This window comes from Bradyrhizobium zhengyangense, from assembly GCF_022012555.1.
Classification (GTDB): domain Bacteria; phylum Pseudomonadota; class Alphaproteobacteria; order Rhizobiales; family Xanthobacteraceae; genus Bradyrhizobium; species Bradyrhizobium zhengyangense.
Genome location: NZ_JAKLTZ010000027.1, coordinates 1 through 50,443, shown reverse-complemented (window position 1 = coordinate 50,443; position 50,443 = coordinate 1). Strand labels below are relative to the sequence as shown.

Sequence of the window (50,443 nt, the reverse complement as noted above, 5' to 3'; positions counted from 1 at the left end):
CAGTGCATTGAACACCAAAGGAGCAAGACCGGTCGGAAACCTAGCCAAGCCGCGCGTAAAGACCAAGCAGGTCAACATCCCCACCTTCGATGTCAGGACCGCACTGTACGGAGTGCTGGGCGTCGATTGAGGCGGTGACGGCGACGGCTCGCAAGATTGCGGTTTTATTCTACAACACACTCCGGCACGGCATGAGCTACAAGGATCCTGGCGCCGACCAATATGAGCAGCAATATCGTAGCCGCGTCCTCGCCAACCTACAGCGCCGGGCGAAATCGCTAGGCTTCGTGTTGCAGGCCCTCCCGGGCGACGCCAATCCGGCTGTTTCTTAGGAAGTCGATCGCGATCTTTGCCGGAACCCGGACATGAGCTTTCGCTTCATCGAGGACCATCGCGACACCTATCCGGTGCGGCTGATGTGCGCCGTGCTCGAGGTCTCGCCGGCCGGCTACTACGCTTGGCGCGACCGCCCCGTGAGTGAGCGGACAAAATCCCATGCCGCGCTGCTGGCCGAGATACGGCAGGTCCATCAGGACAGCAGCGGCCGCTACGGCAGTCCGCGCGTCCATGCCGCCCTGCGCAGGCAGGGACGCAGCGCCAGCCGCGGCCGGATCGAGCGGACGATGCGCCGGCATGGCATCCGCGCCATCACCGCAAAGCCACGCCGTGTGCGCACCACCGACAGCCATCACGACCTGCCGGTCGCACCGAACCTGATCGCGCGCGACTTCACGGCGGAAGCCCCGAACCGGGTCTGGCTCGGCGACATCACCTACATCCCGACCGCCGAGGGATGGCTTTATCTGGCCGCCGTCATGGATCTGTTCAGCCGAAAGATCGTCCGCTGGGCCATGCGCGATCACATGCACGTCGAGCTCGCCTCCGCAGCCCTGACGATGGCAATCCGGGAGCGGCGGCCGCAGGCCGGATTGATCTGCCACACCGACCGGGGTGTGCAGTACGCTTCGCACGCTTATCGCAGCACCCTTATGGAGGCCGGCATGACGGCATCAATGAGCCGCAGGGCCGATTGCTACGACAACGCCCCGATGGAAAGCTTCTTCCATACCCTGAAGACCGAGCTCGTCCATCATCGCAACTACAAGACCCGCGCCGAAGCTCAACGCGATATCTTCGCCTTCATCGAGGGATTCTATAACCGGACAAGGCTCCATTCCGCACTCGGATATATCCCCCCGATCGAGATGGAGCTAAAAGCCGCTTAACCCGTCCACTTTATCGGGGGAAGATCAGATCCAGGTCAATGTGTTGGGCGCCGAACGTCGGCGGGATAGAGTTACTTCGAGTAGGTCTGCCCGGTCGAGGAAATCTTGCAGGCCGGGGAGAGGGTCTGCGGCATCATGCGGCTGGGATGGCTCATAGGTTCTGTTCACATGGTGTCGGATAACGCCCTATCGATCAGGACGGCGCAAATGACTTACATGCTAGCAGGCATCGGCTGGCGGAGTTCCACATTGAGTTAGCAGCCGCAGAGCGCAGGCTGAGCGCGGACTCTGTCGCTTCTTGCATTTTGGTGAATCCCACCGCGTCCAATTGCTTATTCACTGCGTCGCACAAATGTAGATCGCGACGCTGTTCGGGATCCCGTTCCCACCCCGAAAGCGGCGCTGGCAGCCGAGCGTGCGAAGGTTTGGCGATCGGCGCTGAGCCGTTCGCTGTGGCCTACGCCCAACAGCTACCTTACGGAAGAATGTCGGAACCAAAAGAACTCGAGCCATTTTCTGCGGCCACCACAATGTCTGAAGATCCTCGGCATTCATTCAGTTCCCGAGAACTGCCGGGCGCCGGGCCGGCCTTAGCGAGGCACCTATGTTGTATGCCGCATGAGAGCTCAAGCCCGCCGAACTCCCTGGGAAGCAGCGATCATCACTGCAGGATCGATGCGCCTTTGAAGACTGCTCAGAGACGTTCGGCGGATTTTGCCGGCGCGACGATCACGATGTTCGCGCGCCGGGGACCTTCAGATTGCCGATTGCAAGACACAATCGGTGGCTTGATCGGCGCAATAGCAAAATGGCAGCTCCTGGCTCGACGAACCCACGGCTTGACATCTGTACTACTAGCGCCACTCTTTCCGCTCGCTGGCCTCCGGCCCAAAGCAGCTTTTTTAATAGACAACTGTGAGACCTTCTCACTTATGATCAAAACGCCGATTGGCCATTCCACGCCCACGCGTCGAGCCTATCTAGCCGTCACTTGCACATGAACTTCGCCTCCAGCCGAGCTCTCAATGATTGCGCTTCAAAAGCACAAGGCCATAGCGGTCGGCCGGCTTGTCCGCAAGTCAGCGGCAACAACATCTTTGTGCAGCAGGAGACGGCCGTGATGCCAAGACATACACAACTACCAGGAACGAAGGCGGACACCCGATGGCATCGATGACGGTGCGTCGGGACGCTGCGGAGAAACTCTCTCGCTCGTGTCCTCGGGCGTCCTGTAGCGACCGCTGCGGCGCCGGGTACGCCAGCGTGACCCGAATCGGCGCTTACCAGTAAGCTGACAGGATCATACCCAATGAGCGCCGGTTTTCAGTTTCATGTAGCGGCCGTGCCGTGCCGTCTAGACGCCGTTCTGTTCAAGCGGGATCTGTCGACGAGCCTCGCTTGTTGGAGTGTGATGACGCGGCACGCCACGCTCCGAATCAAAGCGGCCCGCCTCGTCCTACACTCTACATGTCGCGTAAGCGACATCGAGCCGCGCACATCGCGACTACCGGCCAGGAGACGCGTGGCCCGGGTCCTGCAGGGCCACCTGCTAGCATCATTAGAGTGCGCCCGCCGAGGCGCTATCAGGAGCTTCGCGTGACCCTCAATCTGCTGGACCGCCAAAATGTAACAGATGGCGCGCCAGCGCCCGCCGCGTGCCCATCTAGCAATAAGCGGCGCACTCAAAATGCCGAGGGGAAGACGCTCGTATTGACTGGTGCTTCCCGCGGTATAGGCCACGCGACCGGCAAATTGTTTTCGGCAGCTGGATGGCGGATCATCACGTGTTCTCGGCAGCCATTCGAGGGTAGCCGTTGTCCTTGGGAAGCAGGATTGGACAACCATATTCAAGCCGAACTTAGCGACTCTCGAGCGTTGCAGCACGCGATCGCGGAGATCAAGGAGCGGCTCAATGGCGGCCCTCTGCATGCGCTTATCAACAATGCGGGCATTTCCCCGAAGGCCGCTGACGGCACCCGATTAAATTCGCTGAACACTCCGGTCGACACCTGGAAGAGCGTGTTCCATGTCAATTTGCTCGCACCCATCATGTTCTCGCAGGGGCTCTTCCATCAGCTAACGCTCGCTTCTGGTGCAATCGTGAACGTCACCTCGATCGCCGGATCGAGAGTGCATCCGTATGCCGGTACTGCCTATGCGACATCAAAGGCGGCACTTTCGTGCTTGACCCGCGAGATGGCGCATGACTATGCGCCTTACGGGATTCGCGTCAATGCTATTGCACCAGGCGAGATCAAGACAGACATTCTGTCGCCGGAGACAGAAACCAATTTGATCCCAACTATCCCGATGCACCGGGTCGGAACACCGGACGAGGTCGCGAAGGTTATCTTCTTCCTTTGCTCGGAGGCTGCCAGCTATGTCACAGGTGCCGAAGTGCCTGCAAATGGAGGGCAGCATGTGTGATCAGACACCAAGAAGAGTTACTCACGCGCGATCGATTAATTGGCAGCTCCCGCATGGAGCGTTGAGCGCTCGCGTTACTCCCGACTAGCAATTCCTGATTCCGCAGTTTCGATCCAACGGCCACGCCGTACGAGCCAGGATAGCGCCGTTGCTCGCACGCCGCGGCGCGACCGCGATGGCACGCCTCTCGCCTGAGAGATACCACGTTTTGGCCCACGTTCCATTCCGGCCGCAGGAACATTTTTTATGAGCTGCCACATAGACGCTAGCCCCGATGCCCAAGGGGCGGCGGCCAGAAGGTGAAATTTATTAAGCGCGGCCTTTATAAAACAAGTCCCGCTAATATGGCTCGACGGGGCATGTCACATTTCGAACAATGCTACGAGTAAGAACATATCAGCACGCGGCTACGTCCACTTTGCGACAATCGGGTGCATCGACGCTGTCTGCCTCCGACCTTTTTCCTTCCTATCCGTCGGCACACTTGTTGCAAACGCCTTCTAATGCAGCCTCGCGTTAATAGATCGCCAGAAGCGCGCGCCGCGCAAGGCGCCCGATCGTTCAAGCACCGCATCCGAGGAATTCGTATGAGCATAGTCACTACCCAGAGCGCCGCGGAGATGAAGGCCCGCAACAAGCAACTGATCGATGAGGCCTTAAAAATCTACCCGGAAAAGACCGCCAAGCGCCGCGCCAAACACCTGAACGTACACGAGGCGGGTAAGCACGATTGCGGGGTTAAGTCGAACCTGAAGTCGATCCCCGGAGTAATGACGACTCGCGGCTGTGCATACGCTGGCTCCAAGGGGGTCGTGTGGGGCCCGATCAAGGACATGATTAACATCAGCCACGGTCCGGTCGGCTGCGGCCAATATTCCTGGGCTGCACGCCGCAATTACTACATAGGCAAGACCGGAATCGACAGCTTCGTCACCATGCAGTTCACCTCCGACTTCCAGGAGAAAGACATCGTGTTTGGCGGCGACAAGAAGCTCGGTAAGGTCATTGACGAACTTCAGGAGCTCTTTCCGCTCAACCACGGCATTACGATTCAGTCCGAGTGCCCGATCGGCCTTATCGGCGACGACATCGAGGCTGTGTCGAAGGCGAAGTCAAAGGAACACAATGGCAAGACCATTGTACCGGTTCGCTGCGAAGGGTTTCGCGGCGTCTCGCAGTCGCTTGGCCACCACATCGCCAACGATGCGCTGCGGGACTGGATCCTGGACAGAGTGTCGCCGGAAGCGACACCCGCGTTCGAGTCAACGCCCTACGATGTCACGATCATCGGCGACTACAATATCGGTGGGGACGCTTGGTCATCGCGTATCCTGCTCGAAGAGATGGGCCTGCGTGTGATTGCGCAATGGTCCGGCGACGGCAGCCTCGCCGAACTGGAAGCAACGCCCAGGGCGAAGCTCAACCTATTGCACTGCTACCGTTCGATGAACTACATCTCCCGACACATGGAGGAAAAGTTCGGCATTCCATGGTGCGAGTACAACTTCTTTGGCCCTTCCAAGATCGCCGATTCGCTGCGCAAAATTGCCAGCTTCTTCGACGAACGCATCAAGGAAGGTGCCGAGCGTGTGATCGCCAAGTACCAGCCGCTGATGGCCTCGGTAATTGAGAAGTACCGCCCCCGCCTCCAGGGCAAGACAGTGATGCTGTTCGTCGGCGGCTTGCGTCCCCGCCACGTAATCGGCGCCTATGAGGACCTTGGTATGGAGGTCGTAGGAACGGGCTACGAATTCGGCCATCATGACGACTACCAGCGCACTGCTCAGCACTACTTAAAGGACGGCACACTGATCTATGACGACGTCACGGGCTACGAGTTTGAGCGTTTCGTCGAGACCATTCAGCCAGATCTCGTCGGCTCCGGCATAAAGGAGAAGTACGTCTTCCAGAAAATGGGCATTCCATTCCGTCAAATGCACTCCTGGGACTATTCCGGTCCTTATCACGGCTATGACGGCTTCGCGATCTTCGCTCGTGACATGGACATGGCAATAAACTCGCCCGTCTGGAAGAAACTCAAGGCACCTTGGAAGGATACTCCAGCGCCAGGCCTAATGGCCGCGGAATAAAGGAATGCACAGATCTGGCTCCGCCTATGCGAGAAGGCGGGCCAACCTAGTCGATAAACCAATCGCCGAAAAGGAGAGTGCCGCGTTGACACAGAATGCCGAACACGTCCTCGATCACTTGGATCTATTCCGAGGTCCGGAATATCAGCAAATGCTCGCCAAAAAGAAGGCGCTGTTCGAGAACCCGCATGACCAAAGGGAAGTCGAGCGGATCAGCGAATGGTCAAAGACGCGAGAATACCGCGAGAAGAACTTCGCGCGTGAAGCATTGACTGTGAACCCCGCCAAGGCCTGCCAGCCACTCGGTGCGGTGTTCGCTGCCTCCGGTTTTGAGGGCACGCTGCCCTTCGTTCACGGCTCACAGGGTTGCGTCGCATACTACCGAAGTCATCTTTCGAGACACTTTAAGGAGCCAAGCTCCTGCGTCTCTTCCTCGATGACTGAGGACGCCGGGGTGTTCGGTGGTCTAAACAACATGATTGACGGGCTCGCTAACGCTTACAACATATACAAGCCCAAGATGATCGCGGTTTCCACCACGTGCATGGCCGAAGTGATCGGGGATGACCTGAACGCCTTCATCAAGACAGCGAAGGAGAAGGGGTCAGTCCCGGCACAATATGATGTTCCCTTCGCTCATACACCTGCCTTTGTCGGCAGCCACGTGACCGGGTATGACAATGCGCTGAAGAGCATCCTTGAGCACTTCTGGGATGGCAAGGCAGGCACCGCCTCCAAACTAGAGCGCAAGGTGAACGGCAAGATTAATTTCATCGGTGGGTTCGACGGGTACACGGTCGGGAACATCCGGGAAATTAAGCGCGTCTTCGAGTTGATGGGAATCGAATATACTATACTCGCCGACAACAGCGATGTCTTCGATACTCCGACCGACGGCGAGTTCCGCATGTATGATGGCGGCACCACGCTGGAGGACGCGGCTAACGCGATCCATGCCAAAGCCACGATCTCCATGCAGCAACACTGCACCGAGAAGACACTGTCCTTCGTCGAGGGGCACGGTCATGAGGTTGCCGCCTTCAACTACCCCATCGGTGTCAGCGCGACGGACGAATTCCTAATGACTGTGTCCCGCATGACCGGCAAGCCGATCGCGAAGGCATTGGAGCGGGAGCGCGGCCGTCTCGTGGACGCCATGGCAGACTCCAGTGCGTATCTGCACGGCAAGAAGTTCGCGATCTACGGCGATCCGGATCTCTGCTACGGGCTCTCTTCATTCCTCCTGGAGCTCGGTGCAGAGCCGGCTCATGTGCTGTCTACGAATGGTGGCAAGGCTTGGGCAGAGAAAATGGAGGAACTGTTTGTTAGTTCACTGTTTGGCAAGAACTGCTCTGCATATCCCGGCAAAGATCTCTGGCACATGCGCTCCCTATTATGCACTGAGCCGGTCGATTACCTGATTGGCAACACCTACGGGAAGTACCTCGAGCGCGATACCGGGACGCCACTGATCCGCATCGGTTTCCCTGTGTTCGATCGGCACCATCAACATCGGTATCCCGTCTGGGGTTATCAGGGCGGCATAAACGTTCTTGTCAAGATACTGGACAAGGTCCTGGACCAGATGGACAGGACTGGAGCGGACTATAGCTTTGATATCATCCGCTGACGTAAATGATTTGGTCTAGCGCCGGCCAGAGCAGGGTCGACGGCCGGTGTCTAGCCAGAAAGATCCACGTCGCGGCACAAGGCTCGCGCGGCGGGTCGAAGAAAATAGGAGATACGTATGAGCGTCGACACGTCCGCCATCGAGGACGTCTTCAACGAGCCGGGTTGTGGCAGAAACGACAACAAGACGGCGGCCGAACGTACTATGGGGTGCACTAGGCAGTTGAAGCCAGGAGAGGCGGGCGGCGGATGCGCATTCGACGGCGCCAAAATCGCGCTACAGCCGTTCACCGACGTTGCGCATCTGGTCCACGGCCCAATCGCCTGCGAGGGCAATTCCTGGGACAACCGAGGCAGCGCCTCCTCAGGCTCCGATCTCTGGCGCCGAAGCTTCACGACCGACATGAACGAAACCGATGTAATCTTTGGCGGCGAAAAGCGCCTTTATCAAGCGATCGGGGAGGTGATCGGCAAGTTCGATCCGCCGGCTGTCTTTGTTTACCAAACCTGCGTGCCAGCCGCGATTGGCGACGACATCAAGGCCGTGTGCAAGGCTGCCGTGGCCAAGTTCGGTAAGCCTATCATTCCTGTAAATTCGCCGGGGTTCGTCGGGTCCAAGAACCTCGGAAACAAGCTTGCCGGCGAGGCGCTGCTTGAGCATGTGATCGGCACTGAGGAACCGGACTATACCACTCCCTACGACATCAATATCATCGGCGAATACAACTTGTCCGGCGAGTTCTGGCAGATCAAACCGCTGCTCGATGAACTTGGCATCCGCATCCTTTCTTGTATCTCCGGCGATGGGAAATATCACGAGCTGGCCTGTTCGCATCGCGCAAAGGCTGCGATGCTAGTGTGTTCCAAGGCGATGATAAACGTCGCCCGTAAGATGGAGGAACGCTACGGCATTCCCTACTTCGAGGGCTCGTTCTACGGCGTGCAGGATTCCAGCAACTCCTTGCGGACGATCGCGCGCATGCTGATCGAGCGCGGCGCGCCGCTGGAGCTTGGAGGGCGTACCGAGGCTGTCATCATGCGTGAGGAAGCAAGGGTACGCGCGGCGATCGAGCGCTTCAAACCACGATTCAAGGGTAAGAAGGTTCTGTTGATCACCGGCGGTGTTAAGTCGTGGTCGGTGGTCGCGGCGCTGCAGGAGGCCGGTCTAGAGATCGCCGGCACCTCCGTGAAGAAGTCCACCAAAGAGGACAAAGACCGCATCAAGGAGCTGATGGGCCGGCACGCCCTTATGATCGAGGAAGCGGCGCCGCGCGACATCTACAAAATGTTGATGAACTCCCGGGCTGATATGATGCTCTCCGGCGGCAAGTCGCAGTTCGTCGCGCTGAAGGCGATGATACCTTGGCTTGACATCAACCAGGAGCGTTCTCAGGCGTACATGGGGTATATTGGCATGGTCAAGCTGATGGAGGAGATTGATAAGGCGCTCTACAATCCAATATGGACCCAACTACGCCGTCCCGCGCCTTGGGACGAAGCGGAGGTCAATCGGCAGACCAACATCCCGCACACGGATTCGCACGCCGCAGAGAATTCCACCGCCGTGCGAGGTCATTCCAGCGCCGCCGGATTCAAGGAACGCGCCAATGCCTCGGGCAGGTGGGTCGTTGGGCACATTTCCGCTGCGCAGGCAACATGCGCCGTCCAGGCGTCGGAATAGGGCGTCTGCCAATGGCCATCGTCTCCACCTCCGAGAAATCCTGCACGGTCAATCCGCTCAAGATGAGCCAGCCGATCGGCGGCTCTTTCGCCTTTATGGGCCTTCGCGGCGCGATGCCGCTGCTACACGGCTCCCAGGGCTGCACCTCGTTCGGCCTGACCCTGTTCGTGCGGCACTTCAGGGAGGCAGTGCCGATGCAGACCACCGCAATGAGTGAAGTCGAGGCCGTGTTCGGCGGTCAGGAAAATGTCGAACAGGCGATACTTAACATCTACAATGGTGCGAAACCGGAAATCATCGGGATCAATTCGACCGGCCTGACCGAGATAAAGGGAGAGGACGTCGAACGATTCATTTACCTGATTCAGCAAAAGCACCCACAGCTCGAAAGGCTTCCGCTGGTTTACGTCTCGACCCCGGATTTCAAGGGCGCGTTCCAGGACGGCTGGGACAAGACGGTCGCACGAATGGTGGAAGTCCTGGTCCATCCCGTCGAGACGGGTCGGGCGCGGGATCCCGCTCGCATCAATGTTCTGCCGGGCTGCCACCTCACGCCAGGCGATCTCAATGAGCTGCGGACGATCCTGGAGGATTTCGGACTGAAACCATCCTTCCTGCCGGACCTGGCCGGTTCGCTCGACGGTCAAATTCCCGATGAGTTCACGCCCACCACGATCGGCGGCATCGGGGTCGACGAGATTGCGACAATGGGGCAGGCGGCATGGACGATCGCGATCGGCGCGCAGATGCAACGTGCGGCGGAGGCCATGTATGCGAAAACAGGCGTACGATTTCGCTTGTTCGAACGCCTCTGCGGCCTCGTTCCCAACGACGAGTTCATCGCGTTTCTGAGCAAGATCAGTGACCGGCCAGTTCCGCTAAAGTACCGCCGGCAGCGCGGCCAACTCGCGGATGCTATGTTGGATGCGCATTTCTACATCGGGGGCCGTAAGCTGGCGATCGGCGCCGAGCCGGACTTGCTCTTCGATCTCTCCAGCATGCTGTACGACATGGGTGCCAATATCGCAGTCGCCGTGACCACAACAGCCTCCCCCGTGTTGCAGCGTATCAGGACGGAGGAGGTCCTGATCGGAGATCTCGAAGATCTCGAGGAACTTGCCAAGACCCACGGCTGCAATCTCCTCATCACCCATTCGCACGGCCGCCAGGCGGCCTCGCGCCTTAACATCCCGTTTTTTCGCGCTGGCTTCCCGATGTTCGATCGTCTTGGCGCCGGCCACCAGCTCTCAGTCGGCTACCGCGGCACGCGCGATCTCATCTTCGGCCTCGCCAATCTTGTCATTGCCGATCGCGAGGCGAAGCACCAGCCGACGCCCGATACTTGGCGAAGCGTTGACCGCGACTTCAAGACCGTCCCGTCCTACCCGCAATAACCCAATAAGGAGAATAGATCTTGAAAGTCGCTTTTGCCACCCAGGATCTGAAGTGCGTGGATGCGCATTTCGGTTGGGCCAAGAACATCGCTATCTACGACGTCACTCCGGACGCTCACCGCATCCTTCAGGTCATCGAGTTCGGTGACGATCTCACGGAAGATGGCCGCAAGGATAAGCTGACGCGGAAAATCGACGCCATCAAGGACTGCACGATCCTTTATGTCGCTGCGATCGGCGGCTCGGCCGCGGCACGCGTCGTTGCCAACAAAATCCATCCGTTAACGGTGATCAAGCGCGAGGCGATCGAGACCCTCTGCATCAAGCTCGAAGATGCGCTGAAGGGCTCCCCACCACCCTGGTTGCGCAAGGCGCTCGGAGGTACGAGCAAAGCCCCCCTCCATTTTGACGACTGCAGGACGCTTCCATGACAGACGCTGCTTAACCCGCTTTCTCCCGCACTGCGACTCGAGTCGGCCGCGCTCGCAATCGAGAAAGCGACTGGCGTCATGATCTTGACGATACTTAGAGATGCACCTCGAAGAATTTGAGCGCATGGACCTGCTCGGCGGCCGGTTCATCGTCATCAACAAACAACCGCGCGACGTGAACCGCTTAGACTTCGACGATTTCGGCACGCTCGCAGCCACGGTTAATATGTCTGTCGGCCGAGCGGCGTAGGCCAATCGGACCTGCACGATCTATCGACGGCGCTTACGCCGAACTTGGCCTCGATCCTGAGCGTCGCGCAGAAGGCTCATGATGCCTTCACCAAGCTTGATCGCAAGCGCAAACAGAAGAGACAGAAAACAGCGCAAAATGATCGCAATCATGTCCTACGTAACCCGCGACGGACGCGCCTGGATACCGGACTATCTGGTATCAATCGATACCCAGAAGTGCATCGGCTGCGGCCGCTGCTATAAGGTTTGCGGCCGGCAAGTCATGACGCTGAAGGGCATCAACGAGGATGGCGAGGTCATCGGCCTCGATGATGATGATGGTGACTTAGAGAGGAAGGCCATGGTGATGCAAGACGCCGGTGCATGCATCGGCTGCGGCGCCTGTTCGCGGATCTGTCCTGCGAACTGCCAGACTCACACCCGGCCGCTTGAACTCGGGCCGGAGTGGACGAACCCGCAAGTCGATCCGCCGCCGTTTTAGGCAGCGTTCTTGGCCTCCGCAAGCCATCTGTCGGCCCGTGGGCGGCTCGGCGCCGGACATCACTGCGACGAACCCGATCGCACCCGTTCCCCCGCGTAACTTTTCTACTTGGAACTGTGAACACACCGAGCCCGGTGAACCTGACGACGGTCTGCTCTCTCGTGCGACCGTGCTCTGAGCCTCGAGGGCTTGTCCTTGAACAGACCGAACCCGCTAGCCGGCGTTGTGCGCCTGTACCACCATGCTCCGGTGCAAGTTGTTTTGCCGCAACCAGTGGGCAGCTCCTGAGCACGTTGTTCTTAGTGCTATGGAGCTTAGGTTAGCGCGGATGTGCTTAATGCCTAAGGCTCGGCAAACGCATCGCCGACAGCGAACTATTCGTCACCACGCCGATCATCGCTTACGACGCCCTGACCGTGACGCCCTAGCTTTGGGGTACGCCACGGCAGCGTTGAGACAACGAAAAAGAGCCGTTCGTGTCTGGTCCGATCGACCTCCAAGAAGGCGACGCGGGATGGGATGATAGTACACATCTATGGACGAGTCCGCCGACAGCGCCAGAGTTAGCGCCGCCGACCTGTCACAGGCGCGATGGTTTTCGGCCGCCTTAGTCCGCCGGCGTCGACGAACGTTTCCATACATGGGATTCCGGACTGCTGTGTGCGGTACGCCCGGTACAGCTGTGCCATTCCGCTTCTCGTGCGCCACCGAGGCCGGTTGTCGCAGATCCGACACGCGAGGCGGAGCAACGGGCGGTGGCGGCGAAATGCCAGTGATTTCCGTCTTCTGTGTGCTCTGGCACGAGAGTTGCGATCTGTTGAACGATCCATAACAGCGGGACGTGCGATGATTGATTTGACGGAGAGCGCGGTGAATGCGGTGAAGGCAGCGATCTCGATGGCGCCGCAACAAACGAGCGGTTTGCGCATCATAGTCGAAACCGGCGGCTGCGCCGGGTTCAAGTACGTGATGGCCCTCGCCGTGGAAGCCAATCCGGACGATACTGTTATCGAGCGTCACGGCGTCAAGCTGTTCGTCGATCGCAAGAGCCTGACGCACCTCAACGGCACCACCATGGACTTCGTCGTGGGTCTAGATGGCTCCGGTTTCACGTTTGATAACCCCAATGTGAACTCACACAACGACTAACGAAGTAGCGATGTGATGCACGCACTGCCCGAGTCCCTATGGAATCAGAGAGCATCGCATCCGCCGTGCGAAGAGCGCACGAGCAGCGGCTCCCGCAACCAGAAGTTCAGATCATGAAAGTCACGATCCGCCGCTCAACGGAGACCGGTCTGTCGATTTACGTGCCGAAGAAGGATCTCGAGGAGCCAATCGTCGAAGCCGAGCACGAGACGCTGTGGGGCGGGTGGATCAAGATCGCCAATGGCTGGGTGCTCGACCTGCCGCACATGGCCTCCGACACCCAGTTGCCCATCACGATCAGCGCCAGGAAGCGGGGCGGAGAGGGATAGGAGTGATGAATGCGCTCGCCCCATACACGAATTCGCCGGCCCCACCCCGGCGCTGAAGCACATCAGAAGACCTCACCAAGTCCGCCCATGCCCCGTGAGAAGGCACCCCTGCAAGCGCCTTCGCCAAGCCACATTCGTTTTCGCCGCTTAAGTTGCCGCCAATCAGAAGAGGCTAGTAAAATTGCGCAACGGGAAGCCCTCTTCGCCGGGCGCTGCCATTTGACCCCGCCCACCTGGCGTAGCCCGCACCGATCTCGGCGATGATCGCTGGTACGGTTTTTTTTATGGCAAGCCGCGAAAGAAGGATGGACCACAGTCATAAGGCGTGCTGCATCGGCTACGGTCTTCACGTTTTTCGCCTGCAGCAGAAAACGGGCAACTCCTGCGCACCTACCGGGCTGTTGAAGAACTCAGCCGCGTCTACAGCGAACGCAAAGTCGTCGCCAATGTGGATCTAGAAGTGGCTCATCGCCGACACATGACAACTCGGTGCGGGGCGATCCGTGGCGGGTGACTTGGCAGCCATCAAGGAAGCCCTTCAGGGCAGCGAAGGCACATTTGTTGTCGGGCTTGTCCTCGAAGGTGAGATGCGCCTCTTCGACAAGATCGAGAAACTCTCTGTCCCGGTTGTCCATCTTGACAATGTTCGTCAGCGACCGGCCAAGCCCCAGCCGAAGCCGTGCACCTTAGCCTTCAGCCCGGTCCCGCGATAAGATTCGGCAATCGCACCAGCTTGTAGGCGGTGGCAACGAAGATAGAGGCCCATTTGGCGCGCTCACCACCATGAAACCTGTCTCTTGCCCGGCAACCGTATTGATCCCGCCGAATGCCTCCCGACCCGCTTGCAGATGCGCTGGCTTACGGCTAGTGACCGACCCAAACTCAGAGCTACGGCCGCTGGTATTCTGTGAAACATGCGCGTCACGTTCATCGAGCGCGGCTCATTGACGAACTCTTCCGCATCGTGGGCCGGCCATTCAGCACGCGGCTCCATCATGTGCAGCGCTGCGATGCATTCGGCATGCCCGCCAGCATGAGGCAGGCGTCGGCCAGCCGGTCGTGGCGGTTCTGCATCAGCCCGTGTCCACAGTGGCGTCCTCTTGCCTTTGCCCTTCCTGCAGCGCGGTAGCGCCTAGCATCGGGACTGGTGGTCGACGCATGGAGGTCCTTCCAGCGTGTTTTGGCTATGGAAGTCGGGCCGGCGGCTCGCCAGAGTCGTCCTTCGGACTGCCGATTGAGCACCCGGCCGCCGTTTTTCGAGAACATCGAACATCCCGGACCACGTCGTCACCCCCGATTGCGACAAACCAGCGGACAGCGGGCGGGTATTCCAGCCGCTCTTCACAAGCCGTTCCGCGCGGATCAAATAAAACGCCTGCAACAGCGTCGCCCGCAGCAGCTTCACTCTGCGAGATCGCAGCCCGTCCAATCGTCGAATAGAGCGCAGCGCAGTCCCGCTCCAACGCCGACAGCGCCTCGTTCACAATCGTTAGAATCGCGGCGGATGATCACGCCGCACCCGCGTCTCCAGATCAAGCTAGCTATACAGCTCGCCCATTCGATTATCGCCGCGACCCAGGCACCATCTCCGAAGTTTGTCGGAGCCGCCAATGGATCACGGTACCACCATCAGCGGCGAGCGACTTTTTTTCAACGGCCTGCTAGAACGCGACGGACGCCCCTACGCTTGGCGGGCGTCCCCCTTCGGCGCGCGACCAAACGCTGTCTTTAGAGCGAACTCCTCTTTGCGCCCTGGGCTTCAATTCGATTCATTTTAATTTGCGCGCGCGGCCAGGTTCGGGCTGACGCTCTGGCTCATGATAGCCAGATACGATCGGTCGAACCGGGGATGCGCAGACCATTTTCGTAAAAGCGCTCTCTGGTAACGCCAAATTCGTCCATTTTCCAACGTGCGTCGGCTACCCGACATACTCGACTTCTGTAACGACCAATCTTGCAGGCGCAAACCAGCGCATGGACCCAACGCTGGCATAGAGGTTGCTGAAGGCCGTTCTAGAACGACGCATCAGACGCTTGGCAAGATCCGAGCTTCCAATCTATTCGGTCTCCAGGGAGAATGACCAAATGTACGCTTCAGCTCAACACGGCGCTAGCAGGAGCGATATCCTCACCGCTCTCGGCGATACCAAGCAGGTCGGGCGCAAGAGCTGCAGCACCTCAGGTTGTTGCGGTCAAGGAAAGTGCGGATCGCAAAAAGGGCAGGGAGATCTGCCGTCCGGACTCTGGGACAAAGTGAAGACCCATCCATGCTATAGCGAGGAGGCGCATCATCACTACGCGCGCATGCATGTCGCGGTGGCACCCGCTTGCAATATTCAGTGTAACTACTGTAATCGCAAATACGACTGCGCAAACGAGTCGCGCCCTGGCGTGGTCAGCGAGAGGCTGTCGCCCGAACAAGCTGTCAAGAAAGTACTGGCGGTCGCCTCGGCCGTCCCGCAGATGACGGTGCTCGGCATTGCTGGCCCGGGCGATCCGCTGGCGAACCCCAAAAGGACGTTCAAAACCTTCGAGCTAGTCAAGACCGCGGCCCCCGACATAAAGCTGTGCCTGTCCACAAATGGGCTTATGCTGCCGGATTACATCGACGCCATTTCCAATTTCAACGTCGACCATGTCACGATCACCATCAACACGGTCGATCCTGAGATCGGCACTCGGATCTATCCTTGGATCTTCTATAAGCACAAGCGTTACACCGGCCATGAAGCGGCTAAGATTTTGACTGAACGCCAGCTTCAGGGGCTTCAGATGCTCACCGAGCGCGGTGTCCTCACCAAAGTCAACTCTGTAATGATACCGGGGATTAACGACCATCACCTTGCGGAGGTCAACAAGGTAGTGAAATCGCGCGGCGGTTTTTTGCACAACATCATGCCGCTTATCTCCTCACCGGAGCACGGCACTGCTTTCGGCGCCAGCGGTCAGCGTGGCCCGAGCCCTCAGGAGTTGAAAGCCGTTCAAGACTCCTGCGAAGGCGAGATGATTATGATGCGGCACTGCCGTCAGTGCCGCGCTGACGCTGTCGGTCTGCTTGGCGAGAGCCGCACCGCCGAGTTCACCATCGAGAGGATCATGTCAATGGAGCTGAACTACGATATGGACACCCGTAAGGCTTACCGAGCCAAGGTCGAGAAGGAGCGCGCCGCTATGATTGTGGCAGGGCATGACGCGCTTGTCGGACTGGCGGATGTGTCAAGCGACATCAAGGTGCTGGCTGCGGTCGCGACTAAGGGCTCTGGTCTGATCAATGAGCACTTTGGCCACGCTGCGGAGTTCCAGGTTTACGAGCTCTCGAAGGCAGGGGCGAAATTCGTAGGCCACCGCCGCGTCGATGTCTATTGCCAGGGCGGCTACGGCGAGGAGGGCAGCTTGGCTTCGATTATCAGCGCAATCAATGATTGCCACGCAGTGTTCGTGGCTAAGATCGGCGCCTGCCCGAGGGAGGCCCTGATCAAGGCAGGCATCACGCCAGTCGATCAATTCGCCCATGACTTCATCGTCAAGTCGGCGATCGTGTGGTTCACAGCCTATCTGAAGAAAGTCAACAGCGGCGAGATTGCACACGTGCAGCGCATTCAGGCCGGCAGTCGCAACGCCACGGTTATTTCTGCAGCTTGAGGAGACATCAATGCCATTCAAGATCGTTTCTTCGCAATGTACGGGCTGCTCCGCCTGCGAGCTGGAATGTCCGAATGCAGCAATCTTTGAGAGGGATGGCTCTTTCGTAATCGATTCAAAGAAGTGCACTGAGTGCATCGGGCACTTCGACGAGCCGCAATGTGTGGCCGTTTGTCCTGTGGACAGAACCTGCGTCATCGATACCTCGCTACCGCGCTACCAAGCGCCTGCTAGAGGGGAAACAGCATGACCTTCATGGTCATACCGACAACGCGCCAATCGACGTCAAGAATGCCCCGCAGCGACCGCGGCATTGGAGGCAGCTTTCTGCTCGGGCGACTGCTCCCAGCCTGGCAGCCGCCCGAGCGTAACCGCTGAGCCCCGACCGGCGGGCCGGGTCGCCGAGCGGCGGCTCGAGATCCAGGAGCTACTGGAGCTCGACCCCAGCGATACAATCGACGCCAAGGTTTTGCTGAACGTGTTCGAGAGGACAGACACTATGATGAGTTATGGCGGCGTCGAGGCTCTCGACCGGAACGCCAGGTCGACGCAATCGTTGTCTGAATTGGCGGTCCATGGCGCGGGCGCCTACCAGATCAGTCGCGCTTAGGTGTACCATTGCTAGCACCGCACCGCCTTTTCCTCGCCCAGCGCCTCGACGAGGCCCACCCGCCATATTCGCGTATCGTCGCTGCGCAATCGCAGTAGGGCTCTCATTCTGGTCTTGCGTCACCTCTGCTGGGCGATCTCGTCAACAGATCCGCGGGCATCCCCTCAACGCCTGGCCGAGCAATTTGGTGTGCCGTCGCGAAACGCTCCGCATCGCGCGACGAAGATGCGAGTTCGAAAGCCGATCGAGAATGGCAGCCTGCAGCCGATCGTTGCCGGCGAGGCCGGCGAAAACTCAGATGCTAGCATGTACCGGCTAACACCGGAGCTCCCTGGAGGGATAATCAAGACGAGGCCAATGTCCACCCGGTCGTGGCCCAAGGCATTTTACGCATGGCTACCCGGCATGCTTACCTAACGCCACGCTGCAGTGCACTTGACGGCCCGCCATCCGACATCCATTTCAGCGTTACGGCTCGTGCCGTGGCTGGCGAGCTCATGGTGCGGGGCGAAAGCCATGATAGCCTCGTGCAAAACGCGCGCGGCCGCCGGCCACCCCTCCGCTGGAGCGAGGAAATGCGAGTATGAGCGACCACGTGAACGACGACGACTTTATCGAGCTAACGGCCCAGCCGTTTTTCAGCTATGGAGAGAAAGTGCGGGCAACGCGCACCATTCGAAATGATGGGACGTATGCTGGCAAGGAGATCGGCGAGGTTCTCGCTGTGAAGGGCGAGATCGGCTATGTCGTCTCGATTGGCACCTTCCTCCAGCGATTCTACATTTATGGCGTCGATTTCATCGAAAGCGGTCGCCGCGTCGGGATGAAGCGCAAGGAGCTTGATCGCGTTGCGCCGCGCGACGGCATCAGGCACGTCCAGTTACCGGACGAGTGCTGATAGTCGCGCTGGATTGACAATTGTTAGTCGCCGGCACGTAAGGGGCAGTCGATCGGCACCACGACCGCGTCTTTTCCAAGAATCGACCGACGATGTCTAGGCGCGCGCCGACCAACTAGGCGCATTATGTTGCTGACCGACACTATGCAGACCTGTCGATCCAAATCGTTGATTCCGCGGGTGGCGGTCGGTCGCCTCCCAGGCGAGAAAGCGGGCGGTACGCATGCGCTTGCGGCACGAAGGCATCACCGGATGCACATCGAAACATGAGAGGGCACACGAGCGACGCATCTACGTACGATTATTCCAGTGAGAACGTGCTTTTATGGAAGATCGCACACACGGCGGTGCTTCTGCACGGCAGGACAACGGCGGCCGGTGCACACTTCCGGCTCTTCGCTGGCCAATGGCCGGCCTGAGGCCTCGCGATCGACGCTCGCTTCAGCGCTCGTCAGCCAGGGGTAAGACCAGAATATCCCAGAGCATTGGCGTAACTAGGCGCCGCCGCATCCGACCCGGCTCGCTCTATCTCGGCTCTCGGGTTTCCCTGCCGCGGCCAGTCCAGCCATAACGTGACAGGCGTCTTCCTAAGGAAGCCGCACCATCGCTGTGCGGTCCATTGCTCGCGCCAGAAGCTCCTTCTTATCGCGCTTTGGCGAGGCGCCTGCAGTTCAGGTTGCCCGAACGTCTTCAAGCACCTGCATGATTGCAACAGCCGTTAGCGCCAGTATTCATCGCTTATCCGTGGCTTCGTCGCACTTGTCGACGACAGCGAGATGTTCGCGCCGGGAGCGCGCTTCCTGCCTTAGGCGATCGGTTTAACGCTGCGCTCCATCAAGAAGGCGCCGAACAGCAGCCGAGCAGGGTTCAGCCAGCCCACGCCCCTTTCGGGAGAGTCGGCCTCCGCCCGAGGCGAGGCTGTCGCTCTCGATTCCCGCATGCGACAGGCTCTGGGCGGCATAGCTGATCCACTTTCGTCCGTCACAGACATTGGACAATGGCTCCTTAACTGTCGCAATACCGATCTGCACCGACGCGTCTAAACGCTAGCGCCCAACCTGAAGCAACCTTTCCCCCGCCTATGGCGGCGCAGATACGCTGTGATCTTACCATGGCGGCGCTCCTTTGTCTGGATCCTCACACTGGCCTGACTTTCGTAGAGGCGACATCCCTTCCAACTTCGGCTCCGGGCGAACCACTTTGCGAGCGTACTCAGCGCCTTAGTCCGCGCGGAGCCAACGGCACACCAGTTGCACTTCGCATACAGCAACACGGTGGGAGCTGAGAGCTCGGCTGGCGGCTCCAAACTCTCCCTACCGAATCCTCGGGTCGCCGCTTCTGACGGTGGCTCAATGCGACGCGAGACTGCGCGGTGCTTTTGGCACCCGCTTAATGGAGATGAACATGTCGTCACTGAGGCAAATCGCATTTTACGGCAAAGGTGGTATCGGAAAGTCGACTACGTCCCAGAACACGCTCGCAGCGCTTGCTGAGATGGGCCACAGAATCCTTATCGTGGGATGCGATCCTAAGGCGGACTCTACGCGCTTGATCCTGCACGCTAAGGCGCAAGACACCATTCTCAGCCTCGCCGCCAGTGTCGGCAGCGTCGAAGACCTTGAGATCGAGGACGTCATGAAAATCGGATATAAGGACATCCGCTGCGTGGAGTCCGGTGGTCCAGAGCCTGGCGTCGGTTGTGCTGGGCGGGGGGTCATCACCTCCATCAATTTTCTAGAACACAACGGTGCCTATGAGGACATCGACTACGTATCCTACGACGTGCTCGGCGACGTCGTCTGCGGCGGCTTCGCAATGCCGATCCGCGAGAACAAGGCGCAGGAAATCTACATTGTGATGTCCGGCGAGATGATGGCCATGTACGCCGCCAATAACATCTCCAAAGGCATTCTGAAATACGCCCATTCAGGCGGCGTCCGTCTTGGGGGGCTTGTCTGCAACGAGCGTCAGACCGACAAGGAGCTGGAGCTAGCGGACGCGCTGGCGAAGAAGCTGGGAACTCAGCTCATCTACTTCGTGCCGCGAGACAACATCGTGCAGCATGCTGAGCTGCGCCGCATGACGGTGCTGGAGTATGCGCCGGACTCCAAGCAGGCGGATCATTATCGCAACCTTGCATCCAAGATACACAACAACGGCGGGAAGGGCGTTGTTCCGACCCCGATCAGCATGGACGAGCTGGAGGATATGCTGATGGAACACGGGATCATGAAGGCGGTAGACGAGAGCCAGATCGGCAAAACCGCGGCCCAGCCCGCGACGCCATAAGGATCCTGCCGGTCTCCTCGTCTCATGGGGCCGGCTATCCAGCGGTCTTTCCAATAGCGGCGGGGCATTTCTTGGCTGAGGTGCAAGCGAGTAACATGGAAGTGTCGAACTCTCGATCGGCTGAGCCGAGCGCCGTTGTGCAACAGGTCGGAATCGCGCTCTATCGACTGCTCACGGGCAGCAACCCAGCGGAAGCCGAAATCAGCGCCGACGATGATTTCGATCGTCATGCACTGGCCTCAATCCTGGTCGCTGCCGCGTTGGATGGCGGCTCGATCGTAGAACGCGTTGGAATTCCAGAGCATGCCCTGAGAAAACTGCTCGCCGGCTTTTTCCCGGCGGCCGCGGCCCGCGCCTTCACATGGATACCAAACTCATCCTCCGACGTCCATGACGAAACCGCTGTCCTGCGCGAGCTCCTGCTCGCGCAGCGTTCGACTGCCGGCGACGTCGGCCATTGGCTCGCGGCAATGGTAGCGCGACGTGCAATGGAGCCTCACCACCTCTGGCAGGATCTCGGGCTGCGCGGGCGTACGGAGCTGTCCCGTCTCCTGACGCGCCATTTCGCGCCACTGGCCCGCCGGAACACCGGGAATATGCGTTGGAAGCGCTTCTTCTATCGCGTGCTCTGCGAACGCGATAGTTTAGGTATGTGCAGGGCGCCAGTCTGCACCCAATGCGCCGATTTTGGTCGTTGCTTTGGCGAAGAGAGCGGTGAGAGCCGCCTGGTCGAACGCAAGCTGTAGCTGAGGTGGCACGTGCATTGCTCACTTCGATGATTGGAATGAATATGGAAAGACCCAGATGACGGCACCCCGCCCGACACCATCAGACCTTGATCAGTCCCGATCTCTCGTCGACCAACAACATCATCTCGACCGATGGCACACCAAGCGCCAACCTCCAGAAAGCAAGACGGTGCCGATCGCATCAGCGCTAATTTCCGCAAGCATCAACAACGCCACAGCTTCATGGGGAAGTGACGGCCTTGCGCGAACACCGGTCCGTCGTGCCAGCCAACTCGTCCGACGACGGTCGGCTCCGGACTACCAGCATCGGCCACTGTTGCCGACGCCCGGAGTGAGCGCGCCGATGCGGACTCGCGGCGTGCAGATCGCCACCAATTAGATCGCACCGGGCCGGACGTTGAGGCGCAACGCTCGCTCGGCATATCAGCGCACCCGCGAAGCAGACCCGGCCGGTAGAGACCGCAGAGTATGAAGGAACTTGAATGTCTGATGGAATTATCGCGCGCCTCAGCAAAGCCGCTTCTGCCGAAGAGTTCTTCGCTCTGTTAGGCGTCGACTACGATCCTAAAGTGGTCAACGTTGCGCGGCTGCACATTCTCAGGCGCATGGGCGAATATCTTGCTAAGGAGAGCCTTAGCGATCTGGCGGACGACAGCGTTGCTAAACGGTGCAAACTCGTGCTTGAGCGCGCATATTCAGATTTCGTCACGTCACCGCCGATTGAACAGCGCGTGTTCAAGGTCTTAAAGGACGCCGCGCCCGACACCAAGCCTGTACCCGTACTAGTGCAGATTGGTAACGAAATTGAACTGCCCTCTGTCGGACTGGCTACGCCTAGTCGCAGCGGCGTACTGCCCTCCGGGCGCCTAGCGGTTACACCCGAAACCTCCGCCGACTGAAACGTTCTCGTTCTCGTTGGTGTGATTGCCATTCCACTCTGAACTGTTTTGGGGAGATTAGTCTTGGAGAAGATCATGCACTTGCTCGTTTGCATCAAGCAGGTTCCAGACTCCGGACAGATCCGCGTGCATCCCGTGACAAATACCATCATGCGTCAGGGCGTGCCGACCATCATCAACCCGTACGATCTCTTTGCATTGGAAGCTGCCCTTGAGCTACGCGATCAGTTCGGCGGCGAAGTCACGGTGTTGACTATGGGCCCCCCTTCTGCCGAGGACAGTCTTCGCAAGGCGCTCACCTTCGGCGCGGATCGTGCGGTGCTCCTGACCGATCGCTTTTTCGCGGGCGCGGACACCCTAGCCACAACCTACGCTTTGGCGACAGCGATCCGTAGGATCTCGAGCGAGTTCGGCGCCCCTGACATTGTCTTCACAGGAAAGCAGACCATCGATGGAGACACCGCACAGGTCGGCCCTGGCATCGCAAAACGGCTTGGCCTGTTTCAGCTCACCTATGTTGGCAAGATCAGCGCACTGGACTTGCATGCCCGCACCATCGACGTCGAGCGACGCTCTGAGGGTGGCGTCCAGTTGCTTCGGACACGGCTCCCCTGCCTGGTCACGATGCTCGAAGCGACGAACCAGATCCGCCGCGGTGCGATGGCTGATGCGCTGCGCGCTGCCCGCGCGACGATCCTGAAATGGAGCGCGCAACAGGCGGGGGTTGATGACATTTCACAATGCGGCTTGCGGGGCTCGCCCACCGTCGTCAAGCGCGTTTTCGCACCAGCCGCCCGCAACGAGAAGGCCACGATGATAGAGCCTGACGAGCAGCCCGCGGAGGCATTGATCAACGCTATTTTCAGGTGCCGGCCGGCCCTCGAGATCGAGCTCGCGGCACTGGCGCGCGGCTATTGAGCTAAAGAAAGGCGCAACATGAATACCGCATCTGAAATCGGCGCTTCCCCTTCGAGTCGCGCCGCGGCTAAGAAGCAGCTGTCTGACCGCTTCAAGACCTACAAACATGTGTGGGTCTTCATCGAGCAAGAACGCGGCCAGGTCCACTCTGTATCCTGGGAGCTAATGGGCGTTGGCCGCAAGCTTGCTGACAAGCTCAAAGTTGATCTCGCCGCAGTGGTGATCGGGCAAGAGGGCGAGGCATCGCAGGCCGCCGCTACCGAGTCGTTCTGCTACGGAGCCGACCTTGTCTATATGGTCGCCGATGATCTGCTCAAGGACTATCGCAACGAATCCTATATCAAGGCGCTCACCAAGCTCGTCAATAGCTACAAGCCCGAGATCTTGCTCCTAGGCGCGACCACTCTAGGCCGCGACCTAGCAGGTTCAGTCGCAACGACATTGCGCACTGGTCTGACTGCCGATTGCACAGAGCTCGACGTCGATGCCGACGGTTCCCTCGCCGCGACGCGTCCGACCTTTGGCGGCTCGCTGCTATGCACGATCTATACGCTGAACTACCGTCCGCAGATGGCTACAGTCCGGCCGCGCGTGATGCCTGTGCCAGAACGCTGCGCGCGCCCGATCGGCCGCATCATCACCCTCCCGCTTGGACTTGTCGAGGACGATATCGTAACGAAGGTGCTGTCGTTCCTACCGGATCGCGATTCCGCACGATCCAATCTCGCTTATGCCGATGTTGTCGTTGCCGGAGGCCTCGGCCTTGGTTCGTCTGAAAACTTCCGGCTCGTGCGCCGGCTCGCCGACGTGCTAGGTGCCGAGTTTGGCTGCTCGCGCCCCCTGGTGCAAAAGGGTTGGGTCACATCCGACCGGCAAATTGGCCAAACCGGCAAAACCATCAGGCCAAAGCTCTACATCGCCGCCGGAATCTCCGGAGCCATTCAGCACCGCGTCGGTGTCGACGGCGCCGACCTTATCGTCGCCATCAACACCGAAAGGAACGCGCCTATCTTCGAGTTCTCGCATTTAGGCATTGTCGAGGACGCGATCCGGTTGCTGCCAATCCTGACCGAGGCGTTTCGCGCCCGGCTGTCGCCGCATTCGCGCGACCGGATCGCAGGATAGGACAAGGAGAGACCTCGTGACCGCGGAAACATTTGACATCATCGTCGTCGGGGCAGGTATGGCCGGCAATGCAGCGGCGCTCACGCTTGCCAAGCACGGCCTGAAGGTTCTTCAGCTCGAGCGTGGCGAATATCCCGGGTCGAAGAACGTGCAGGGTGCGATCCTCTATGCCGATATGCTGGAGGCGCTTGTCGCTAACTTTCGACAAGACGCGCCGCTTGAGCGGCATCTGGTCGAACAGCGCTTCTGGATGATGGATGACCGCTCTCACACCGGCCTGCACTACCGCTCCGACGACTTCAACGAAGAAAGGCCGAACCGCTATACTATCATCCGCGCTCAGTTCGATAGGTGGTTCTCGCAGAAAGTTCGCGAAGCTGGCGCCACGGTGCTATGCGAGACAACGGCAACCGAACTAATGCAAGATGCTAACGGCAAGGTGGTGGGTGTGCGGACTGACCGCGCCGATGGCGAGATCCATGCTGGCGCGGTGGTCCTCGCGGAAGGCGTCAACGGCCTTCTTGGCACGCGGGCCGGCGTACGCAAGCGGCCTACGCCGGACACGGTCGCACTCGCCGTGAAGGAGATGCACTTCCTACCGCGCGAAGTTATCGAGGCCCGCTTCAATCTTAAGGGCGATGAAGGGCTCGTCATTGAGGCTGCGGGCACCATCTCCCGCGGCATGACAGGCATGGGCTTCATCTACACCAATAAGGAATGCATCTCCCTTGGCATCGGATGCCTGGTCGCGCACTTCACAAGCACCGGGGAAACACCGTATGGTCTGCTCGATCGCTTCAAGCGGCATCCTTCGGTCGCTCCGCTGATCGAGGGATCGGAAGTCAAGGAATATGCCGCTCACCTCATTCCCGAGGGTGGCTTCAAGGCCATTCCGCAGCTATATGGCGAGGGCTGGGTCGTCGTAGGCGACGCCGCTCAACTCAACAACGCTATGCATCGCGAGGGCTCAAACCTCGCAATGACATCGGGGCGACTCGCGGCCGAAGCGATCATCCAAGTCAAGTCGCGCGGCGCCCCAATGACAGCGACGAATCTGTCAATTTACAAGACGATGTTGGACCATTCGTTTGTCATTAGGGACCTAAGGAAGTACAAAGACATGCCCGCGCTGATGCACACCTACTCCCGGAACTTTTTTCTGACATATCCGGAGCTCGTCTCGGAATCGATGCAGAATTTCTTGCGGGTCGACGGGACACCAAAGGCCGAAAAGGAAAAGCAATCACTAAACTCCTTCGTCAAGAGCCGTTCGTGGAGCGGCCTGCTCGGTGATGCCGTTCGCCTCGCGCGCGCTTGGCGGTAACGCTTCTCTCACACCCCCATGAGGGCTAACCATGTCGACCGACCGATCCGCGCGCGTCGAGGACAGGCTATTCTACAACCGCTACCTGCTTGATCCTGGGCACCCTCACATCAAGGTGCGGCCACACACGATGCCATCCTCGGAGCTCGTGAGCATGCTGACAACCTGCCCGGCTCACTGCTATGTAGCTAACGACAAGCACCAGATAGAAGTCGCCGTGGACGGCTGCATCGAGTGCGGCACTTGCCGCGTGATCTGCGAGGAGAGAGGTGACATCGAGTGGAGCTATCCGCGAGGTGGTTACGGCGTACTGTTCAAGTTTGGCTAATAATTCGGCTCAACGTAGCTGTGATCTTTCAGGAAGTGCCCATCCGTTCTGAACCGAGAAAGCTGAGTTTCCGAAGCTGCAGTGTTCTGGGAGAGACCGGATGAACACCCACAAGAATGCGCCGTTGATGCCCAAAGGTCGATAGGCGATGCTGCGGAGGAGTAGGCTGCCGCAAGCCGATGGCTGACCTGTGAAACATCTTGCCGAAGACGATTGAAAATAGGTCAAGCGGTTCCGCGCGGAAGGTGTTGCTTGGTTGCGCAATCGCTCCTCCAGACCCTTTCGTCGCCAAGTCCCGCCAGCCACATGTGCAGGCTTCGACGCATTGCGCCGACATCTACACCGGCACGCAGATCGCCGACCAGGTCGAAGTGTCGACGGCCGCCGTCAGCCATCCTCGTCGCTTAGAATTGAACCGGATCGCGAGGAGCTGACTGAGCGGGGAAGGCCGATATGAGCGTGAAAGCCCAGGCGAGATCATTCACATCGACATCATAACGCTGTGGCGTTTTTGGAGGGATCGGAGACGGCATTACCCGGCGCTCCCAGCCCGTCTACATTGACGACCACTCCCGTGTCGCCTTTTCCGAGATCAAGCCATTGGCGCCCAAGGGACGCTGCTGCCTTTCGGACGTCCCTAAGACCCGCGCGGCATTTTTGGTTCGGCGTGCAATAGACGTGTTTCTGTTGCCTAACCTCGTCTGCAATGTCCCCGGCCGCGCGCCGCAAGCCGTCCATCACCGGAACAGTTGCGCCCCTCCACGTGCTCAACGCCGCGGGATTTGGTTACGCGAAGAAGTACTCACACCATGATCGCGCAATCATCAAAACCTCCGGCCTGCTGATGTTGCCATTCAGAGAGACATTTTCTCTTTCTTAAATTGACCATTGACCCATTTCTGTCGTCTCCCCTAAGAAGCGCAGCTGCAACGAATGCGGATTGAACACAACCGGGGATCGCAGATGAGCCACATATCTCAAGCGCCCAGTGCGCGAGTGACGATTCCGCTCCTTCAACAATGGAAGGAGGAACGGCGGCGCATAACGATGACCACCGCCTATGACGCCGTGACAGCGCGGATTGCCGATTCCATCGTCGATATCCTCCTCGTGGGCGACAGCGTCGGCAATGTCTGTCTCGGCTACGACAATACCCTTCCGGTCAGCATGCCGATGATGAACTATCATCTGGAGGCTGTCGCGCGCACAAGACCTCGTGCGCTGCTCGTGGCTGATATGCCGTTTCTCAGCTTCCATGTCAGCCCGCAGGAAACTATCCGCAACGCAGGTGGCTTCCTGCAACGGGGAGCAGATGCCGTCAAGCTGGAAGGGGGCGCCAAGCGCATCGACATGATACGCGCGCTGGTCCAATGCGAAATCCCGGTGATGGGACACCTCGGCCTCACCCCGCAAAGCGTCAACGTCATGGGCGGCTTCAGGGTGCAGGGTCGCACGAGCGAGGCTGCATTGCAACTGCTCGAGGACGCGCACCGGTTAGAGCAAGCGGGATGCTTTGCGCTCGTGCTCGAGGGCATTCCGGCCGAGCTTGCAGCGCGTGTGACCGAGATCCTGAAGATTCCGACCATTGGGATCGGCGCGGGAGCGAAATGTTCGGGCCAGGTACTCGTGTTCCACGACGTGGTCGGATTGACGGAGGGGCACCGGCCGAAATTCGTGCGCCCCTATTCGAACGGATTTCAGGTCTTGCAGGATGCCCTCGCAAGCTGGGCGACCGATGTCCGGGAGGGCACATTTCCGGACGCTCAGGAGTCCTACCGTTTGCCGGAATCCCTGGCGGAGGTCGTCGCAAACTGGACGCCAGGCGAGCGGGACGGAATTTAGCGTCGTGCGCACCATAAAAACCGTCCGCGAGCTGCGCCGCGCCCTCGCTGGTCACAAACCGAATGGTCGCGTCGGATTTGTGCCCACAATGGGATACCTGCACGATGGTCATCTCGCGCTTGTTAAAGCGAGCCGGGCACGCTGCAACACCACGGTCGTCAGCATCTTCGTCAACCCGGCCCAGTTTGGCCCGAAGGAAGATCTCAGCGTGTATCCACGGGACTTCCCCCGAGACGAACGACTGTGCCGCGAGGCTGACGTCGATATTATCTTTGCTCCCGGGGCGGAGGAAGTGTATCGGTCGGGGTTCGACACCTTTGTCGAACCGGGTGCACCGGCACAGCCCCTCTGTGGCCCGTTCAGGCCCGGCCACTTTCGGGGTGTTACGACCGTCGTCTGCAAGCTGTTCAACATGGTGCAGCCTGATCTGGCGTTCTTCGGACAAAAGGACTTTCAGCAATGTGCCGTAGTGCGGCGGATGGTCACCGATCTCAATCTCCCGATCGAAATCGTCACCGTCCCGACGGTTCGCGATCCGGACGGGCTCGCCATGAGCAGCCGGAACCGCTATCTCAGCGCTCCTGAACGCAGCAGCGCCCTTTCCATCAGCCGCGGCCTTTTCGCAGCAAAGGCTGTCTTTCAGGCAGGCGAGCGCGATTCCATCCGGCTGTTGTCACTCGCCAGGCAGACTATAGAGATCGACGAGCTGCAATACCTGGAAATCGTCGATGCCGAAACGCTCACGCCAGCTACAAGCGAGCTGACGCGTCCTGCTGCGATTTGTGTCGCAGGTTATGTTGGCTCAACCCGGCTGATCGACAACATCCTGCTCGATACCACGGAGGCTCGCAGGCTGACCGCGCGGTGATAAGCGAGCACGATCTCCGTCGCGCCAGGAGGCAGGGCGGTGCTCCAGCGCGCGTGCTGATCCCAGCCGCGCTCACTGCGATGATGTTGCAGCTCGTTCGACCTTTTGCACCTTGAGTGCACGACGCTTCATTGTCGCCGTCAGCTTTTTTGCTTTTGCCGGGCGAGGTTTCTTTGGAAAAACGATGCCGGCTTGAGATAGCTCCTTCGGTCCGCGCTTCGTCATCATCATTCTCCGAACATATCTGGTTGATTTCGGGACGGCGCCGCAGCAGCTAACGCCGCACACCTGGCCGCTCGCCAGCTCGCGGCGGTGAAGCTGGATGTCGCGCGCCGCCTGGCGCGCTGAGCAGCAAAAACAAAGCCCTGTTAGCCTCATACCGGGCGGCCAGCCGGCTACGTTTTGAACCTGCCATGACCAGCATCCCTTCATCCGTCGAGAGCGACCAGAACCAGCCGCGGCCACGGCGAGTGAGCAAAATCTCATAATAGGGAAAACGGTCGGACATCGAATCCATTGTTCGTCTGCGCGCGGCGAGTTCCGGACCACCCGCTCGGCCGCGCCTGCCTAGCGGATGGGTTCACATCCAACCGTTGGGGGGCGTGCTGAACAGCTGGATCGGCCTGTTGCAATCCCGCTGCGGTGAAAATCATCAACAAATCCCAGTTCAACGCCGAATTCCGCCAGGACAGCCGGGTCCGTTCTTGCCCCTAGTTGCGCAATGTCGTCCGTGTTCGTTGACACCCGGCCTGGGTGCGTCATCCGGGCTAACAGTTTATATTGTCCTACTTTCAGACGAAAGATCAAATTTGCAACGTGCCTGCTCGTGCCCTTATTTTCCTTCACGTTTTCGGAGTCGCCCGTGTTGGACCCAGCGACGAGTGTCCTTCTCCGCGCCGTGCTTGATGAGGTCTGCCAGGAGATCTCCCGCAGTGAAACTGGCCTTCGTGCCCATGTCGCCTCCAAGTTGATCGAAGCCGCAACCAAGGGTGAGACAACAGCGGAGCGCCTAAGGCAGGTCGCGCTTGAGGCACTTCGCTCGACGCCGACGATGTGGCGCTAGGGAAGGGCGTGGCTGTGACTTTCAAGGTTCGTGTTGAACATCCTGGCCACCGGCAAAGACGGCCTCGCACAGATGCCGGATCTCAAGCAAATATACCAGGTTTAGCTACGGTGGATCCGATTAGGCCAAGCGCTCGAGAAGAATGATCGCATACTTGAGCTAGCCTTTTCTCAGAAGTTGATCGAGCGCATCGATCGAGATAGCGCGTCACCGAACAGAGCCCCGTGCCCTGGAGGCGATGGAAGTAAAGTCGCCTGCTGTCAGCGAGGGCACCAATATCAACAGCGCTTTTCTCGATGCGATTGTAGCTGGCGAGCCGCAGCGCATGACAACAAGCAAGCCGGTGTTCTAGCGACGCCTTTGGCTGCACGCGGATGGAGCCGGTCGCCAAGGCGGCCGGCAGCGGCCCGCACGTCTGCATCTAAACGCATCATACGCTCGTGAAGGTAAGATCGTGCTGAGGGGAAATTTAGCTAGGCCTTCCGGCCTTCTGAGGTTGGAGCGCGCTAATTTTGCTCGGGCGCATCTCATGCCTCGCCCTGGTTATTGGAACATGCTGGCTTCTGGGCGGTTCAATGAAAGGGCCCTTGTGCCCCCACGGTCCTGCCGCATACCCCCAAAGCCCCCCAAAGGCGGGACCGTGCCCCCGCGGAGTCCGCCATGGCATTCCCGACCGAAGAGCAGATCAAAAACAAGGCCCACGAGCTCTGGGAGAAAGCAGGCAGGCCGGAAGGGCGCGAACTCGAATTCTGGCATCAAGCCGAACGCGAGCTGCAGGAGCAGGCAGAGCGCGGCGCTCCGGAAAATGGCTCGCCTGACGCGATTTAGCCGCCGCCGTTTGGCACTCTCTACACGGGATCATGTTGTGCGTGCCCGCAAGACCGCCCGAGCGGAGTGAGCGACGAGCAGACGGGTGGAAACGGTTCGGCCGGGTTATTCGTCAACGTCAACTCTCATCTCGCGTGAGCTCTGCACGTCTGATTGGACGGGCCTCAAACCGCTGGCCATTCAGATCCACGTCCGTCTTCCTCTTCTTCAATGCCGGTCGTTGTCGATGGCGTCGTTCGTTCCGCGCTCGCTCGGCATGTTTTCTGGCTTGGAGCGCGGATCAATCGCTCACGCGCACATTAAAGCGCGATGAGAATGAGATGAATCCTCGTCGCGCTTTAGGTTATTGTTTGAGCCTCCGAAAACCGCTGCACACTTCTCGGGATCATGCTCTAGAAGTTTTCAGTGTTTTGGCAGTGGTGAGGATAACCCGAGCAGCCCCAGAATTTGAAATGGGTTGTGTGATTCTCCCGGATTTTCATAGAGCGACCGCAGGCGGGGCAGGTCTTGCGAGCAAATACCCGCTGGTCCTTCGCCAGCGTCATGATCCTGACTTCGCCGGCGCCGCTGGCGGCGAGTGTCCGGACACATTCCCCGGTGGTCTCCCCGGTCGTGTAGACATCGTCGATCAGCAAGATCTTGTTATTGTTCCATCTGAAATTAGAATGGAAAGCGCCTTTGATTGCTTCGGCGCGCTCCAGCGAATTCATCTGCTTGTAGCCCTCGATTTCCTTGACGACACGCAGGCCCTTCAGCTCCAGTTCGATGTCCTCATCGAAATGATCTGCTGCCTCATTGAGCAGCAATTCAAAGCGATTGCGCTGTTGAGAAGGCTTCATCGGAACCGGCACAACATAGTCCGGTGCCCAGTCGAGGGTTGCGATGGCTCGACCTACGGCCTCACCGAGAATCTTGGCGTGGGTATCATCACTCTTCAGCGACAACACGGCTGCGCTCACGCTTCGCCAATATAGCCGCGGCCAGGAATGTTCGCGTCTCAGCAAGGTGGATGCCTTCGACATGAAGACGTCCGGTGCACTGGAGGAAAGCTCGAAGATTGACGTAGGCCCCCATCGGACCGCAACAGAAGTCACCCCGGCATGGTAACTGGCTTCGATGTCACCGACATCATCACCGATGTAGAGCGTTTCCGTCGTCGCAGCCACGCCGACACGACGTAGCGCTTCCAGGATCGGCTCGGGGTCGGGTTTGTGGTTCTGGGTATTGCCGTAGCTGACCAGCACGTCGTAAGGGATGCGGAATTGCTGGAGGACTGAAGTCGCGTACCATTCAGGCGAAGAGGTGACGATGCCGATCCTCTGTCCGTCCGCCCTGAGAAGGGCGGGAAGCTCATGAGGCGCCGCGCGGCCTTGCGCGGGGAACGGCCGGATCAGATGCATATTCTGCCGGACATTGTCCCACATCTGAAAGCGACGTTGCTGCGCAATGGCCGAGCTATCGAAAAGCGTCATGTCGAGGTCAAACAGGAACATCCCAGCCGTTAGAGCATCGACATCTGCGTGGGTGACGACGGCGGAGCGACTGTTTGGGTTTCGCCACCAGCCAAGCGGCTTTCCAATAAGCCAAGCATGGAGGCGTAGTCTTCCTTGCTGGCTAGCGGCACAGCCACCGGGCGGTTGCCATACCTCTCGGCGAGTATGCGTCGGTAGTCACCTTCAGCCCGCACAGCTTCGGCGAAGCGGCTCGCGGGCAACTGCGTCATGGCCAAGATGCCCTGGCTCTTAGGCTCTGTGGCATGACGGCCCTGCGGCACTGGCGCAAACAGCACGCGGTCCTGTTGGATCGTGAAGCGCACCGTGTGCATCGAGCCGCCCTTGATGTCTGTCTGCATGACAAAGGTTGCTATCGAAAGCCCGCTTTGCAGGCGATCGCGCTGCACAAGATTGCGCGGGGATGGCGGCACGCCGAAAGGCTGCTCGCTGATCAGCGCGCCATCCTTTTCCAGAATCTCTTCGGCGAGCTTGCTATTCTGCTTCGGGTAAATGCCCTCAAGACCACCCGCCATCACAGCGACGGTCCGCCCGCCGTGATGCAATGCGCTTTGGTGGCTCAACGTATCGACGCCGATCGCAAGGCCACTCACGATCGCCCAATTGGCGCCGACCAGTGTCTCCACGATCCTATCGCTGACGATTTCGCCGAATTCGGACGGCTCGCGCGTGCCGATGCAAGCGACGCTGCGGCGCGGCGGAAGCTGGCCCTTCACAAACAGGATGGGCGGGCGATCGGCAAGAGAGCGCAGAGCCACTGGATAATCCGTATCGAAGATCGACAGAACACGCACCCCACGCCGATCCGCCTCGTCGAGCACTCGCTGTGCCTTCTCGCTGGCTTTAACAATGGCGGCGGGCTCCTGAAGGCATTCAGCCACCGCGGCCGAAACGACCGATCGAAGCTTCGCAGGCTCGGCGCCCAAAATCGCTTCAAGAAGCGAGAATCGTTCAGCGAGACGCTCGGCCGTAGCAGGGCCGATACCGCGCAAAGCGGTGAGTGTGAGAATGCCGGCTGCAGTTCGTGTCTCGGTGCCAATCATCGCATTCAACGCCTTTCAAATTGCCCTACTTCGGCGTTCTAGAACGACAGTCTCTCTTAAGGACGAGGATGAACGAGTCCGAGGTTAACGCAGTAAATGGCGAGCACCCTAGGAGATCGGCGGCGGCGAAGGATCAAGATTGCCGTGAACACGAACTTGCGCTTGGCATCCGCACATCGATGGACATCTGCACAATAGGTCATCACAGCGTAAGCAGGCAAGCCGGCCTACTCGATCAGCAGGTTGATAGAGCCGATCACCCGTGTTGAGGAAGCCTCAGCAACGAGAGTTCTTGTCTCGACGAATTAACGACGTCGATGTTGCGGTTAAGTTGCGTTGAGAGGATCTTCTCAAATGCTTCTTCCTCCTCATCCTTCCCGTTCCGCCATCAGCTGTGTGTGTCAACGAGCGAGTAGCTGGTGCTTCTGCCCCCGGCGGCATCTTTCTTAAGGATGCCATGTTCGATCAATTCCTCAATGTCCCTTGCCGCCGTCGCCTGGGAGACCTTCGTTAGCTTTGCCCACTTTGAGGACGTTAGCTTGCCCTCAAATCCATCGAACAGGCAATTAAGCACAGTTCGTTGACGTTCATTGAGCTGGCGAGCCGCATGACGATCCCAGAAGTCCGCTTTCTGGAGAATTCTCCCGAGAATGGCATCCGCGTTGTCAAAGGCGCGATCTAAGCAATCCAGGAACCACGCCATCCAATCGGTGATGTCGAGGTTTCCTTTCTGGATCCGCTCGAGAATTGAGTAGTAGTCGTTCCGCTCGCGCCGAATCTGCGCGGACATACTGTAAAACCTTTGCGGGCTCCGCTCTGATCTTGCCAGCGCAAGGTCAGCGATCGCACGCGCAATACGACCGTTGCCGTCTTCAAATGGATGGATGGTCACGAACCAAAGATGAGCGAGAGCGGCCTTCAACACGGGATCGATGCTAACGATATTACGGTTAAACCACTCCAAGAAGGTCTGCATCTGCGCATCGAGACGCTCGGCCGATGGAGCTTCATAGTGTACGCGCTCGCGACCCATCGGGCCCGAGACAACTTGCATGGGTCCAGTCTCGACCGTCCGCCACGCGCCGACGACTATCTTGGTCATACCGCTGCGCCCAGTGGGGAAGAGCGCGGCATGCCAGCCGAAGAGGCGTTCGGCAGTTAGCTCCTCGGCATAGTGTTCGGTGGCGTCGAGGATCATCTCGACCACGCCTTCGACGTACCGGTCGGCAGGGATAAGGCCCCCAATGTCCATACCAAGATGACGAGCGATGGAGGACCGAACCTGCGCATGATCGAGGATCTCACCCTCGATCTCACTCGACTTCACCACTTCTTCAGTGAGGGTCTGAAGAGTAGCCTCAGTTTTGAGGGGGAATCCGAGCCGCTCCATCCGGCCGAGCAGGCGGCCCTGCTTATGACGGACCGCCGCCAATCGGTCTGCAATCCGCTGCATATCCCAAGTGAATGTGGGCCAAGCAGGCAGTTCATGAATGTAGGCCATAATCTCATCATCTCTTGCAGAGATTATGCAAGCTAATCATTGCGCTGACAAGCTATTCTCTGCAACAAATGATGAGAAAATTGCCATAATCTCAGCAAGAGAATTCGGGGACCTGCGTAATGAGAGTCCGGAGAAGATAACCGTCTCGGGCGGGCGGTAATCGCTTCGAAGGGTTGGATCACACTTCGCCAGCGCCGGAGAAGAGCACCGTCGGCGGCGTTGCGCGGGGCGGCGGGAGGGACCGAACGCCTGGCGATCCCGGTCTGCTCTTCAGATCGTAACGCTGGGCGAGGTCGAGAAGCCGCCGCTTGGTGAATGGGTCGGCTTTCTCTGCTAGATCGCGCGCCCGCTGCGCAAAGCCACTATAGAACTCTTCCACGACGCCCCCCCGCAACATCACTGATAACCCGAATATCATTGCCGGATGCGCGTTCCGTCAAGGGCCTGCTGATGCGTCGGACGGATTTAAAGGATCTGCTTGAGCTCACGGCGCCAGAGAAACTAAGCTCACAGCGGAGGTGTAGCGCGGCAATCTGGGTAGGAAGCGCCTTCCATCCTGATCGCCGCGCGACACGGGGGGAAATCCGATCACAAGGCTCTACGCAAGCCGAAACCCTGTGCCCGACCTGCGGCAAGCCGATGACGGCCGTGCCTGACGACGAGGCGCCCGGCCGGCCGGGCTACGTCTGCCTCGCCTGCGGAGGCGATCCCCTGCACGATCCAGCTGCGCGGAAGTGGGCGGATAGCCCGCTGTGGCCGCCGTCCAAATAGCGCAACAACGAAACCGTCCCCGAGAGCTGGAGCCGACGGTCCTCTCATCTCGTCCAAATGCTTCGTCGTCGACTGCATTTCCAGCCTTGGTTTCATCAAACGAGCTGGCGGTGCTGTAGCAGCCGACGCCACCTCTAGGACGCAAATAAGGGCGCAGAAATATCAAATCAACGGCGGCGTTTCGCGTTGCCTTCGAGAGATGAACAAAGTTGTGATCGGACGCGTCTGTTGGTCAACGCTCGCCTCACATCACGAATCTCCAAGTGCATCCTCAAGGATGGCTTTCAATCGCGCAGCTCCCTTTGCCAGCTCGCCATCAAGATCTGATTTGACGGCAGCGGCATACTCCGCTCCGAGCTCAATGGGATGACCAGCGTCGTTCTGCTCCGGCGCACCTTGAGGCAGAAGCTGATAGGCCCTTATCCCGAGCGCATGGGTGTCATTGGCCCAAGCAGCGATGCGTGCCTCATCATAGGGAGCGGGCTCAACCGCCGGCAACGATGCACCGTCGATTGCGTCCGCATAGCTTCCCCACGAATAGGCCTGAAGGTCGATCAGAGAATCATCCCACATGCTGTGAAACGTCGATGCGCGCGTGTATGACGTTCCATCCGAGCGTTTGGCACGCAATATGACGTGCAACTTGTTACCACCCTGGTCGCCATCCCGTTCACTTGCGTGAAGCGGTTGCTCAAGATCACCCGCAAGATGAACCACCAGCTTGAGCGCACGCAGCCTGTCGTCCTTACTGCGCGAAGTGTCCTTTAACACCGCAATCGCCTCAGGCAGGCCCCGCACGATGCAAGTGCCCTGATTGTTTGCCTCATTGCAGTCCAGCGCGGAATCATAAGTGGCGCGGGCGACATCGATGTCGACGAAGTGCCAGCGATACGTGTTCTTCCCTTCTGCCGTGAACTTGTAGTCGTCAGCCCAGTTCGAGATCGACGCCAACGAGGTCTCTCCGATCAGGTCCTTGAGCTTGGTCGTGGCAGCCGGGGTGAGATGTCGCTGCGCGAGCTCAGCAATCACGGAATGCCCGAGCTGTCCCCACGCGAGCGCAGTCGACGTGCTGCCCGCCAGGATGGTAATGCAGGCGGGAAGTAGAACTCTAAGCTTTGTCACGGCAACCTCCAAAAAACGCATCGCATGTCAAACAGATGGTTGTGTCGGCTCTCGCCGCATCTCGCGGGCACGGCGGAACGTTTCCGCGGATTGGGCTGTCTCAACGCTTCCGATAGCGCTGCTCACCGCGCTCTGCCCTCGACCGGCGCCGGCGGATAGTTCTTCGAATCTGACTGACGAGATAAACGCCCCAAATGATCAGCATCTTGCCAACGCATTCCTTGCTCCCGCCAAGCCTTAAGGTACGTTGACAGGCGGCATGGCTTCCGTCGGACGCAACGCGACACTCTCACGCTGGTGTCCGCGCACGGCCAAGATAATTGCAAAGATGGCAAGGACAATCAGAGACCCACGCATGTCGAAAGGATACTCCCGAACTCTTATCGCAATTATGAAGCCGCTCACATCTACCTGGACGGAGGTTCTGGACCATCTTGTACGGCCAACGTCCAAGCAGCTTAAGTCGTATGCCAAGCCTTAAACGAGGCCTGCTGCTGCAACACGCCTCAGTCGTCTCGAGCAGTGTCCAAAAAATGCATTTTCAACGCGCAATAGCCGAAAAAGTGCGAGCAAGCGGGCTAACAACAGCCGCTCCAAACCTGCTCTGATTCGAAGCTGGCAGAGACAGCTGAGGCACTCATGCGCGAACATGATCTCATCTCAGGAAGCTTCCTGGGCCTGACTGGAGCGGGATTTGTCCTCCTGTGCGCAAGCCTGTTTGCATTCACCTTTTTATAGAGAACCGCTAGATCGGAGCCGGCGCGGATCAAGCCACAGTTACTTTGATGTTTCGGTCTGGGCAGAGACGTGCGCTGGCCTTCTGCTCTTCGACTTCTAATTGCAATGATTTTGTTTGAAGGCGCCGTCAGGCGGAGTCTTGATGCTCCCGACCAAGAGAGGAACCCGATTCGTCCGTTTTGAACATGAACATCGGATGACCCTCCTGGCAGCGGACGGGCGATGGTGGCGCAACTGTATACTAATCGAGGCGTCCGAAACTGGCGCCCGCGTTCTTATCGACGGATCGCCAGACGTGCTGCGATCACGGCATTTTTTCTTGCTGCTTTCAACGACTGGCTTGGCGTTTCGGCGCTGCGAATTGGTCAGGCTGGACGGTTCTGAGGCGGACATTCTGTTCAAAACCGGCAACGCACCTTGCTGAAGAGACGACGTGCGCACGGCCCGACTGGTTTTCCACCCTCACGCAATGGCCCGCACGGCGCCCGAGAACAGGCTGGCCGGGCGGCTCAAACCGTAGTGATCGCGCAGACTGCTGCCCGCATAATCACGGCGGAAGAGGCCGCGCTTGCGCAAGATCGGCACGACCTGTTCGGCGAACAGGTCGAACCCGCCCGGCAGCCACGGAGGCATGACGTTGAAACCGTCGGCTGCGCCGTTCTCGAACCAGGTCTGGATGTTGTCGGCGATCTTTTCCGGGGGGCCGGCGATGACCCAATGCCCGCGCGCACCGGCGAGGCGCTGCACCAGCTGGCGGATCGTGGGCTTTTCGCGATCGATGATGTCGACGATCAGCTTGAAGCGGCTGGCAACGCCATGCGCACCGTCGGTATCGATCAGGTGACGTGGGAAGGGGCCATCGAGATCAAAGCCGGCGAGGTCGAGCCCGGTCATCTGGCGGAGCTGGGCGAGCGAGAACTCCGGCTGGATCAGCGCGTTGAACTCGTCCTGAAGCCGGTCGGCCTCCGCTTGTGTGCTGGCGATGAACGGCGAGATGCCGGGCAGGATCTTGATCTGGTCAGGGCTGCGATCGAACGCACGCGCCTGCCGTTTGATGTCGGCATAGAACTCCTGCGCGCTCGCCAACGTCTGGTGCGCCGTGAAGATGGCCTCGGCAAAGCGCGCTGCGAAGGCGCGTCCGTCCTCGGAAGAGCCGGCCTGGACATAGACGGGCCGGCCCTGCGGCGTCCGTGAGACGTTGAGCGGGCCGCGCACGCGGAAGTATTTCCCTATATGGTCGATCGCGTGGATCTTGCTGGTATCAGCGAAAATGCCGGAGACGGGGTCATTGACGAGCGCATCGTCCTCCCAGCTGTCCCATAGCGCGGTGACGACATCGAGATATTCGCGCGCCCGCTCGTACCGCTCGTGATGCGGAGGATGCTCAGGCAGGCCGAAGTTCTGCGCTGCCTGTGGCGAGCTTGTCGTCACGATGTTCCATCCTGCACGCCCGCGGCTGAGGTGATCGAGCGACGCGAACAGCCGAGCGAGATTGTAGGGTTCGGTGTAGGTGGTTGAAGCGGTCGCGATCAGGCCGATGTGCGTGGTAGCCGACGCGATCGCGGCGAGAAGCGTGATCGGCTCGAGCCGGAAGCGCTGCGCGTAGCGGACGTTATCCGAGAGCACCGGCCCGTCGGCGAAGAAGACCGCGTCGAACTTGTGCGCTTCGGCGCGTTGCGCCAGTTCCTGATAGTAGGTGACGTCGAGAATGCGGTCCGTCGTCGAGGCCTTGTGCCGCCACGCGGCCTCGTGATGACCGTCCGGATAGATGAAGAAGTTGAGGGAAAGCTGGCGTTTGCTCATCATCTGGCTCGCAATGGTTGGTTATCTCCGGATCGCGGCGTCACCGCGCGCGTTGCAGTTGACTCTATGTCGATGCTCGCAAAGCTGTCGATGTAATGAATTTGCGTTGTTGTCGGCGAAGCGAGCATGAACGATACGAGCGCGTCGCTAGCGGGAGATGAGTGCGTTCGTGCTGGTGATCAAGGCAAATGAACCGCGTCGTTTCGTGCGTCCGTTGGCTCGATTTTGCTCGTCTTCGCGCATGTGAGGCGCTCGCATGGGCCGTCATGATCGCAAATCTTTCCGTGCTCGCCGTCCCAACGAAGCGATCATTGCGCGGCGCCGAAAACAACGCTGGTTTCGTTTCATTGACTGGAGCGCCATCGCTTTTACCATCGGCAACGTCCAAGCGAGGTCGTTCACCATGCGGCAATCCGATCCAAACATCGTTCGCAATGTGGCCCGGCTAATGGTGCTGTGCGCATCGCTTCGCACTGCGGCGATGGCGGAGAGCTGTACCGCCGGGATCCGCCTGCTGCCGACTGTCTAGCCGCCGACGTGATCCCCTAGGGCCAACCAGGAAACCACCCGTCACTGTCCGCCGCCGCCGGCATGACCGGCGTATGGCGGAGCTTTGTCCACGAATTCAATGAGAGATACGATCATGAGCAACCCGATCACCATCGACAACGTCATTCCGCGCGCCGATATCGTCAAACGTGCGGCCCGGCTCGGTGCCGAAATCCGGAACGTCAAATTATCAGGCGATTTGTCCGACGACGTCATTCGCGCCATCAATCATGTGCTGCTGGAGCACAAGGTCACCTTCTTCCGCAACCAGGGGCATCTCGACGATGCCGAGCAGGAGCGCTTTGCTATCAGGCTCGGTAAGCTCGTGCCGCATCCGACGGTCGGTGCGACCAAGGGCACTTCATCGATCCTGGAGCTCGATTCAGGTCGTGGCGGCGGTCGTGCAGACCAGTGGCACACGGACGTCACCTTCGTCGATGCCTATCCGAAAATCTCGGTGCTGCGTGGCGTTGTGATCCCGCCATACGGCGGCGATACCGTGTGGTCGAACACGGCGGCGGCCTATCTCGACCTGCCGGCGCCGCTGCGCAAGCTTGCCGACGAGCTCTGGGCGGTCCACAGCAACGCTTACGACTACGCGGTGAAGACGCCCGCGAGCGAAGCGGATCGCAAGCATTTCGACGAGGTTTTTACCGGCACGATCTATGAGACGGAGCATCCGGTCGTGCGGGTTCATCCCGAAACCGGCGAACGCACCCTGGTGCTCGGCAACTTCGTGCAGCGCTTCGTCGGCTTGCCGAAATATGATGGCCAGAAGCTGTTCGAGCTTTTCCAGTCCCACATCACCGCGCCCGAGAACACCGTACGCTGGACCTGGCAGGCCGGTGACCTCGCGATCTGGGACAACCGGGCAACCCAGCACTACGCCGTCAACGATTATGGCGATCAGCACCGCGTCGTCCGCCGCGCCACCATCGATGGGGAAGTGCCTGTCAGCGTCGACGGTCGTCACAGCGTGACGCGCGTCAAGGCGCCGAAGGCGCAGGCGCCCAAGGCCGCTTGATCTCCAACACTTGACCGGGTTTGACACATGAACTCTCTGTTTCAATTTTTTCAAGCGCGGCATCGTGCTGCACGGAGCGCCGCACGGCGGCTGCTTGTCAGCGCGCTGGCATTGGGCCTTGCCGCTCCCGCCTTCGCCGAGCCGCCGCTCGACAAGAGCGAGATCCGGTATCAGGGCTGGGCGGGGCAGGTGACCTTCATCGAGCTCGCCGACGACCTCGGCTATCTGGCGCCCCTGAAGCTGAAATGGGTCGGCAACACCATCAGCGGCCCACAGGACATCCAGACCGTGGTGACCGGGGATATCGACATCGGCGGGGCTTTCTACGGCGCGATCCTCAAGCTGATCGCGGCAAAGGCGCCCATCAAGGCCGTGGTCGGCTATTACGGCTCGGACGCCAACACCTATAACGGCTACTTCGTCAGGGACGACAGCCCAATCAAGACCGCGCGCGACCTGATCGGCAAGAAGGTCGCCGTCAATACGCTCGGTGCCCATCTGGAATTTGTGCTCCGCGAATATCTCGCCCGCAACGGCTTGACATCAGCGGAAGCCAAGCAGGTGACGCTGGTCGCGATCCCGCCGGTCAGCGGTGAACAGGCCTTACGCCAGGGCCAGGTCGAAGTGAGCACCCTTAGCGGCGTGCTGCGCGACAAGGCACTGGAGCGTGGCGGCATCCACTCGCTGTTCAACGACACCGGTCTGTTCGGCAATTTCACCGGCGGCTCCTACGTCCTGCGCGACAAGTTCATCAAGGACAATCCGGAGGCCTCACGCAAGCTGATCGAGGGCATTTCGCGCGCCATCGCTTGGGCGCAGTCGACGCCGCCCGAGGAGGTGCGCGCGCGCTTCGGGCGCATCATCGCGGAGCGCAAACGTAATGAGGACGCGACGCCGATCAAATACTGGAAGAGCACGGGCGTCGCGAGCAAAGGCGGGGTGATCTCGGATGCCGAGATCCAGGTGTGGATCGACTGGCTGGAGAAGGACGGTCTGTTCAAGCCGGGCCAGGTCAAGGCCTCCGAGACCTACACCAACGCCTTCAACTATTTCCGTCCCGGCAAGACGGCGGAGGCCCAGTGACCCAAGCGAGCCCGATCAAAATCAGCTTCGAACACGTCCGCAAGGAATTCGTGACGCGCGGCGAGGGAGGCGGCCCGTTGGGCCGTTTCACCGCCCTCGAGGACATCACGCTCGATGTTCGCACTGGTGAGTTCCTGGCCCTGGTCGGTCCCAGCGGCTGCGGGAAATCGACCCTGCTCGATCTGTTGGGTGGGCTGACGACGCCGACCAGCGGCCGCATCCTGCTCGACGGGCGGCAGATCAAAGGGCCCGGCCGCGACCGCGGCATCGTGTTCCAGCAATACGCGCTGTTTCCCTGGCGCACCGCCCTGGAGAATGTCGAGTTCGGGCTCGACATCGCCGGGCTGAAGGCCGCGCAGCGACGCGAGATCGCGCGGCATTTCCTCGACCTCGTTGGCCTGTCCGGATTTGCCAGCCGCTATCCGCACGAGCTCTCCGGCGGCATGAAGCAGCGCGTCGCGATTGCCCGCAGTCTTGCTTACGATCCCGAGGTGCTGCTGATGGACGAGCCGTTTGCCGCGTTGGATGCCCAGACGCGCGAGACGCTCCAGACCGAGCTGCTGCGGATCTGGCGCGCCACCGGCAAGACCATCGTCTTTATCACCCATGGCATAGACGAGGCCGTAGCGCTTGGCCAACGCGTGGCCGTGATGACCTCGCGCCCGGGCCGGATCAAGCAAATCTTCGACATTCCGGCCTCGCTGCGCAGCGAAGATGAGGACGTGCGTTCGCTGCCGGAGTTCGGTCAGGTCAGGCACGAGATATGGAGCCTGCTCCGGGAAGAGGTGCAGAAGGCGCAGCAGGGACAATCGAGCCGCCCCGCCGATGTCCGTCGCGGCAACAGTGACGTGAAGGAGATCGCGCATGTCTAGCCTTGAAACGCTGACGCTGCTGGAGCTCGCGCATGGGCGTCCGAACGCGTTGTCAGGCGGAGATCGCGCATCCCCACGGATCGCCGGCCGGCTTCATGCTGCCCTGCGCGCGCTCGGCGCATTGGGGCATCGCTCGCTGCTGCTCATCGTGCTGCTGTCGGTGTGGGAGGTTGCCCCGCGACTTGGGGTGGTCGATCCGGTATTCCTGCCGCCGTTCTCCGAGGTGATTGCCGCCGGCTGGCAGCTCGCACAGAGCGGCGAGCTCTATGACGACGTGTCAGCAAGCCTGCTGCGTGCCTTGAGCGGGTTTCTGATCTCGGTTGCCTTGATCGTTCCGCTTGGCCTTCTCGTCGGCTGGTACGCGCGGCTCGGCAATCTCCTGAACCAGTTCATCGAAATCTGCCGTAACACCGCGCCGCTGGCGCTGCTGCCGGTCTTCATCCTGCTGCTCGGCATCGGCGAGATGTCGAAGATCACGATGGTAATCTACAGTTGCGCCTGGCCGCTGCTGCTCAACACGATCGCCGCCGTCAAGCAGGTCGATCCGCTCCTGATCAAGTCGGCGCGCACCATGGGCGCGAGCCCGCAGCAATTGTTCCGCAAGGTCATTCTTCCGGCAGCGCTTCCGACCATCTTCGTCGGCATTCGCCTCGCCAGCGCCTCTGCCATGCTGGTGCTGGTCGCCTCCGAGATGGTCGGGGCGAAGGCGGGGCTCGGCTATCTCATCATCAACAGCCAGTACAGCTTCCTGATCCCGCAGATGTATTTCGGCATCCTGGGCATCACTGTGATCGGGCTGGCGTTCAACGCTGTGCTCGAGGTGATCGAGCGGCGCTTCATGCGCTGGAAGGCGCCGGTTTCGGCGTGAGCGCGCCAATTGTAATGGTTCGAACTTGGGGACGTGTTCAATGACCAACCAAATCCATCGCGCCGAGCGTAGGTCCGCACCTTCAGGATCGGTCGAATATGATGCAGACGTGCTGGTGCTGGGTGGCGGGCCCGCGGGCACCTGGGCAGCGGTAAGCGCGGCCGAACGCGGCGCGCGTGTTGTTCTCGCCGATAAGGGCTTTTGCGGCACCTCGGGCTCGACCGCGGCGGCGGGAACCGGCGTCTGGTACGTCGATCCCACGCCGACTGACCGCGAGGCGTCGATGGCGAGCCGCGAGAAGCTCGGCGGATATCTTCAGGACCGCCGCTGGATGGTCCGCACGCTCGATCTCACTTTTCAGCAGAGCAATCGCCTCGCCGAATGGGGCTATCCCTATCCCGTGGATGACCACGGCAAGTCGCAGCGCAACTCGCTGCAAGGCCCCGAATATATGCGCTTGATGCGCAAGCGGACCAAGCAGGCCGGCGTCACCGTCCTCGATCACAGCCCGGCGCTGGAATTATTGCTCGACGAGGCCGGGGCGGTTGCGGGCGCGAGCGGCCTGCGTCGCCAGAAGCAGGATCGCTGGACCGTGCGCGCCAAAGCGGTGGTGATTGCGACCGGCGGCTGTGCGTTTCTGAGCAAGACGCTAGGTTCGAACGTGCTCACCGGTGACGGCTATCTCATGGCCGCCGAAGCCGGCGCCGAATTCAGCAGCATGGAGTTTTCCAATCCCTACGCGATCTCGCCGGCGTTCGGCTCGGTCACCAAGACGCTGTTCTATGGCTGGGCCAACTTCACCTATGAAGACGGCAGCTGGTGCTGCATCCAAAGGCGGTCGTTCCGCGATTGCCCGAGCCCTGCTTCGGGGGGCCGGTCTATGCGCGGCTCGACAAGGCCGACGCGGACGTCCAGCTGCACATGCGGGCCTCGCAACCGAATTTCTTCCTGCCCTTCGACCGCACCGGAATCGATCCGTTCAAGGATCGTTTTCCGGTTACGCTGCGACTGGAAGGCACCGTGCGTGGCACCGGCGGCCTTCGCATCGTCGACGAGACCTGCGCAACCACCGTCCCCGGGCTCTATGCCGCCGGAGATGCGGCGACGCGCGAATTGATCTGCGGTGGCTTCACCGGCGGCGGCAGCCACAACGCCGCCTGGGCGATGACGTCGGGGACGCTGGCCGGGCAGGGCGCCGCGGACTACGCGCGGCAAGCCGCTGACGGTCGAGAGCTGTCCTCGGCTGGAACGGTCGGCCTCCGGAGCCGGTCGCGGCGCGCATTCGAGCCGGCCGCGCTGGCGCGAGCCGTCCAGGACGAGGTCTTCCCCTATGAGCTGAATTATTTCCGCGAGGCCTCACGGCTCGGTGGTGCGCTGGCGCGCCTCGATGCCGCCTGGCGCGATGTCTCGGAAGCAGGCGCTGCCGGCGCGGCCGAATTGCTCCGCACGCGTGAAAGCGCGGCGATGCTGGCCACAGCGCGATGGATGTACCGCAGCGCACTGGCGCGTCAGGAAAGCCGCGGCATGCATCGTCGTGACGATTTCCCCGAGCAGGACCATCGGCAGCGCCACTACCTGACATCGGGCGGCCTTGACGAAGTCTGGACCGCCGTCCGGCCCCATGCCGAGGCGGCTTACGCGGAGGCTGCGGAATGATCGAGGTCATCGATAGCGAGCGCTGCACCTCTTGCGACATTTGTGTCGCGGTATGTCCGACCAACGTATTCGACAAAACGGACGGGCTTCCGGTGATCGCGCGGCAGAGCGATTGCCAGACCTGCTTCCTCTGCGAGCTCTATTGTCCTGAGGACGCGCTCTACGTCTCCCCTTTTGCCGATGAGACAGAGCGGGTCGATCTTGTCACCGTCAAGGAGGCCGGGGTGATGGGCAGCTATCGCCGTGCCGTCGGCTGGACCGACGAGACGAGCAATCGGCGCAACGCTGATCGCAGCTACCTCCTCTTTGTGCATTGAGGACAGTGCATGCATTCGCTCCCGCTCCGCCATCAATGCGACTAACGTTGCGGCGTAGGTGCGTAACGCGATGGAGGCAACTTCGCTGGGATCGACGCATAGATCTGATAGAAACCGTCAATGACGGTCTACTCGCAACTCAAGAATTTCATATCCAGCGCCGGGCGAGGCTCGCCTGACCCCACAGTCCGCGCGCAGGGACTTCATCGAATTCAAATAACCAGTGGGAAGGAAGCGTCTCTCACTCTATTCTGTCAGAAACCCCGGCTATTCAAGCCTTAGAGCTCCTTGTAGATCGGGATCGTCTCGGTATGTGCATCGATGACTTCGATGACTTGTCGTTGCAGCGGGAGTTCTGTCTTGCGCTCCTTCCAAAGTTTCTTGAAGCGCTGCACCGTTTCCGCAGCCGTTTCGAGCGCAAGCGTCTCCGACATCTTCGCCTTGGCAGCCAGATGCGCCAGCTCGTCCTTTGAGAATTCGGCCATCTTCTTCGTGCGCGAATAGTTCAACGCCATCTTGTCGTCCGGGATGTACGCAATAGTCGAGAGCAGATCGTAGGCGGGCGACAGGACGGGTGTCCGCCCATCAGGGTAGATCAATGACCAGTTCTTCAGGTGCATGTCGGCGTTGCCGATCAGTGTGCTGAATACGAGTCGTCGGACGAACTCGGCGAGGTCGGCCTCACCAGTCTCAATGCCGAGGACACGCGCGATGCTTCGGTAATTCGCCTTGTCGTATTTTTCATCCGGAAAGACGCCGAATACCTGAGCGAAATCCTCCATGTGGACCGGAGCATCAGCCGTGCGGTCGAACCGCTTCACGGCAAACGCCCGCCCCTCGAGTTCGCCGATTCCGTCCGGAAGACCTTTGATTGCCTCGACGTCGATCAGTTGAAGCTCGGGCACATCCATGCCGATGTCCTTCGCCAGGGTCATCATGGAGTATTCGTTCTCAGGCACGCCGATATACTGATGTGACGGTAGCTTGACGATCCATGAACCGCCGACACCTTCGACCGGAATAGTGAGTCCGCCCTTCTTGGGATCATTCTTGAGCGCGGAGAACTTCAGCTGCACGCCCGCAAGCGAGAAGCGCATCATGTTCTGCCGTTTATCGGGCGTAAGATTCTCCTCGACCTGGGGGGGCAGCGCGTCTCCATCGGCCGGGTGGACCGACAGGGCACCCGGAAGGTCTCGGCCCAGCATCCACAGGAGGAAGAACTCGCGCCGTTCCTTCACGCCCGCCCGTTCCGCAAGATAGCGACGAAGCGGCCCTTCCGGCAGAAGATTGGAGAAGAATGGCGCGAGAACTTGTTGATACGGTTTGAACGAGGTGAGCAGATTCCCGAACGAGTCCTTGAAAGACAGGCTCAAGGTGGAACGGTGGGCGTCATCGATGTAGGTCTGATTGAAGGCGAGCAGCGAACGATCGCCCTGCACGAGTGTGAGAGTCGCGATCGGGGTATCGTGCAGGTGGACATTTAGAACGGATACGTCAGGCATCGTCGTCCTCATCGTCGAGAGCGTAGGCGGGGCGAGGGGCTTCTTCGGGATGAGCGACCCTGTTGCGTACACCCTGTAACGCGCCTGCAGAATCTTCCAGCAGAGCCCTGGGTATAGGTTCGACGCTATAGGGACGCAGGCTCTCGACGATATCTGAGACAAGTGCCAGGTCGGTTTTTGAAAGATGGACCTGTTTCAGAAAGCGAAAATATTCGGCGATGCGGTCGAGGGTGGCTGAACTGCCATAGCGTTTCCTTTGACCAGAGACGATGCGTTCGGCCTTGCTGAAGACATCCGACGATCCTTGTTCGGACGAGAATTCGGCAGCGTTTGATCGCAGTAAGCCCTCTATCGCGGGAAGAAGTTTCTTCGGCACAAGGACGAGCTCCAGGTCGAGCGCCCGCGCCATCTGCATGAAGCTCGACAGGCCCGGTTCGAGGCGACTGGTCTCGATTTGCGAGATGTGCGCCTGGGTCATACCCGCGCGGGCCGCCAGCGCGCGTTGGCTCATGCCCGCCTTTGCGCGCTGAGCGGAGGCGGCTTTGATGAGCTCTTCACTTTGGTAAGTCACAATATATTATCCTGATCAAATAAGTCATTCGATCTGTATTATATATCGAAACGCCGACATGTCTCAAGCTGACCGATCAGTATTGTTATCAAGCAGCCATCATGATAAGTAAAATTATCGATGAAGCGCGGACGAATTTCGCTTGCGCGCGGCCTTCGCCGGGCCGGCTCTTGACTAGGCCGCCCGGCCCAGGCCCTGCGGCGTTCCCGCCCGCGCAAGAAACTGCGAAAAACCTAGCTGCCTAGACGATCATCGCTGCCATAGCCGAGAGGCGAACGGATCCATCGTGGACCGATAACGAAAGAGACTTTGAGAGCCTCAGATCCATCAACCCGCTTTGCAAAGGCCGGAACTCATAAACACGAGGGAATTGCTTCCTTGCGAACCAAAATAAAGCCTCAGCGATCGCGGTGTGTTATGGTTTTTTGCAACAACCCAAAATATAACTAGCAAAATTAGCCTCTTAGTTTGGGTTCCATGAAGCGTAGCGATCTCAGCCGCACCATCCGGGAAACCCTAAAACGGCTTCCGCCACCCTACGATTCCCACTACGGGATCGTTCCACCGGCACCTCCAGAGGACGGCGTATTCGCCCCCGGTGCAGCGAAAGCCCTGGAAGCGGCACAAGCGGCATTCGGGACGGTCAACGCCATCCTTACCAGGCGCGAGGCGGTCAGTTCCTCGTCGATCGAAGGCACCCAGAGCACTCTCGACGAACTGCTTTCCGTCGAAGAGACGGGCGATGACGGCGCCCGCAACGAGGCACGCCAGGTCTGCAGCTACGCCGTCGCCCTCGATAGGTTTGTCCCGCGGGCCACCGAGCTTGGCTACGGCGTCTTCACTATTGATCGATCAAGGATCTCCATCGCGCGTGATGAAGGACGACCCGGATTATCAGGACGATCCCGGCGACTTCCGAACGCGCGTAGTCTGGATCGGCGGGAACAAAGACATCGCATATTCAAGTATAAATCCTCCACCCCCACCCGACGTGCCAGATTGCCTCGCTCAGGCGGTCGACTACCTCCGGAACGAGGGCATGCAGCAGATGACTCAAGGGTTCATCACGCGCATGGCCATTGCGCACGCCCATTTCGAAGCGGTACACCCCTTTCGCGCCGGCAACGGTCGCGTGGGTCGTCTCCTCCTCCCGCTCATGATGGCGGCGGAGAAGCGTGTACCGCTGTACCTTTCTCCCTACATCGAAAGCAAGAAGGGCACGTACTACGCATCCCTCAAGAACGCCCAGCAGCGGCTCGACTGGGAGCCGATCATCACGTTCATGGCCGACGCCGTGACCGCCACCGTTGAAGAGCTCATCCGCACCCGGCAGGCGCTGTCGGAGTTGTCCGAACGCTGGAGGGGTCGCCGGAAATTCCGTAAGGGTTTCTGCGGCTCTTCGGGCGCTGGACGAGCTTCACAACTATCCGGTCGTGACGGCGAAACGGCTCCGCGAACTTCTCGACATCTCTACCGCCCAGATCAACCAGGGCATCGCGCAGCTGGAAGAGGTGGGCATCCTACGGGAGCGGACCGGCTACGCGCGCAACCGCGTACGCCGCCTCGGAGGCGCTTGCCATCATCAACCGCCCGTTCGGCGAAGAGCCGGTTCTCGCAAACGTCAGTCCCGAGGTCGGTCCTGACAAGATCTCGGTCGGCCCCAAGGGGCCATAGAGCGAATTCCGGAAGATGGCTGCGGCTCAGAATCGAAGAGGCGCTCCGGCTGCTTCATCGAAATAAATCCGTTCTCTTATGCCGGTATTGGCGGATGAAAAATTTAGAACTGGCAAATTTGGAACTATGGGCAGGCAAACTATGCCGCGAGAGCTAAGCGGATCGTCCAGGTGGTCCACGGCCATGGATGCTCGCGTCATGTTCAACCGCGGCCTTCTTCGCATCCGTCGCAACTGGCCGACCACTGTCCACGCCGCCGGCCTTTATTCGGTATTGGCTATCCGTTGAGCCTACGGCTGGCCGTCTGACAACGAAATCGGCCCCCGCAACCGAATTGCTGCCGGAGCCGGAATTCACCTCGTCCAAATGCTTTCGCCATCAAACTGCAATCCCACGCCTCGTTCCATCGAACGTGGCTCACGGTGCTGTCGACGCAGATCAAGGCGCGCAGGCTCGGAGTGCCGAGGAGTCCGGGGGTGCAACGTAACAGTGCCGGGGACCACGCTCGTGCCGATCGGCAGAATTCAACCTGCGTCTCGGCATGTCGCTTTGAACAGCGTCAACATCGCATCGGCCCACATAGCGGTGCCCATTCCGCAATGCGTCCGTCTGATCGTATTGCGGTCTTTTTCGAATGAACTCAGAGCCTTGATTTAGGCTGCTTCTCCTATGAGTCTCTTCGCGGCCTGAGTTAGGAGGCCCGATCTCGTAAAGCCGTGCGCTTCAGCATATTTGTCGATCTGATTCAGAACGTCCTCAGGAAGGGTGACATTCACACGTATAGCCTTTGGTTGTTCGGGTTTGACCGACACCAAAATAGCTACCCCAGTTCGATGATCAGGATCTGCCATAACATCCTCTAGAGTAGAGGGCTCCGGAATGGCTTCTCCATCTTCAGCAAGACCCTCGATATGAAGGGTGAGGGCTTCCTCTGCCATAGCACGAGCGTCATCAAGGCTTTTGCCTGCCGTGATCACTCCGGGGAAGTCTGGAAATGAGACGCCGAAATCGCTGTCGGCATCCTTATGGATAAGACCAATATAGTTACGCATGGCGCTTACCTCAGTTTGAGACCTGACTGCTTTTCAATACTCTTCAGTGTCCCGAGTGGGACATCCCGTTCGGGGTGCGGAACAATTACGCGACCCTTCTTGAATGGATGTTTGAACTGCACATGGCTGCCTTTCCGGCCCACCTCAAACCATCCATCCCCTTGAAGGATCGAGATAATTTCCCGGCTTTTCATAGTGTGTATTTATACACACTATGTGTAGACTGTCAACCCAATGGTAACCGGTATGAGCTCCCACGTCTGCAGTGATCAGCCTGTGCGAGCGTAGCGGGTCGGCATCCAGTACTGACGCAT

General features: G+C 59.6%; 43 protein-coding genes and 6 pseudogenes. 37 read left to right on the top strand and 12 right to left on the bottom strand.

The genetic code is table 11. The features are described 5' to 3' along the window. The 14 genes and pseudogenes from L6639_RS43765 to L6639_RS40180 all read left to right on the top strand — a co-directional run. Nucleotides 1-332, top strand: a pseudogene (locus L6639_RS43765) (IS110 family transposase); the annotation flags it as partial. 9 nt (nt 333-341) lie between these two features. Next, nucleotides 342-1,226: pseudogene (locus tag L6639_RS40240) on the top strand (IS3 family transposase); the annotation flags it as partial. Between the two features lie 1,596 nt (nt 1,227-2,822). Beyond that, entirely contained in the window at nt 2,823-3,653 is an 831-nt protein-coding gene (locus tag L6639_RS40235) for an SDR family NAD(P)-dependent oxidoreductase (protein ID WP_232995639.1), read from the top strand. 587 nt (nt 3,654-4,240) lie between these two features. After that, complete coding sequence (nifD, locus tag L6639_RS40230; protein ID WP_128929919.1) at nt 4,241-5,743, top strand: nitrogenase molybdenum-iron protein alpha chain; 1,503 nt, start codon at nt 4,241-4,243, stop codon at nt 5,741-5,743. 85 nt (nt 5,744-5,828) lie between these two features. Next, nucleotides 5,829-7,373, top strand: a complete 1,545-nt coding sequence (gene nifK, locus L6639_RS40225; protein ID WP_128929920.1) for a nitrogenase molybdenum-iron protein subunit beta — start codon at nt 5,829-5,831, stop codon at nt 7,371-7,373. A 117-nt stretch (nt 7,374-7,490) separates the two neighbouring features. Further along, nucleotides 7,491-9,053 carry a nitrogenase iron-molybdenum cofactor biosynthesis protein NifE gene (nifE, locus tag L6639_RS40220; protein WP_128929921.1) on the top strand — a complete coding sequence of 521 codons (1,563 nt, stop codon included), beginning with the start codon at nt 7,491-7,493 and terminating at the stop codon, nt 9,051-9,053. Between the two features lie 11 nt (nt 9,054-9,064). Continuing rightward, nucleotides 9,065-10,447 (top strand): nitrogenase iron-molybdenum cofactor biosynthesis protein NifN, encoded by a 1,383-nt coding sequence (nifN, locus tag L6639_RS40215; protein ID WP_128929922.1) that lies wholly within the window; start codon nt 9,065-9,067, stop codon nt 10,445-10,447. Between the two features lie 20 nt (nt 10,448-10,467). Continuing rightward, nucleotides 10,468-10,878 (top strand): nitrogen fixation protein NifX, encoded by a 411-nt coding sequence (nifX, locus tag L6639_RS40210; protein ID WP_128929923.1) that lies wholly within the window; start codon nt 10,468-10,470, stop codon nt 10,876-10,878. Nucleotides 10,879-10,978: 100 nt separating this feature from the next. Continuing rightward, on the top strand, nt 10,979-11,128 hold the full coding sequence (locus L6639_RS40205; protein WP_232995640.1) for a DUF269 domain-containing protein: 150 nt from the start codon (nt 10,979-10,981) through the stop codon (nt 11,126-11,128). A gap of 11 nt (nt 11,129-11,139) precedes the next feature. Next, a complete protein-coding gene (locus L6639_RS40200; protein ID WP_128930194.1) occupies nt 11,140-11,373 on the top strand; it encodes a CCE_0567 family metalloprotein in 234 nt (77 codons plus the stop codon). Then, entirely contained in the window at nt 11,279-11,611 is a 333-nt protein-coding gene (fdxB, locus tag L6639_RS40195; protein ID WP_128929924.1) for a ferredoxin III, nif-specific, read from the top strand. The genes L6639_RS40200 and fdxB overlap by 95 nt, the downstream gene beginning before the upstream one ends. A gap of 846 nt (nt 11,612-12,457) precedes the next feature. Further along, nucleotides 12,458-12,760 carry a HesB/IscA family protein gene (locus L6639_RS40190; protein WP_128929925.1) on the top strand — a complete coding sequence of 101 codons (303 nt, stop codon included), beginning with the start codon at nt 12,458-12,460 and terminating at the stop codon, nt 12,758-12,760. A gap of 113 nt (nt 12,761-12,873) precedes the next feature. Further along, nucleotides 12,874-13,089: a putative nitrogen fixation protein NifT gene (nifT, locus tag L6639_RS40185; protein ID WP_128929926.1), complete on the top strand. Its 216-nt coding sequence runs from the start codon at nt 12,874-12,876 to the stop codon at nt 13,087-13,089. Nucleotides 13,090-13,604: 515 nt separating this feature from the next. Next, nucleotides 13,605-13,802 (top strand): hypothetical protein, encoded by a 198-nt coding sequence (locus tag L6639_RS40180; protein WP_164934261.1) that lies wholly within the window; start codon nt 13,605-13,607, stop codon nt 13,800-13,802. Between the two features lie 122 nt (nt 13,803-13,924). Here L6639_RS40180 and L6639_RS40175 read toward each other — a convergent pair. Then, a pseudogene (locus L6639_RS40175) lies at nt 13,925-14,620 on the bottom strand (transposase); the annotation flags it as partial. Between the two features lie 554 nt (nt 14,621-15,174). On the opposite strand from L6639_RS40175, the gene nifB reads away from it, so the two are divergent. The 13 genes and pseudogenes from nifB to panC all read left to right on the top strand — a co-directional run bounded on the left by nifB (nt 15,175) and on the right by panC (nt 28,581). Beyond that, on the top strand, nt 15,175-16,731 hold the full coding sequence (gene nifB, locus L6639_RS40170; RefSeq protein WP_128929927.1) for a nitrogenase cofactor biosynthesis protein NifB: 1,557 nt from the start codon (nt 15,175-15,177) through the stop codon (nt 16,729-16,731). Between the two features lie 10 nt (nt 16,732-16,741). After that, nucleotides 16,742-16,981 carry a 4Fe-4S binding protein gene (locus L6639_RS40165; protein WP_128929928.1) on the top strand — a complete coding sequence of 80 codons (240 nt, stop codon included), beginning with the start codon at nt 16,742-16,744 and terminating at the stop codon, nt 16,979-16,981. Nucleotides 16,982-17,924: 943 nt separating this feature from the next. Continuing rightward, nucleotides 17,925-18,239: a nitrogen fixation protein NifZ gene (locus L6639_RS40160; RefSeq protein ID WP_128929929.1), complete on the top strand. Its 315-nt coding sequence runs from the start codon at nt 17,925-17,927 to the stop codon at nt 18,237-18,239. 1,404 nt (nt 18,240-19,643) lie between these two features. After that, nucleotides 19,644-20,528: a nitrogenase iron protein gene (gene nifH, locus L6639_RS40155; protein WP_128929930.1), complete on the top strand. Its 885-nt coding sequence runs from the start codon at nt 19,644-19,646 to the stop codon at nt 20,526-20,528. A 95-nt stretch (nt 20,529-20,623) separates the two neighbouring features. Next, entirely contained in the window at nt 20,624-21,274 is a 651-nt protein-coding gene (locus L6639_RS40150) for a nitrogen fixation protein NifQ (RefSeq protein WP_128929931.1), read from the top strand. 485 nt (nt 21,275-21,759) lie between these two features. Next, nucleotides 21,760-22,071: pseudogene (gene nifW / locus L6639_RS40145) on the top strand (nitrogenase stabilizing/protective protein NifW); the annotation flags it as partial. A 180-nt stretch (nt 22,072-22,251) separates the two neighbouring features. Continuing rightward, the gene (locus L6639_RS40140) at nt 22,252-23,094 is read left to right on the top strand and encodes an electron transfer flavoprotein subunit beta/FixA family protein (protein ID WP_128955188.1); all 843 of its coding nucleotides are present in this window, start codon (nt 22,252-22,254) and stop codon (nt 23,092-23,094) included. Nucleotides 23,095-23,112: 18 nt separating this feature from the next. After that, a complete protein-coding gene (locus L6639_RS40135; RefSeq protein WP_128929933.1) occupies nt 23,113-24,219 on the top strand; it encodes an electron transfer flavoprotein subunit alpha/FixB family protein in 1,107 nt (368 codons plus the stop codon). Continuing rightward, nucleotides 24,194-25,543 (top strand): FAD-dependent oxidoreductase, encoded by a 1,350-nt coding sequence (locus L6639_RS40130; RefSeq protein ID WP_283810024.1) that lies wholly within the window; start codon nt 24,194-24,196, stop codon nt 25,541-25,543. The genes L6639_RS40135 and L6639_RS40130 overlap by 26 nt, the downstream gene beginning before the upstream one ends. Nucleotides 25,544-25,574: 31 nt before the next feature. Further along, nucleotides 25,575-25,871: a ferredoxin family protein gene (locus L6639_RS40125; RefSeq protein WP_128929935.1), complete on the top strand. Its 297-nt coding sequence runs from the start codon at nt 25,575-25,577 to the stop codon at nt 25,869-25,871. Between the two features lie 200 nt (nt 25,872-26,071). Further along, nucleotides 26,072-26,305 carry a hypothetical protein gene (locus L6639_RS40120; RefSeq protein ID WP_128929936.1) on the top strand — a complete coding sequence of 78 codons (234 nt, stop codon included), beginning with the start codon at nt 26,072-26,074 and terminating at the stop codon, nt 26,303-26,305. 529 nt (nt 26,306-26,834) lie between these two features. Then, a complete protein-coding gene (gene panB, locus L6639_RS40115; protein WP_128929937.1) occupies nt 26,835-27,713 on the top strand; it encodes a 3-methyl-2-oxobutanoate hydroxymethyltransferase in 879 nt (292 codons plus the stop codon). Nucleotides 27,714-27,717: 4 nt separating this feature from the next. Beyond that, a complete protein-coding gene (gene panC, locus L6639_RS40110; protein ID WP_164934262.1) occupies nt 27,718-28,581 on the top strand; it encodes a pantoate--beta-alanine ligase in 864 nt (287 codons plus the stop codon). A gap of 72 nt (nt 28,582-28,653) precedes the next feature. Here panC and L6639_RS40105 read toward each other — a convergent pair whose 3' ends face one another. Further along, on the bottom strand, nt 28,654-28,806 hold the full coding sequence (locus L6639_RS40105) for a hypothetical protein (RefSeq protein ID WP_164934263.1): 153 nt from the start codon (nt 28,804-28,806) through the stop codon (nt 28,654-28,656). A gap of 1,498 nt (nt 28,807-30,304) precedes the next feature. Between L6639_RS40105 and L6639_RS40095 the strand changes: the two genes are divergently transcribed. Then, the gene (locus L6639_RS40095) at nt 30,305-30,472 is read left to right on the top strand and encodes a DUF2934 domain-containing protein (protein ID WP_128929940.1); all 168 of its coding nucleotides are present in this window, start codon (nt 30,305-30,307) and stop codon (nt 30,470-30,472) included. Nucleotides 30,473-30,864: 392 nt separating this feature from the next. Here the strand turns inward: L6639_RS40095 and L6639_RS40090 are convergent, their stop codons facing one another. The 6 genes from L6639_RS40090 to L6639_RS40065 form a co-directional block, all read right to left on the bottom strand. After that, nucleotides 30,865-31,965, bottom strand: coding sequence for an HAD-IA family hydrolase (locus L6639_RS40090; protein ID WP_128929941.1), 1,101 nt, complete (start codon nt 31,963-31,965; stop codon nt 30,865-30,867). Between the two features lie 8 nt (nt 31,966-31,973). Further along, on the bottom strand, nt 31,974-33,026 hold the full coding sequence (locus tag L6639_RS40085; protein WP_128929942.1) for a DNA-processing protein DprA: 1,053 nt from the start codon (nt 33,024-33,026) through the stop codon (nt 31,974-31,976). A gap of 388 nt (nt 33,027-33,414) precedes the next feature. Further along, on the bottom strand, nt 33,415-34,527 hold the full coding sequence (locus tag L6639_RS40080) for a Fic family protein (RefSeq protein ID WP_128929943.1): 1,113 nt from the start codon (nt 34,525-34,527) through the stop codon (nt 33,415-33,417). A gap of 178 nt (nt 34,528-34,705) precedes the next feature. Continuing rightward, on the bottom strand, nt 34,706-34,906 hold the full coding sequence (locus tag L6639_RS40075) for a hypothetical protein (RefSeq protein ID WP_128929944.1): 201 nt from the start codon (nt 34,904-34,906) through the stop codon (nt 34,706-34,708). A 641-nt stretch (nt 34,907-35,547) separates the two neighbouring features. After that, a complete protein-coding gene (locus L6639_RS40070; RefSeq protein ID WP_164934264.1) occupies nt 35,548-36,420 on the bottom strand; it encodes a S1/P1 nuclease in 873 nt (290 codons plus the stop codon). A 1,200-nt stretch (nt 36,421-37,620) separates the two neighbouring features. Then, entirely contained in the window at nt 37,621-38,964 is a 1,344-nt protein-coding gene (locus tag L6639_RS40065) for an LLM class flavin-dependent oxidoreductase (protein ID WP_128929947.1), read from the bottom strand. Nucleotides 38,965-39,217: 253 nt separating this feature from the next. Between L6639_RS40065 and L6639_RS40060 the strand changes: the two genes are divergently transcribed. From L6639_RS40060 to L6639_RS40025, 7 genes and pseudogenes are all read left to right on the top strand, one after another. Beyond that, nucleotides 39,218-39,490 carry a hypothetical protein gene (locus L6639_RS40060; protein WP_128929948.1) on the top strand — a complete coding sequence of 91 codons (273 nt, stop codon included), beginning with the start codon at nt 39,218-39,220 and terminating at the stop codon, nt 39,488-39,490. Nucleotides 39,491-39,604: 114 nt separating this feature from the next. After that, complete coding sequence (locus tag L6639_RS40055; protein ID WP_128929949.1) at nt 39,605-40,534, top strand: TauD/TfdA dioxygenase family protein; 930 nt, start codon at nt 39,605-39,607, stop codon at nt 40,532-40,534. Nucleotides 40,535-40,561: 27 nt separating this feature from the next. Then, the gene (locus L6639_RS40050) at nt 40,562-41,617 is read left to right on the top strand and encodes an ABC transporter substrate-binding protein (protein ID WP_128929950.1); all 1,056 of its coding nucleotides are present in this window, start codon (nt 40,562-40,564) and stop codon (nt 41,615-41,617) included. Further along, a complete protein-coding gene (locus L6639_RS40045) occupies nt 41,614-42,489 on the top strand; it encodes an ABC transporter ATP-binding protein (RefSeq protein WP_206733218.1) in 876 nt (291 codons plus the stop codon). Before L6639_RS40050 ends, L6639_RS40045 begins: the two co-directional genes overlap by 4 nt. Further along, the gene (locus L6639_RS40040) at nt 42,482-43,357 is read left to right on the top strand and encodes an ABC transporter permease (protein WP_128929951.1); all 876 of its coding nucleotides are present in this window, start codon (nt 42,482-42,484) and stop codon (nt 43,355-43,357) included. The genes L6639_RS40045 and L6639_RS40040 overlap by 8 nt, the downstream gene beginning before the upstream one ends. Before the next feature lie 40 nt (nt 43,358-43,397). Continuing rightward, nucleotides 43,398-45,013 (top strand): annotated as a pseudogene (locus L6639_RS40035) (FAD-dependent oxidoreductase). After that, nucleotides 45,010-45,330 carry a 4Fe-4S dicluster domain-containing protein gene (locus L6639_RS40025; RefSeq protein ID WP_128929952.1) on the top strand — a complete coding sequence of 107 codons (321 nt, stop codon included), beginning with the start codon at nt 45,010-45,012 and terminating at the stop codon, nt 45,328-45,330. The pseudogene L6639_RS40035 and the gene L6639_RS40025 overlap by 4 nt, the downstream one beginning before the upstream one ends. A 278-nt stretch (nt 45,331-45,608) precedes the next feature. Here the strand turns inward: L6639_RS40025 and L6639_RS40020 are convergent, their stop codons facing one another. Next, nucleotides 45,609-46,832, bottom strand: coding sequence for a type II toxin-antitoxin system HipA family toxin (locus tag L6639_RS40020; RefSeq protein WP_128929953.1), 1,224 nt, complete (start codon nt 46,830-46,832; stop codon nt 45,609-45,611). Then, nucleotides 46,825-47,343 (bottom strand): helix-turn-helix domain-containing protein, encoded by a 519-nt coding sequence (locus tag L6639_RS40015; RefSeq protein ID WP_249798546.1) that lies wholly within the window; start codon nt 47,341-47,343, stop codon nt 46,825-46,827. Before L6639_RS40015 ends, L6639_RS40020 begins: the two co-directional genes overlap by 8 nt. A gap of 537 nt (nt 47,344-47,880) precedes the next feature. Here L6639_RS40015 and L6639_RS40010 point away from each other — a divergent pair. Together L6639_RS40010 and L6639_RS40005 are read left to right on the top strand one after the other, a co-directional pair. Beyond that, a pseudogene (locus L6639_RS40010) lies at nt 47,881-48,189 on the top strand (Fic/DOC family N-terminal domain-containing protein); the annotation flags it as partial. Continuing rightward, entirely contained in the window at nt 48,146-49,234 is a 1,089-nt protein-coding gene (locus tag L6639_RS40005) for a Fic family protein (protein WP_308421745.1), read from the top strand. The pseudogene L6639_RS40010 and the gene L6639_RS40005, both read left to right, overlap by 44 nt. A 496-nt stretch (nt 49,235-49,730) precedes the next feature. On the opposite strand, the gene L6639_RS40000 is transcribed toward L6639_RS40005, so the two are convergent. Both L6639_RS40000 and L6639_RS39995 read right to left on the bottom strand, forming a co-directional pair. Beyond that, entirely contained in the window at nt 49,731-50,129 is a 399-nt protein-coding gene (locus L6639_RS40000; protein ID WP_128929955.1) for a type II toxin-antitoxin system HicB family antitoxin, read from the bottom strand. Between the two features lie 5 nt (nt 50,130-50,134). Next, complete coding sequence (locus tag L6639_RS39995) at nt 50,135-50,323, bottom strand: type II toxin-antitoxin system HicA family toxin (RefSeq protein ID WP_128929956.1); 189 nt, start codon at nt 50,321-50,323, stop codon at nt 50,135-50,137. Nucleotides 50,324-50,443 lie beyond the last annotated feature (120 nt).

Coding starts and splice junctions, on each gene's coding strand:
- L6639_RS40160 (WP_128929929.1), top strand. CDS start 17,925: ATGAGCGACCACGTGAACGACGACGACTTTATCGAGCTAACGGCCCAG.
- L6639_RS39995 (WP_128929956.1), bottom strand. CDS start 50,323: ATGAAAAGCCGGGAAATTATCTCGATCCTTCAAGGGGATGGATGGTTT.
- L6639_RS40095 (WP_128929940.1), top strand. CDS start 30,305: ATGGCATTCCCGACCGAAGAGCAGATCAAAAACAAGGCCCACGAGCTC.
- L6639_RS40005 (WP_308421745.1), top strand. CDS start 48,146: ATGACGGCGCCCGCAACGAGGCACGCCAGGTCTGCAGCTACGCCGTCG.
- L6639_RS40165 (WP_128929928.1), top strand. CDS start 16,742: ATGCCATTCAAGATCGTTTCTTCGCAATGTACGGGCTGCTCCGCCTGC.
- L6639_RS40090 (WP_128929941.1), bottom strand. CDS start 31,965: ATGTTCCTGTTTGACCTCGACATGACGCTTTTCGATAGCTCGGCCATT.
- L6639_RS40060 (WP_128929948.1), top strand. CDS start 39,218: ATGGGCCGTCATGATCGCAAATCTTTCCGTGCTCGCCGTCCCAACGAA.
- fdxB (WP_128929924.1), top strand. CDS start 11,279: ATGTCCTACGTAACCCGCGACGGACGCGCCTGGATACCGGACTATCTG.
- nifE (WP_128929921.1), top strand. CDS start 7,491: ATGAGCGTCGACACGTCCGCCATCGAGGACGTCTTCAACGAGCCGGGT.
- L6639_RS40140 (WP_128955188.1), top strand. CDS start 22,252: ATGCACTTGCTCGTTTGCATCAAGCAGGTTCCAGACTCCGGACAGATC.
- L6639_RS40020 (WP_128929953.1), bottom strand. CDS start 46,832: ATGCCTGACGTATCCGTTCTAAATGTCCACCTGCACGATACCCCGATC.
- L6639_RS40125 (WP_128929935.1), top strand. CDS start 25,575: ATGTCGACCGACCGATCCGCGCGCGTCGAGGACAGGCTATTCTACAAC.
- L6639_RS40205 (WP_232995640.1), top strand. CDS start 10,979: ATGCACCTCGAAGAATTTGAGCGCATGGACCTGCTCGGCGGCCGGTTC.
- nifB (WP_128929927.1), top strand. CDS start 15,175: ATGTACGCTTCAGCTCAACACGGCGCTAGCAGGAGCGATATCCTCACC.
- L6639_RS40000 (WP_128929955.1), bottom strand. CDS start 50,129: ATGCGTAACTATATTGGTCTTATCCATAAGGATGCCGACAGCGATTTC.
- L6639_RS40190 (WP_128929925.1), top strand. CDS start 12,458: ATGATTGATTTGACGGAGAGCGCGGTGAATGCGGTGAAGGCAGCGATC.
- L6639_RS40150 (WP_128929931.1), top strand. CDS start 20,624: ATGGAAGTGTCGAACTCTCGATCGGCTGAGCCGAGCGCCGTTGTGCAA.
- nifH (WP_128929930.1), top strand. CDS start 19,644: ATGTCGTCACTGAGGCAAATCGCATTTTACGGCAAAGGTGGTATCGGA.
- nifT (WP_128929926.1), top strand. CDS start 12,874: ATGAAAGTCACGATCCGCCGCTCAACGGAGACCGGTCTGTCGATTTAC.
- L6639_RS40055 (WP_128929949.1), top strand. CDS start 39,605: ATGAGCAACCCGATCACCATCGACAACGTCATTCCGCGCGCCGATATC.
- L6639_RS40050 (WP_128929950.1), top strand. CDS start 40,562: ATGAACTCTCTGTTTCAATTTTTTCAAGCGCGGCATCGTGCTGCACGG.
- panB (WP_128929937.1), top strand. CDS start 26,835: ATGAGCCACATATCTCAAGCGCCCAGTGCGCGAGTGACGATTCCGCTC.
- L6639_RS40065 (WP_128929947.1), bottom strand. CDS start 38,964: ATGATGAGCAAACGCCAGCTTTCCCTCAACTTCTTCATCTATCCGGAC.
- L6639_RS40135 (WP_128929933.1), top strand. CDS start 23,113: ATGAATACCGCATCTGAAATCGGCGCTTCCCCTTCGAGTCGCGCCGCG.
- L6639_RS40015 (WP_249798546.1), bottom strand. CDS start 47,343: ATGAGCCAACGCGCGCTGGCGGCCCGCGCGGGTATGACCCAGGCGCAC.
- L6639_RS40025 (WP_128929952.1), top strand. CDS start 45,010: ATGATCGAGGTCATCGATAGCGAGCGCTGCACCTCTTGCGACATTTGT.
- L6639_RS40085 (WP_128929942.1), bottom strand. CDS start 33,026: ATGATTGGCACCGAGACACGAACTGCAGCCGGCATTCTCACACTCACC.
- nifN (WP_128929922.1), top strand. CDS start 9,065: ATGGCCATCGTCTCCACCTCCGAGAAATCCTGCACGGTCAATCCGCTC.
- L6639_RS40105 (WP_164934263.1), bottom strand. CDS start 28,806: ATGACGAAGCGCGGACCGAAGGAGCTATCTCAAGCCGGCATCGTTTTT.
- nifD (WP_128929919.1), top strand. CDS start 4,241: ATGAGCATAGTCACTACCCAGAGCGCCGCGGAGATGAAGGCCCGCAAC.
- L6639_RS40040 (WP_128929951.1), top strand. CDS start 42,482: ATGTCTAGCCTTGAAACGCTGACGCTGCTGGAGCTCGCGCATGGGCGT.
- L6639_RS40080 (WP_128929943.1), bottom strand. CDS start 34,527: ATGGCCTACATTCATGAACTGCCTGCTTGGCCCACATTCACTTGGGAT.